This is a genomic window from Curtobacterium oceanosedimentum, assembly GCF_020297365.1.
Lineage (GTDB): Bacteria > Actinomycetota > Actinomycetes > Actinomycetales > Microbacteriaceae > Curtobacterium.
The window spans coordinates 1-56,103 of the sequence record NZ_JAIXIG010000003.1 but is presented as its reverse complement, the minus strand read 5'-3'; the positions used below and the strand labels follow the sequence as shown (position 1 = coordinate 56,103).

At 72.5% G+C, this 56,103-nt stretch carries 54 protein-coding genes (1 of these 54 only partly in view); 32 read left to right on the top strand and 22 right to left on the bottom strand.

All coding sequences use genetic code 11. The annotated features are described in order from the left end of the window. The 6 genes from LEL83_RS01890 to LEL83_RS01865 form a co-directional block, all read left to right on the top strand. On the top strand, positions 1-777 hold the 3' portion of the coding sequence (locus LEL83_RS01890) for a peptidoglycan-binding protein (RefSeq protein ID WP_225557542.1). It extends 306 nt beyond the left edge of the window; the window shows 777 of its 1,083 coding nt (coding positions 307-1,083); its start codon lies beyond the left edge, outside the window; it ends in the stop codon at positions 775-777. Continuing rightward, positions 774-1,511, top strand: a complete 738-nt coding sequence (locus LEL83_RS01885; protein ID WP_225557541.1) for an ABC transporter ATP-binding protein — start codon at positions 774-776, stop codon at positions 1,509-1,511. The genes LEL83_RS01890 and LEL83_RS01885 overlap by 4 nt, the downstream gene beginning before the upstream one ends. After that, positions 1,508-2,695: an ABC transporter permease gene (locus LEL83_RS01880; RefSeq protein ID WP_225557540.1), complete on the top strand. Its 1,188-nt coding sequence runs from the start codon at positions 1,508-1,510 to the stop codon at positions 2,693-2,695. The genes LEL83_RS01885 and LEL83_RS01880 overlap by 4 nt, the downstream gene beginning before the upstream one ends. 277 nt (positions 2,696-2,972) lie before the next feature. After that, positions 2,973-4,298, top strand: coding sequence for a sugar ABC transporter substrate-binding protein (locus LEL83_RS01875; RefSeq protein ID WP_198657582.1), 1,326 nt, complete (start codon positions 2,973-2,975; stop codon positions 4,296-4,298). Positions 4,299-4,301: 3 nt separating this feature from the next. Next, positions 4,302-5,333 carry a carbohydrate ABC transporter permease gene (locus LEL83_RS01870; protein ID WP_198657583.1) on the top strand — a complete coding sequence of 344 codons (1,032 nt, stop codon included), beginning with the start codon at positions 4,302-4,304 and terminating at the stop codon, positions 5,331-5,333. Continuing rightward, positions 5,330-6,253, top strand: coding sequence for a carbohydrate ABC transporter permease (locus LEL83_RS01865; RefSeq protein WP_225557539.1), 924 nt, complete (start codon positions 5,330-5,332; stop codon positions 6,251-6,253). The genes LEL83_RS01870 and LEL83_RS01865 overlap by 4 nt, the downstream gene beginning before the upstream one ends. A gap of 14 nt (positions 6,254-6,267) precedes the next feature. On the opposite strand, the gene LEL83_RS01860 is transcribed toward LEL83_RS01865, so the two are convergent. After that, the gene (locus LEL83_RS01860; RefSeq protein ID WP_225557538.1) at positions 6,268-8,268 is read right to left on the bottom strand and encodes an acyltransferase family protein; all 2,001 of its coding nucleotides are present in this window, start codon (positions 8,266-8,268) and stop codon (positions 6,268-6,270) included. Between the two features lie 125 nt (positions 8,269-8,393). On the opposite strand from LEL83_RS01860, the gene LEL83_RS01855 reads away from it, so the two are divergent. From LEL83_RS01855 to LEL83_RS01845, 3 genes are all read left to right on the top strand, one after another. After that, entirely contained in the window at positions 8,394-9,182 is a 789-nt protein-coding gene (locus LEL83_RS01855) for a DeoR/GlpR family DNA-binding transcription regulator (protein ID WP_198657584.1), read from the top strand. Then, entirely contained in the window at positions 9,179-10,189 is a 1,011-nt protein-coding gene (locus tag LEL83_RS01850) for a 1-phosphofructokinase family hexose kinase (protein ID WP_225557537.1), read from the top strand. Before LEL83_RS01855 ends, LEL83_RS01850 begins: the two co-directional genes overlap by 4 nt. A 66-nt stretch (positions 10,190-10,255) precedes the next feature. Continuing rightward, positions 10,256-12,403: a PTS fructose transporter subunit IIABC gene (locus LEL83_RS01845; protein WP_198657585.1), complete on the top strand. Its 2,148-nt coding sequence runs from the start codon at positions 10,256-10,258 to the stop codon at positions 12,401-12,403. 362 nt (positions 12,404-12,765) lie between these two features. Here the strand turns inward: LEL83_RS01845 and LEL83_RS01840 are convergent, their stop codons facing one another. Further along, entirely contained in the window at positions 12,766-14,493 is a 1,728-nt protein-coding gene (locus tag LEL83_RS01840; RefSeq protein WP_225557536.1) for a beta-N-acetylhexosaminidase, read from the bottom strand. Between the two features lie 20 nt (positions 14,494-14,513). On the opposite strand from LEL83_RS01840, the gene LEL83_RS01835 reads away from it, so the two are divergent. Together LEL83_RS01835 and LEL83_RS01830 are read left to right on the top strand one after the other, a co-directional pair. Then, positions 14,514-15,719 (top strand): ROK family transcriptional regulator, encoded by a 1,206-nt coding sequence (locus tag LEL83_RS01835; protein ID WP_225557535.1) that lies wholly within the window; start codon positions 14,514-14,516, stop codon positions 15,717-15,719. 52 nt (positions 15,720-15,771) lie between these two features. Then, the gene (locus LEL83_RS01830; RefSeq protein ID WP_225557534.1) at positions 15,772-16,515 is read left to right on the top strand and encodes a DedA family protein; all 744 of its coding nucleotides are present in this window, start codon (positions 15,772-15,774) and stop codon (positions 16,513-16,515) included. Between the two features lie 4 nt (positions 16,516-16,519). Here LEL83_RS01830 and LEL83_RS01825 read toward each other — a convergent pair whose 3' ends face one another. Further along, entirely contained in the window at positions 16,520-16,723 is a 204-nt protein-coding gene (locus LEL83_RS01825) for a hypervirulence associated TUDOR domain-containing protein (protein WP_198657588.1), read from the bottom strand. A 200-nt stretch (positions 16,724-16,923) separates the two neighbouring features. Between LEL83_RS01825 and LEL83_RS01820 the strand changes: the two genes are divergently transcribed. After that, positions 16,924-17,976 carry a serine/threonine-protein kinase gene (locus LEL83_RS01820; RefSeq protein ID WP_198657589.1) on the top strand — a complete coding sequence of 351 codons (1,053 nt, stop codon included), beginning with the start codon at positions 16,924-16,926 and terminating at the stop codon, positions 17,974-17,976. Positions 17,977-18,037: 61 nt separating this feature from the next. Beyond that, positions 18,038-18,658, top strand: coding sequence for a phosphoribosylanthranilate isomerase (locus LEL83_RS01815; protein WP_198657590.1), 621 nt, complete (start codon positions 18,038-18,040; stop codon positions 18,656-18,658). A gap of 205 nt (positions 18,659-18,863) precedes the next feature. On the opposite strand, the gene LEL83_RS01810 is transcribed toward LEL83_RS01815, so the two are convergent. Next, positions 18,864-19,622: an HAD-IIB family hydrolase gene (locus LEL83_RS01810; RefSeq protein WP_198657591.1), complete on the bottom strand. Its 759-nt coding sequence runs from the start codon at positions 19,620-19,622 to the stop codon at positions 18,864-18,866. A gap of 94 nt (positions 19,623-19,716) precedes the next feature. Then, on the bottom strand, positions 19,717-20,313 hold the full coding sequence (locus tag LEL83_RS01805) for a nitroreductase family protein (RefSeq protein WP_225557533.1): 597 nt from the start codon (positions 20,311-20,313) through the stop codon (positions 19,717-19,719). 85 nt (positions 20,314-20,398) lie between these two features. On the opposite strand from LEL83_RS01805, the gene LEL83_RS01800 reads away from it, so the two are divergent. Then, positions 20,399-21,322 carry an AEC family transporter gene (locus LEL83_RS01800; RefSeq protein ID WP_225557532.1) on the top strand — a complete coding sequence of 308 codons (924 nt, stop codon included), beginning with the start codon at positions 20,399-20,401 and terminating at the stop codon, positions 21,320-21,322. 290 nt (positions 21,323-21,612) lie between these two features. After that, the gene (locus LEL83_RS01795) at positions 21,613-22,020 is read left to right on the top strand and encodes a four-helix bundle copper-binding protein (RefSeq protein ID WP_198657594.1); all 408 of its coding nucleotides are present in this window, start codon (positions 21,613-21,615) and stop codon (positions 22,018-22,020) included. 15 nt (positions 22,021-22,035) lie between these two features. Here the strand turns inward: LEL83_RS01795 and LEL83_RS01790 are convergent, their stop codons facing one another. Further along, on the bottom strand, positions 22,036-22,284 hold the full coding sequence (locus LEL83_RS01790) for a nuclease (protein ID WP_225557531.1): 249 nt from the start codon (positions 22,282-22,284) through the stop codon (positions 22,036-22,038). A gap of 140 nt (positions 22,285-22,424) precedes the next feature. Then, entirely contained in the window at positions 22,425-23,261 is an 837-nt protein-coding gene (locus tag LEL83_RS01785) for an exodeoxyribonuclease III (RefSeq protein WP_225557530.1), read from the bottom strand. Positions 23,262-23,378: 117 nt separating this feature from the next. Between LEL83_RS01785 and LEL83_RS01780 the strand changes: the two genes are divergently transcribed. The 6 genes from LEL83_RS01780 to LEL83_RS01755 are packed head-to-tail and all read left to right on the top strand — an operon-like array spanning position 23,379 to position 26,475. Continuing rightward, entirely contained in the window at positions 23,379-23,864 is a 486-nt protein-coding gene (locus tag LEL83_RS01780) for an Asp23/Gls24 family envelope stress response protein (RefSeq protein ID WP_225557529.1), read from the top strand. Next, positions 23,861-24,052 carry a DUF2273 domain-containing protein gene (locus LEL83_RS01775; protein WP_198657598.1) on the top strand — a complete coding sequence of 64 codons (192 nt, stop codon included), beginning with the start codon at positions 23,861-23,863 and terminating at the stop codon, positions 24,050-24,052. Before LEL83_RS01780 ends, LEL83_RS01775 begins: the two co-directional genes overlap by 4 nt. Next, positions 24,049-24,420 carry a hypothetical protein gene (locus tag LEL83_RS01770; RefSeq protein WP_225557528.1) on the top strand — a complete coding sequence of 124 codons (372 nt, stop codon included), beginning with the start codon at positions 24,049-24,051 and terminating at the stop codon, positions 24,418-24,420. Before LEL83_RS01775 ends, LEL83_RS01770 begins: the two co-directional genes overlap by 4 nt. After that, on the top strand, positions 24,417-25,070 hold the full coding sequence (locus tag LEL83_RS01765; protein WP_198657600.1) for a hypothetical protein: 654 nt from the start codon (positions 24,417-24,419) through the stop codon (positions 25,068-25,070). Before LEL83_RS01770 ends, LEL83_RS01765 begins: the two co-directional genes overlap by 4 nt. Beyond that, complete coding sequence (locus LEL83_RS01760) at positions 25,067-25,669, top strand: hypothetical protein (protein ID WP_225557527.1); 603 nt, start codon at positions 25,067-25,069, stop codon at positions 25,667-25,669. Before LEL83_RS01765 ends, LEL83_RS01760 begins: the two co-directional genes overlap by 4 nt. Positions 25,670-25,677: 8 nt before the next feature. Further along, positions 25,678-26,475, top strand: a complete 798-nt coding sequence (locus tag LEL83_RS01755) for an aminoglycoside 3'-phosphotransferase (protein ID WP_225557526.1) — start codon at positions 25,678-25,680, stop codon at positions 26,473-26,475. Between the two features lie 28 nt (positions 26,476-26,503). On the opposite strand, the gene LEL83_RS01750 is transcribed toward LEL83_RS01755, so the two are convergent. The 6 genes from LEL83_RS01750 to LEL83_RS01725 all read right to left on the bottom strand — a co-directional run bounded on the left by LEL83_RS01750 (position 26,504) and on the right by LEL83_RS01725 (position 31,858). Then, the gene (locus LEL83_RS01750; protein ID WP_225557525.1) at positions 26,504-27,163 is read right to left on the bottom strand and encodes a hypothetical protein; all 660 of its coding nucleotides are present in this window, start codon (positions 27,161-27,163) and stop codon (positions 26,504-26,506) included. A gap of 4 nt (positions 27,164-27,167) precedes the next feature. Continuing rightward, a complete protein-coding gene (locus LEL83_RS01745; RefSeq protein ID WP_225557524.1) occupies positions 27,168-27,848 on the bottom strand; it encodes a hypothetical protein in 681 nt (226 codons plus the stop codon). Next, the gene (locus tag LEL83_RS01740; protein WP_232832905.1) at positions 27,845-28,396 is read right to left on the bottom strand and encodes an alpha/beta fold hydrolase; all 552 of its coding nucleotides are present in this window, start codon (positions 28,394-28,396) and stop codon (positions 27,845-27,847) included. Before LEL83_RS01740 ends, LEL83_RS01745 begins: the two co-directional genes overlap by 4 nt. Before the next feature lie 119 nt (positions 28,397-28,515). Next, positions 28,516-28,656, bottom strand: a complete 141-nt coding sequence (locus tag LEL83_RS01735) for a hypothetical protein (protein WP_225557617.1) — start codon at positions 28,654-28,656, stop codon at positions 28,516-28,518. Positions 28,657-28,783: 127 nt separating this feature from the next. After that, positions 28,784-30,127 carry a M23 family metallopeptidase gene (locus LEL83_RS01730; RefSeq protein ID WP_225557523.1) on the bottom strand — a complete coding sequence of 448 codons (1,344 nt, stop codon included), beginning with the start codon at positions 30,125-30,127 and terminating at the stop codon, positions 28,784-28,786. A 63-nt stretch (positions 30,128-30,190) separates the two neighbouring features. Beyond that, positions 30,191-31,858 (bottom strand): hypothetical protein, encoded by a 1,668-nt coding sequence (locus LEL83_RS01725; RefSeq protein ID WP_225557522.1) that lies wholly within the window; start codon positions 31,856-31,858, stop codon positions 30,191-30,193. Positions 31,859-31,953: 95 nt separating this feature from the next. On the opposite strand from LEL83_RS01725, the gene pyrE reads away from it, so the two are divergent. The 3 genes from pyrE (at position 31,954) to LEL83_RS01710 (ending at position 35,646) form a co-directional block, all read left to right on the top strand. Beyond that, the gene (pyrE, locus tag LEL83_RS01720) at positions 31,954-32,505 is read left to right on the top strand and encodes an orotate phosphoribosyltransferase (RefSeq protein WP_198657609.1); all 552 of its coding nucleotides are present in this window, start codon (positions 31,954-31,956) and stop codon (positions 32,503-32,505) included. After that, on the top strand, positions 32,502-34,724 hold the full coding sequence (locus LEL83_RS16120; RefSeq protein WP_225557521.1) for a septum formation family protein: 2,223 nt from the start codon (positions 32,502-32,504) through the stop codon (positions 34,722-34,724). Before pyrE ends, LEL83_RS16120 begins: the two co-directional genes overlap by 4 nt. A 277-nt stretch (positions 34,725-35,001) precedes the next feature. After that, positions 35,002-35,646, top strand: coding sequence for a HEAT repeat domain-containing protein (locus LEL83_RS01710; protein ID WP_225557520.1), 645 nt, complete (start codon positions 35,002-35,004; stop codon positions 35,644-35,646). Between the two features lie 269 nt (positions 35,647-35,915). Here LEL83_RS01710 and LEL83_RS01705 read toward each other — a convergent pair whose 3' ends face one another. Further along, a complete protein-coding gene (locus tag LEL83_RS01705) occupies positions 35,916-36,605 on the bottom strand; it encodes a metal-dependent transcriptional regulator (RefSeq protein WP_225557519.1) in 690 nt (229 codons plus the stop codon). Positions 36,606-36,642: 37 nt separating this feature from the next. Between LEL83_RS01705 and LEL83_RS01700 the strand changes: the two genes are divergently transcribed. After that, positions 36,643-37,575, top strand: a complete 933-nt coding sequence (locus LEL83_RS01700) for a CPBP family intramembrane glutamic endopeptidase (protein WP_225557518.1) — start codon at positions 36,643-36,645, stop codon at positions 37,573-37,575. Between the two features lie 39 nt (positions 37,576-37,614). Here the strand turns inward: LEL83_RS01700 and LEL83_RS01695 are convergent, their stop codons facing one another. Then, positions 37,615-38,412, bottom strand: a complete 798-nt coding sequence (locus LEL83_RS01695; protein WP_198657614.1) for an HAD-IIA family hydrolase — start codon at positions 38,410-38,412, stop codon at positions 37,615-37,617. A gap of 178 nt (positions 38,413-38,590) precedes the next feature. Between LEL83_RS01695 and LEL83_RS01690 the strand changes: the two genes are divergently transcribed. Together LEL83_RS01690 and LEL83_RS01685 are read left to right on the top strand one after the other, a co-directional pair. Next, positions 38,591-39,283 (top strand): TetR/AcrR family transcriptional regulator, encoded by a 693-nt coding sequence (locus tag LEL83_RS01690; protein WP_225557517.1) that lies wholly within the window; start codon positions 38,591-38,593, stop codon positions 39,281-39,283. 37 nt (positions 39,284-39,320) lie between these two features. Next, positions 39,321-40,010: a TrmH family RNA methyltransferase gene (locus tag LEL83_RS01685; protein WP_225557516.1), complete on the top strand. Its 690-nt coding sequence runs from the start codon at positions 39,321-39,323 to the stop codon at positions 40,008-40,010. 91 nt (positions 40,011-40,101) lie between these two features. On the opposite strand, the gene LEL83_RS01680 is transcribed toward LEL83_RS01685, so the two are convergent. Then, positions 40,102-41,091: a LacI family DNA-binding transcriptional regulator gene (locus LEL83_RS01680; protein WP_198657616.1), complete on the bottom strand. Its 990-nt coding sequence runs from the start codon at positions 41,089-41,091 to the stop codon at positions 40,102-40,104. Between the two features lie 635 nt (positions 41,092-41,726). On the opposite strand from LEL83_RS01680, the gene LEL83_RS16115 reads away from it, so the two are divergent. Then, positions 41,727-42,266: an endonuclease domain-containing protein gene (locus tag LEL83_RS16115; protein WP_225557515.1), complete on the top strand. Its 540-nt coding sequence runs from the start codon at positions 41,727-41,729 to the stop codon at positions 42,264-42,266. A gap of 122 nt (positions 42,267-42,388) precedes the next feature. Here LEL83_RS16115 and LEL83_RS01670 read toward each other — a convergent pair whose 3' ends face one another. The 3 genes from LEL83_RS01670 to LEL83_RS01660 are packed head-to-tail and all read right to left on the bottom strand — an operon-like array spanning position 42,389 to position 45,884. Then, positions 42,389-44,470, bottom strand: a complete 2,082-nt coding sequence (locus LEL83_RS01670) for a YhgE/Pip domain-containing protein (RefSeq protein ID WP_225557514.1) — start codon at positions 44,468-44,470, stop codon at positions 42,389-42,391. Next, positions 44,467-45,219 carry a hypothetical protein gene (locus LEL83_RS01665; RefSeq protein WP_225557513.1) on the bottom strand — a complete coding sequence of 251 codons (753 nt, stop codon included), beginning with the start codon at positions 45,217-45,219 and terminating at the stop codon, positions 44,467-44,469. The genes LEL83_RS01670 and LEL83_RS01665 overlap by 4 nt, the downstream gene beginning before the upstream one ends. Further along, positions 45,216-45,884, bottom strand: coding sequence for a TetR/AcrR family transcriptional regulator (locus LEL83_RS01660; RefSeq protein WP_198657620.1), 669 nt, complete (start codon positions 45,882-45,884; stop codon positions 45,216-45,218). Before LEL83_RS01660 ends, LEL83_RS01665 begins: the two co-directional genes overlap by 4 nt. Positions 45,885-46,041: 157 nt before the next feature. Between LEL83_RS01660 and LEL83_RS01655 the strand changes: the two genes are divergently transcribed. Together LEL83_RS01655 and LEL83_RS01650 are read left to right on the top strand one after the other, a co-directional pair. Next, positions 46,042-49,731, top strand: coding sequence for a S8 family peptidase (locus LEL83_RS01655; protein ID WP_225557512.1), 3,690 nt, complete (start codon positions 46,042-46,044; stop codon positions 49,729-49,731). A 173-nt stretch (positions 49,732-49,904) separates the two neighbouring features. After that, entirely contained in the window at positions 49,905-50,069 is a 165-nt protein-coding gene (locus LEL83_RS01650) for a hypothetical protein (RefSeq protein ID WP_198657622.1), read from the top strand. Positions 50,070-50,175: 106 nt separating this feature from the next. On the opposite strand, the gene LEL83_RS01645 is transcribed toward LEL83_RS01650, so the two are convergent. Further along, a complete protein-coding gene (locus LEL83_RS01645) occupies positions 50,176-50,349 on the bottom strand; it encodes an antitoxin (RefSeq protein ID WP_225557511.1) in 174 nt (57 codons plus the stop codon). Positions 50,350-50,558: 209 nt separating this feature from the next. Here LEL83_RS01645 and LEL83_RS01640 point away from each other — a divergent pair, with 209 nt between their 5' ends. Beyond that, on the top strand, positions 50,559-51,857 hold the full coding sequence (locus tag LEL83_RS01640) for an adenylosuccinate synthase (RefSeq protein ID WP_225557510.1): 1,299 nt from the start codon (positions 50,559-50,561) through the stop codon (positions 51,855-51,857). Further along, positions 51,854-52,417 (top strand): arsenate reductase/protein-tyrosine-phosphatase family protein, encoded by a 564-nt coding sequence (locus LEL83_RS01635; RefSeq protein ID WP_225557509.1) that lies wholly within the window; start codon positions 51,854-51,856, stop codon positions 52,415-52,417. The genes LEL83_RS01640 and LEL83_RS01635 overlap by 4 nt, the downstream gene beginning before the upstream one ends. 15 nt (positions 52,418-52,432) lie before the next feature. Here LEL83_RS01635 and LEL83_RS01630 read toward each other — a convergent pair whose 3' ends face one another. Further along, on the bottom strand, positions 52,433-53,410 hold the full coding sequence (locus tag LEL83_RS01630) for a hypothetical protein (RefSeq protein WP_225557508.1): 978 nt from the start codon (positions 53,408-53,410) through the stop codon (positions 52,433-52,435). Between the two features lie 151 nt (positions 53,411-53,561). Next, on the bottom strand, positions 53,562-56,103 hold a 2,542-nt coding region (locus LEL83_RS01625), incomplete at its 5' end, for a LamG-like jellyroll fold domain-containing protein (RefSeq protein ID WP_225557507.1).

The window sequence follows — 56,103 nt, the reverse complement described above, 5'->3', positions numbered from 1 at the left end:
GTCGACGAGCGCGGTGTGCGGTCGATGTACGGCACGGTACCGCTGTGGCGCGACCTGTCCCGCGGGGTGCACGGCACCGACGTGCGGCAGCTCAACGAGAACCTGGCGGCCCTGGGCTACGACGTGTCCGTCGACGACGAGTTCGGGCCGCGGACCCAGGCCGCGGTGCGGCAGTGGCAGGAGGACCGGGACCATGAGGTCACCGGGGTCCTGACTGCCGCCGACGTCGCGTTCGTCGACGGGGCCGTGCGCGTCGCGTCGGTGGAGGGCGAGCTCGGCCGGTCGACCGGCGCCGCGGGCGCGGAGGCAGCGGGCACCGGCGGCGGCGACGTGCTGCAGGTCACGAGCACGGAGCGCATCGTCTCGGCGACCGTGTCGCAGCGAGACGCCGAGCGGCTGGCGGTCGGCACCCGGGTGGACGTCCGGGTGAACGGCACGGGGGCCCCGATGCGCGGCGAGGTCGCCGACGTCCAGCCCGAGACCGACGAGGACGGCGGGACCAAGGTCGTCGTCTCGGTGTCCTTCGACGCCGGCGACCGCACGCTGCCGGCCGCGGCCTCTGCCCAGGTCGACGCGGAGGGCACCACCGAACGGGGCGTGCTCTCCGTCCCGGTCTCCGCCCTCGTCGCGGGTTCCGGCGGCCACTACGCCGTCGACGTGGTCCGCCGGGATGGCACGACCGAGCGCGTTTCCGTCGAGCCGGGGTTCACCGCCGGCGGCCGCGTGGCGATCACCGGCGACGTCGCCGCGGGCGACCAGGTGGTGGTGCCCGGATGACCGGCACCACCGCGCCGGACCGCGAGGTCGTCCTGTCACTCGCGGACGTCGTGAAGACCTACGGTGACGTCGGTGCGCTCCGCGGCGTCTCGCTCGAGGTCACGGCCGGGGAACTCGTCGCCGTCGTCGGGCCGTCCGGGTCCGGCAAGTCGACCATGCTCAACATCGTCGGGACGCTCGACCGGCCGACCTCCGGCACCGTGACGATCGCCGGCAACGACGTCGCCACGATGTCCGACGACGCCCTGTCGCGTCTGCGGGCCGACCACATCGGCTTCGTGTTCCAGCACTTCCACCTGCAGCCCGGGGCGACCGCTGCCGAGAACGTCGCCGACGGGCTGCTCTACGCGGGGGTCCCGCGCCGCGACCGGCACCGGCGCGCGGTCGAGGCGCTCGGCCGGGTCGGACTCGGGCACCGGGCCGACCACCGCCCGCACCAGCTGTCCGGCGGTGAGAAGCAGCGGGTCGCGATCGCCCGGGCGATCGTCGGCGGCCCGACGATCCTGCTGGCGGACGAGCCGACCGGGGCGCTCGACACCGCCTCGGGTGCGGCGGTCCTCGGCCTGCTGCGCGAGCTCAACGACGGGGGCACCACCGTGCTCGTCATCACGCACGACCTCGAGCTCGCGGCATCGCTGCCCCGCCGGGTCCGGATGCGGGACGGTCTCGTCTCGCAGGACGACACCGCGGGCGGGGCCGCCGCGCTCGCCGCCGCGATCCGGGGCGACCGGTGAGCGCCCGGGGCACCGTCAGCCCGACGGACCTGCTCCGACTCGGGGTGTTCGGCCTGCGGACCCGGCCGGCACGCGTCGTGCTGTCGGCCCTCGGCATCGCCATCGGCATCGCGGCGATGATCGCGGTCGTCGGGATCTCGTCGTCGAGCAAGGCGGAGGTCGACCAGGTCCTCGACGCCCTCGGCACGAACGTGCTCACCGTCACCGAGGCCCAGGGGTTCGGCGAGACACCGCCGCTGCCGGACACCGCGCTCGAGGCGGTGCACCGGCAGGACGACGTCGAGTCCGCCGCCGCGGTCGGCACGGTGCCGGGCGCCGGGGTCTACCGCAACGGGTTCGTCCCGGCGCCGGAGACGAAGGGCATCGCCGTGCTCGCGGCCTGGGGTGACGTACCGGCGGTGCTCGGCGGCGAGCTCGCCTCCGGGCGGTGGATCGACGACGCCCGGACCGCGGCACCGCAGGTCGTGCTCGGGGACGCAGCCGCCGCCGCGCTCGGCATCGACCGCGTCCGTGCTGACACCCGGGTGTGGATCGGCGGACAGTGGGTGCAGGTGGTCGGGGTCCTCCGGCCGCTCGCGCTCGCCGCGGAACTCGACAACAGCGTGTTCGTGCCGCGTGCGCTCGCCGGACAGCTCGGGTTCGACGGGGCGCCGACCGCCGTCTACACGCGCGTCGACCAGGAGCGTGTGGAAGCGGCCCGCGACGTCCTCGCGGCCGCGGTCCGACCGGGTGCGCCGCAGGACGTCGGGGTCACCCGCCCGTCGGACGCGCTCGCCGCGAAGGACGCCACCGACGACTCGTTCACCGGGCTGCTCGTCGGCATCGGCGGCGTCGCGCTGCTCGTCGGCGGGATCGGTGTGGCGAACACGATGGTCATCACGGTGCTCGAACGCCGGGCCGAGGTCGGGGTCCGACGGGCGCTCGGAGCCCGGCGGCGCTCCATCCGCGACCAGTTCCTGGTCGAGTCGCTGCTGCTGTCGTTGCTGGGCGGCGCAGCCGGGGTCGTGATCGGGGTGGGGGTCACGATCGCGTTCGCCCTGGCGCAGGGGTGGCCCGTGGCCCTGCCCGTGTGGGCGGTCGCCGGCGGGCTCGGCGCCACGGTGGTGATCGGCGGGGTGTCGGGGCTCTACCCGGCGGCGCGCGCGGCGCGCATCCCGCCGACGTCCGCCCTGGCGGCCGTCTGAGACGTGACGGACAGGAGGCCCGGTGCCGGTCCGCGGGACCGGTGCCGGGCCTCCTGTCCGTCGCGTTCGAGCCGTGCTCGCGAAGCGCGGATCATGCCTGGTCATGACCACCTCGTCAAGCGTCTGCGTCGATCTGTTCGACATCCGTGACGCCCCGGAAACACGCGGATCGAAAGCGGTCACAGGGACCGATCCAACGGTTGACAACGTGCTCCCGAAGGTCTTCTATTGCGAATACGCAACGTCCTTTCATAAAGGTCGGACCAAGGGAGTCATCGTGACACGTACGCGTTTCGCCGCACTCGGTGCGCTCGCCCTCGCCGGCGCGCTCGCCCTCACCGGGTGCTCCGCCGGGAGCAACGCCGCTTCCGACGGTGGCACGAAGTCCATCGGCACCCCCGATGGCACGGGCAAGACCATCACCGTCTGGATGATGAACGGCGACCTGAGCGAGAAGGTGCTCGACGCCGCCGCCGAGCAGTTCACCGAGGACACCGGGGCGAAGGTGAAGGTGCAGACCCAGCAGTGGGACGGCATCACCACCAAGCTGACCACCGCACTGGCGCAGGACGACGCCCCCGACGTCGTCGACCTCGGCAACACGCAGGTGCCGGTCTACGCGGCGGCCGGCGGGTTGACCGACCTGACGCCGTACCGCGACGAGCTCAAGGACGGCCAGACCTGGCTGACCGGGCTCGAGGGTCCGGCCACCGTCGACGGCAAGCTCTACGGCGCCCCGCTGTTCGCCGGCAACCGCGCCGTCATCTACGACAAGCAGGTCTGGGAGGACGCCGGGGTCACCGACGTGCCGACCACGTACGAGGAGCTCACCGCCGCCCTCGACAAGGTCAAGGCAGCGAACACGGCGAGCGACTTCTCGGCCTTCTACATGCCCGGGCAGTACTGGTACGGCGGGTTGCAGTGGGTCTGGGACGCCGGCGGCGAGATCGCGACGGACGACGGCGGCGAGTGGACCGGCACGCTCGACTCGGACGAGGCCGTCGAGGGGCTGACGGCGTGGAAGGACTTCCAGAACACGTACTCCGCGAAGTCGACCCAGGACATCAACACCGACAAGCCCTCGCAGAGCGACGTCTTCGCACAGGGGAACACCTCGGCGTTCCTCGGGTCCGCCTGGGAGATCGGTTCGATCACCACGGCGAAGCCGGAGCTCGCCGACCGCATCGGCACGTTCCCGATGCCGTCGTCCACGGCGGGGAAGACGCAGCCGGTGTTCCTCGGCGGCTCTGACCTGGGGATCCCGGCCAAGGCGAAGAACCAGGAGCTCGCGCTGTACTACCTGAAGATCCTGACCTCGAAGGAGTTCCAGCAGGACCAGGTGTTCGGGGTCGACGGCTGGGAGCCGAACTCCACCGAGCTGCTCGACGCGGTCGCCGGCGACGTCGACGAGCTGCACAAGCCGTACTTCGAGGCGGCCGGCACGAGCCGACCGACCCCGGCCACGCCGGGCTGGGCCACCATCGAGGGTGACGCTTCGTTCCAGTCGATGTTCGCCGACGTCGCCACCGGCCGGAAGTCGCCGGAGCAGGCCGCCGAGGGCTTCTCGAAGCACCTCACGACCGCGCTGAACGCGCAGCCGTAGGCGATGACGTCCACTGCGGAGCCGGTGACCGACGCGGAGCAGTCCGCGCCGGTCACCGGCGGGCGGGCCCGCGGCGGTCCGGTTCAGGGGCCGTCGCGAGGTCGGGGTGTCGAGGGCGGGAACGGTCCGCGGCGCCGGTCGCCGGTCGGGTCGCGGGCGCCGCTCGTCCTGCTCGCCCCGGCGGCACTGCTCCTGCTCGCCCTCGTCGTCTACCCGCTCGTCCGGCTCGTCGTCATCTCGTTCCAGGACTACGGACTCCGGGCGATCTTCACCGGGCAGGCCGGGTTCGCGGGGTTCGCGAACTACACCGGTGTGCTCACCGACGCGAGTTTCTGGCCGGTCATCCTGCGCACCGTGCTGGTGACGGGAGCCATGGTCCTCGGGACGATCGTGATCGGCATGGGTGTCGCGCAGCTGCTCACCCGGCTCGGCGTGGTCATGCGCACGGTGGTCAGTGTCGTGCTCGTCCTGGCGTGGGCGATGCCGAACGTGGCGTCGAGCCTGGTGTGGCAGTGGCTCTTCCAGCCCTTCTACGGGGTGCTCAACTGGGTCATCACGCAGCTGCGCGTCTTCGGGGACCACACCCAGGACAACTGGGCGTCGCACCCGGGGCAGGCCTACACGATCGTCCTGACGCTCGTGATCTGGCAGGCCGTGCCCTTCGTGGCGCTCACCCTCTACGCGGCCCAGTCGCAGATCGCCCCGGAGTACTACGAGGCCGGCGCCCTCGACGGGGCCACGACGTGGACGATGTACCGCGCGATCACCCTGCCCGCGCTCGCCCCGACGCTGCTGCTCGTGTCGATCCTGTCGGTGATCTGGGACTTCAACGTCTTCAACCAGATCTGGCTGCTCACCCGCGGCGGCCCGGAGGAGGCGACGCTGACCCTCGGCATCTGGACCTTCGTGCAGTCCTTCGTGTCGAACGCCTACGGCCAGGGCGCGGCGATCGCGGTCATCTCGACGGTGATCCTCGGCGTGCTCACCAGCTACTACATCCGCCGGCTCGTCCGCAGCGGGGAGGAGGACCTGTGACGACCACGACGTCCCTCGGTGTGACGGGCGCCACCGCGTCGGAGACGCAGCCCGACGTGGCGGGGGCGACCCGCGCCTCCCGGCCGGTCCGCCAGCGCAGGCGCCGGCCGCGCGTGCTGGCGAACGCCATCGCCGTGGTGTTCTGCCTGGTGTGGGTGTTCCCGATCTACTGGATGGTGAACACCGCGTTCAAGCCGGCCGACGAGGTCACCACCCTCACCCCGATCTGGTTCCCCGTCCGGCCGACGCTCGACAACTTCACCCGGGCGCTGACACAGGACGGGTTCCTGGTGTACCTGCGGAACTCGGCGATCGTCGTGCTGGCGGCGGTGCTGCTGTCGATCGTCGTCGGGTTCCTGGCGTCGGCGGCGCTGTCACGCTTCCGGTTCCGCGGTCGTCGGGTGATCCTGGTGGCCATCCTGTTCGTGCAGATGATCCCGTCCGGGGCGCTGCTCATCCCGCTGTTCCTGTCGTTCCAGACGCTCGGGCTGCTGAACAGCTACGTCGGGCTGATCCTGGCCTACGTCGCGAGCGTGCTGCCGTTCTCGATCTGGGTGATGCGGGGGTTCTTCGTCGCGGTGCCCACCGAGATCGAGGAGGCCGCGAAGGTGGACGGGGCCGGCACGTTCCGGATCCTGCGGAGCGTGCTGTTCCCGCTGGTGATGCCCGGCGTGATCGCGACGAGCGTGTTCGCGTTCATCGCCGCGTGGAACGACTACCTGATCGCGTACGTGATGCTCAAGGACCAGGGGATGTACACGCTGCCGGTGTGGCTCGCCGGGTTCTCGACGGACAAGGGCACCGACTTCGGGGGGCTCATGGCTGCGAGTGTGTTGTTCTCGGTGCCGGTGGTCGTGTTCTTCCTCATCGTGCAGCGGCGGCTCGTCACGGGGATGACCGCGGGGGCCGTGAAGGGGTAGCGCGTCGCGCGCGCTCATCGGTCGTCGACGCGGTCGAGCACCGGGCCGAGGGCGGCGTCCGTCCTCGGCGTCAGGGCACGGGCCATCGTGTCGGTCAGGTGGTTCGTGTCGCGGTAGACCAGGACGTCCCAGAGCACCGGTGAGCAGTGGTCCTGGCAGATCCAGGGCACCGGGTCGACGATCGGGACGCCGGCGGCGGACGCGGCGGCTGCCTGCGCTGCCGAGCGGGACGTGTCGGTCAGGTCGCGCACCTGTCCGGTGCAGGCGGCGACGTCCTCGAGCGATGCGGAGAGGCACCGGTTGGGGGTCTGCTCCCACACAGGCGTGTCGCCGATGACCACGACCTCGGCCCCGGTCGCCCTGATCCGCTCGATCGTCCGTGCGACGGCATCGCGCCAGCCAGCCGCGTCGGCGTCGGACCGGTACCCGTTCGCGGCGTCGGCGAGGACCACGAGTTCGGGTCGCATCCGCTCGAGCTGCCTGAACGCGTCGCGTCGCCAGACGTCGCACTCGGGGTAGCTCCGTCCGAGTTGCTGCCGACGGACGGCCAGGTCCGCGCTCGGGCACGACGACTTGGTCATGGTGACGAGGGCGGCATCGTGCCGTCCGGCGACGGTCGCGAGCGGCGACGTCCACTGCGCAGCGTGCGAGTCGCCGAAGAGGACCACATCCCGCTGGCCCGCCCCGTACCTGCAGGCCTTCGTCGACAGGGCCGCGTAGTCGCCGTGACACCCGTCTCGGTAGACCGGAGGCAGGTCAGCAGCTGCCTCGGCGATGCCCGGCGCGAGGTTCGCCGGGACCGTCCGCGGTGCCCATGGACCGCGGAGGACCGCCGCCGGGGTCGCCGACGGCGCTGCCACCGTGCTGCGGAGCGGCGGGAGCGCGGTCGCGGAGGCGACGAGGACGGCGGTGGCCACGACTCCGGCCACCACCACGAATGACCGGATGCCCCCTCGGCGGGCCCAGTTCGACATCCGTGTCTCGACGAGCGCGTGTCCGCTCCAGGTGAGCACCACGGTGACGGCGAGGGCGGCGATGGTCTCGGCCGGGCCGAGCGGGCGGTCGAGGGCGAGAGCGGGGACGACGAGCGCCGGCCAGTGCCAGAGGTACATCGAGTACGACCGGTCGCCGACCCAGCGCATCGGCCCCCACGCCAGGGCCCGGCGGACCGGGTCGTCGTCATCGCCGGGCAGGACGACGAGCAGAGCGCCCGCGACGGGGACGACCGTGAGCGGGCCGGGGAACGGCGTGCTCGCGTCGAACAGGACGGATGCCGTCATGATCAGGCCCAGGCCGACCGGGGCGGTGGCTCGTCGGGCGAGCCGCCCGGACCGCAGGACCCGACGGCGTCCGCTCCTGGCCGCGATGGCCGCGAGTGCTCCGACCCCGAACTCCCACGCACGGGTGTGCACGCCGAAGAACGTCCACGGGCCGCTGAGGGTGCTCCCGATGAGCACGGCTCCGATGCTGAGCGCGCAGAGCACGGCAGTCAGCGCGAACGCGTGACGTCGGAGTGCGGGAACGGCGAGGACACCGGCGAGGAGCAGCGCCCACGCGACGTAGAACTGTTCCTCGACGCCGAGCGACCAGAACTGCTGGAAGGGCCCTGTCGTGTGGTCGGCGAGGTAGTCGGTGCCCGCGTGCGCCAGTCGGAGGTTCTCTGCTCCGACGAGCGCCGCGAGCGCGTCGACGCGCGCCGCGACTCGGTCGAGTGGGGGCAGCAGGACGTGGACGGCGAGGACGGTCGCCGCGACGGTGACCAGCGCGGCGGGAGCGAGCCGGGCGAGGCGGTGTCGGAAGAAGACGATGAGCCGGAGACGGCCGTGGACCGCACGGTCGCGCAGCAGGTTCCCGGTGATCAGGTAGCCCGAGATGACGAAGAACACGTCGACGCCGACGAACCCGCCCTGTGCTCCTGGCATGCCCGCGTGGAAGAGCACGACGCCGAGGACGGCGACCGCGCGGAGTCCTTGGACGTCCAGGCGATGCTGACGGCCCACCGTGCTTCGGATCATCCCTCGATACTGGAGTACCAGTATGCCGGACGGCGACTTTTCCACATTTCGGGAACAGAGGCTTGTGTCTGTGTGGTTTTTCGACGTAAGGTGCTGAGAAACAACGAGAACGAAGGAGTTCGGACATGTACGCAACCGAGCGGCACGACGCCATCGCCGCGGCGCTGCAGACCGCCGGCCGCGTCTCGGTGGCCGACCTCGCCGAGCACTTCGACGTCACCACCGAGACGGTGCGCCGCGACCTGGACCTGCTCGAATCGGCCGGGGTCCTGCGCCGCGTGCACGGGGGAGCGGTCCCCGTCGGGCGCTCGAGCGTCATCGAACTGACCGTCGCCGAACGCGAGGGGCAGCACGGCTCCGCCAAGTCCGCCATCGCCCGGGCCGCCATGCGCCTGGTCCCGCCGACCTTCACGGGCTCGATCGCCCTCGACGCCGGCACGACGTGCGCGGCCGTCGCCACCGAACTCGCCCGCTGGGAGCCGTCCACCCCCGGCGCGACGATCACCGTCGTCACCAACTCGGTGCCGATCGCCGCGACCCTGCAGCACAGCGAGCACGTCGAGCTGCACCTGCTCGGCGGACGGGTCCGCGGGGTCACGAGCGCCGCGGTCGGCACGGCCACCGTCGAGCAGATCGGCGCCCTCCGGCCCGACATCGCGTTCGTCGGCACGAACGGCCTGTCCGCGGGCTTCGGCCTGAGCACCCCCGACGAGTACGAGGCCGCCGTCAAGGGTGCGTACGTCCTCGCCGCCCGTCGGGCCGTGGTGCTCGCCGACGCCGCCAAGCACGGGATCGAGGCCCTCATGCGGTTCGCGCGGCTGGACGAGATCGACACGCTCGTCACCGACGAGCAGCCGCCGGCCGACCTCGCCGGTGCGCTCACCGACGCCGACGTCGAGGTGGTCGTCGCGTGAACGAGCAGCGCAGCAGCACCCGCATCGTCACGGTGACGCCGAACCCGTCCCTCGACCGCACCATCGAGCTCGCGGGCGAGCTGCAGCGCGGCGCCGTCCAGCGCGCGACGCGGTCGACGGCGGAGCCCGGCGGCAAGGGCGTCAACGTCTCCCGCGTGGTCGTCGCGAGCGGGGGCGACACCGTGGCCGTCCTGCCCGGTGACGAGCTCGACCCGGTCCTGCTCGGCCTGGCCACGCGCGGCATCCCGACGGCTGCGCTGCCGATCGGCGCCCCGCTCCGCTCGAACGTCACCGTGACCGAGCCGACCGGCACCACCACGAAGCTCAACGAGCCCGGCCCCTCGCTCGCCGGTCGGCTCGACGACCTCGCCGCACTGGTCGCCGACACCGCGGGCGCGACCGCCACCGGTCCCGCCGCTCGATGGGTCGTCGTCGCCGGGTCGTTGCCGCCCGGGCTGCCGGACGACGCACTCGCCGTGCTGGTCCGCGCGGTCCGCGCCCGCCACGGCGAGGACGTGCGGATCGCGGTCGACTCGTCGGGGCTGCCGTTCACCGCCCTGCTGCAGTCCGGCGAGCGGATCGACCTGGTCAAGCCGAACGCCGAGGAACTCGCCGAGGTCGTCGGCGGCGACCCCGAGGAGTACGAGCGCGACCTCGACGCCGCCGTGGCCGGGGCCGAGCGGCTCCGGCAGCGGAACGTCGGCACGGTCCTGCTCACCCTGGGCAGCGCGGGCGCCGTCCTGGTGTCCGACGAGGGCGCCTTCGTCGCCGCAGCGCCGACGATCGTCGCCCGCTCGACCGTCGGCGCGGGGGACTCCTCGCTCGCCGGCTACCTGCTCGCCGAGGGCGCGGGCGCGACGCCGGAGCAGCGTCTCGCCCAGGCGGTCGCCACCGGTGCCGCAGCCGCCGCCCTGCCCGGCAGTGACGTCCCGGCACTCGACCACACCGACCCGACGGCGATCACCGTCCGGGTGCTCACGACGCACCGGACGCCCGAACCCGCCTGACCCCCTCCCCACCCCCGAACACCTGCACGACCCGCGCGATCAGCGCCATTGCGAAGGAGCAAGCACATGTCCGCAGACTCGAGTCCGCGCCTCATCAGCGCGCAGCTCGTCGGCCTCGACGAGGACCTCGGAGCCACGTCGACCGACGTCATCCGCGTGCTCGCCGCCCGCGTCGCCGCGACCGGCCGCGCCGCCGACGGAGCCGCGCTCGCCGACGACGCCATCGCGCGCGAGGCGAGCGTCGGCACCGGCGTCCCCGGTGGCATCGCGATCCCGCACGCCCGCTCGGCGTCGGTGTCCGAACCGACCCTGGCGTTCTCCCGCCTGGCCCGGAAGGTGCCGTTCGGCGCCCCGGACGGCGACGCCGACATCGTCTTCATGATCGCCGTGCCCGAGGGGGCGGACAAGGACCACCTGACGGTCCTGTCGACCCTGGCCCGCGCGCTCATCCGCGAGGACTTCACCGCCGCGCTCCGCGCCGCGACCACCCCCGACGAGATCGTCGAGCTCGTCGACCACGAGGTGAGCGGCGAGGTGTCCGCAGCCGGCGTCGGGAACGCGAGCCGTGCCTCCGGTGCGACGACCGCGACCGGCCAGCAGGCGCGACCCGCCGCCGGATCGCACGCAGCGACCGACGACGCGTCCGGTCCGGCGACCGGTGCCCGCAAGGTCATCGTCGGCGTCACCGCCTGCCCGACCGGCATCGCGCACACCTACATGGCGGCCGACGCCCTGGTGGCAGCGGCGCAGCGCGCCGGCGCCGAGATGCACGTCGAGACGCAGGGCTCCTCGCAGGTCGAACCCCTCGACCCGGAGCTCATCGCCCGCGCCGACGCCGTCGTGTTCGCGGTCGACGTCGACGTCCGTGACCGCGGACGCTTCGCCGGCAAGCCGCTCGTCTCCGGCCCCGTCAAGCGCGGTGTCGACGCGCCCGACGAGATGATCGCCGAGGCCATCCGCGCCTCGGAGGACCCGAACGCCACCCGCGTGCAGGGCGCCGCCAGCTCGACCGAGACGACCACGTCGAACGAGCACTTCGGCCAGGCGCTCAAGCGCTGGCTGCTCACCGGTGTCAGCTACATGATCCCGTTCGTCGCGGGCGGCGGGCTGCTCATCGCGCTCGGGTTCCTGCTCTCCGGGTACGAGATCGCGTCGACCCACGGCGACGACGGTGTGAGCAACGCCGCCTGGACGCTGACCCACTCGACCCTGCTGAACCTGCCGGCGGAGGGCCTCGGTTACTACCTCGGGGCCGCCGCGTTCCAGATCGGACAGGTGTCGCTCGGGTTCCTGGTCGCCGCGCTCGCCGGGTACATCGCCTACGCGATGGCCGACCGCCCCGGCATCGCGCCGGGCTTCGTCGCCGGGTCGATCGCCGTCTTCATGAACGCCGGCTTCCTCGGTGGTCTCGTCGGTGGCCTGATCGCCGGTGCCGCCGCGTACTGGATCGGCCGCATCCCGACCTGGCGCTGGCTGCGTGGCCTGATGCCGGTCGTGATCATCCCGCTCTTCGCGTCGATCATCGCCTCGGGCCTCATGCTCCTGGTGCTCGGCGGGCCGATCGCCTGGCTCATGACCCAGCTGACCGGGTTCCTCAACTCGCTGTCGGGTGCCTCCGCGATCCTGCTCGGGATCATCCTGGGCCTGATGATGGCGTTCGACCTCGGTGGTCCGGTCAACAAGGTGGCCTACGCGTTCGCCGTCGCCGGGCTCGGTGCCGGGACCGCGACGAACGTGGTGCCGTTCGAGATCATGGCCGCCGTCATGGGTGCCGGCATGGTGCCGCCGCTCGCGATGGCACTGGCCTCGACGCTGTTCTACCGCAAGGGCTTCACGAAGCCGGAGCGTGAGAACGGCAAGGCCGCGTACCTGCTGGGCTTCTCGTTCATCTCGGAGGGGGCGATCCCCTTCGCTGCCGCGGACCCGCTGCGGGTCATCCCGGCGTCGATGGTCGGTGCGGCGGTCACCGGTGCGATCTCGATGGCGGTCGGTGTGACCTCGCGTGCACCGCACGGCGGCGTGTTCGTGTTCTTCGCGATCGGCGACTTCTGGATCTGGCTCGGGGCCGTCGTGCTCGGTGCCTTCATCTCGGCCGGCGTGCTCGTCGCGCTGAAGAAGTGGGTCCGGCGTCGTCCCGCCGACGAGGACGCCGCCGCTGGTGAGGCCACCGCGGCCGGCGAGACGGTCGGTCAGCACGCACCGGTCGCCGCCTAGGACGGCTGCGAGACGCCGGCGTCCCCGCGGGACGCCGGCGTCCGCCCCCCGCCGAGACGCCGGCGTCCGCCCGAGACGCCGCGACGTCGCCGAGACGCCTCCGGATCCGGCGGCGTCTCGCGCACCAGGCGGCGTCTCGCGGTGACGCCGGTGTGCCGTGAGCAGGACAGAACGGGACCGGACCGCGCACGGACGGGAGGCCCGGTGCCAGCTGGCACCGGGCCTCCCGTCCGTCGTGTGGTCGCGACACACCGGCGGCCGCGCGTCGAGCGGCCACATCCCGTCGCCGGCCGGACGCCCGGACGACGGAACCTGACCGGTCGGCGCACCCGAGCGGGGTGTCGTGACCACCCGCGGCCCGGCTACTCCGCGATGTTCGCCGTGATCGCGTCGATGTACGCGGCGCGCTCCTCGCGGGAGTGCGGTCGACCCGGGACGCCCGGGCGCTGCTCCCACGGGAAGGGGCCCGCCTCGTGCCGGTACTCGATGCCCATCGCCTCGAGCCGGGCGGTGTGCTCGGCCAGCCGGCCCCGGAACTCGGCGAGGTCGCGCGGCCCGGTGACGTCGGCCGCCCACAGGGCCTCGGCCAGGGCGGCCACGCGCGGGAACAGCTGGTAGTCGAGCTTCCGGGCGGTGTCGACGTGCTCCGTCCACATGTTGCCCTGCCCGCCGATCACGTGGGCGCGCTCGTCGTCCGTCAGGCCGGACGGCACCGGGTCGAAGGCGAAGACGTCGTCGACGGTGAGCACGATGGAGACCGGGATCGGTTCGGTCGGCAGATCGCTCTGGCGGTAGTCCAGGTACACCTGGTCGTCCGGGGCCGAGATGACGTCGTGGCCGCGCTTGGCCGCGGTCCGCGCGCCGGTCAGGCCGCGCCACGACAGCACCGTGGCGGACTGCGACAGTGTGCCGCCCTCGAGGATCTCGTCCCAGCCGAACGCCCGACGACCGTGCGACTCGACGTGCGCGGCGAGCTGCCCGATGATCCAGGCCTGCAGCTGTTCCTCGTCCTGCAGCCCGAGCTCGCGGATGCGCTCCTGCGTGCGGGGGTCCGTCTCCCACTGCACCTTCGGGCACTCGTCGCCGCCGATGCCGATGTACCGCGACGGGAACAGCGCCACGACCTCGTCGAGGACGTCGCGGAAGAAGTCGACCGTGGCGTCCTCGGCGTTCAGGACGTCGTCCGCGATGCCCCACTCGGTCCAGACCCCGACCGGGTGCTCCGGCGGTGTCCCGGTCGCGCCGCCGGAGCCGCCGACCCCGAGCGACGGGTACGCGGCCAGTGCCGCTCGCACGTGCCCGGGCGTCTCGATCTCCGGGACCACGGTGACGAACCGGTCGGCCGCGTAGGCGACGATCTCGCGGACGTCGTCCTGCGTGTAGTACCCGCCGTGCGGCCGCCCGTCGAACCCGGCCGGTCGCAGGACGCCGTCGTCGTCGGCGACGTGTGCCCCGACCTGCGACTCCGGACGCCACGACCCGACCTCGGTCAGGCGCGGGTACTTCCGGATCTCGATGCGCCACCCCTGGTCCTCGGTGAGGTGGAAGTGCAGGCGGTTGATCCGGTGCGCCGCGAGCTGGTCGACGACGCGCATGACCTCGTGCTTCGTGCGGAAGTGCCGCGCGACGTCGAGCATGACGCCGCGCCACGCGAAGGCGGGGGCGTCCTCGACGACGACCGCGGGGACGGTCCAGGGCCCGGTGCCCACCCGGCCACGGCGGTACACGTCCGGCGGCAGGAGCTGCAGGAGTGCCTGCACGCCGTAGAAGACCCCGGCGGCCGTGCCCCCGACGACCTCGACGCGGTCGGGCGTCACGCTCAGGCGGAAGGACTCGGCGCGTTCGCCCTCCGGGGCGGCCGGACCGGCGGGCAGCGAGGGGTCGTCGGCGACGCGGAGCACGATGACGTCCGCCCCGCTCGACGCACCGTCGTCGGCGTCCCGGACCGGCAGGCCGGTCGAGCCCCGCAGCGTCTGCTGCAGGTACAGTCGGACCGGCTCGCTCGCCGGGTCGGCGGCGATCCGGGTCGACGGGGTGATCTCGAAGGCCCCGGCACCCGGTCCGGTGCGGCGCGGTCGTGGGACGAGCATGTCGGAGCCACCATTCCTCAATGATCTTTCGTAATGTGGAGGCTATGGCCGTGGACCTGACCGTGTCAACGATCCCGGGGAGCGTCGGGACGACCCCGGGCGTGCTCCGGCAGATGAACTCCCGCGCCATCCTCGGGGCACTCCTGCACGAGGACGTCTCGCGCACCGTGACCGAGCTGAGCCGCTCGGTCGGGCTCTCCCGTCCCACCGTCGAGGCGGCGCTCGCCGACCTGGTCGACGAGGGCTGGGTGGTCGAGGCCGAGGCGATCGCCACCCCGAACAAGGCCGGTCGCCGCGCCAAGCGCTTCGCCGCCGACGCCTCGGCCGGCTCCGTGCTCGGTGTCGACCTCGGCCTGCACGGCATCGTCGGGGTCCGCGCCGACCTGCGGGGCGTGACCCTGGCCCGGGTGGAGGAGCGCTACGCCGACCTCGCCGACGCCGAGCAGGCGTGGACGAGCGTGCAGGACGTCGTCCGACGCCTGACCGGGTCCGTCGACGGGGCGCCGGTGCTCGCCGCCACCTTCGGGGTGCCGGCCGTCGTCGACCGCCACGGCGCGATCGACTACACGGTCGCCGTGCCCGAGTGGGTGGAACGGCGGGTGCCGGGCCGGATCCAGGACCTGTTCCCGGGCACCGCCACGTTCTTCGACAACGACGCCAAGCTCGCCGCGACGGCGGAGGCGATGTGGGGGCGCTTCCGCGGTGTGCGGGACGGCCTGTACCTGGTGATGGGCCGGCAGATCGGTGCCGCGTTCGTCGTCGACGGGGTGCTGGCCCGCGGTGCCCGCGGGGCGGCCGGCGAGATGGGCGGCCTCGCCTCGACCGGCTGGCCGGGTGCGCCCGCCCGTCTGGAGGCCCGGATCACCGCCGACACGGACGTCGAGTCCGTCTTCGCGGCCGCGTCAGCAGCGGCGGCCTCCGACCCGGCGGCCTCCGACCAGGCGGCGTCCACCGCCGCGGTCGACACCGTCCGGGCGCTCGCCGCCGACGTCGCGCCGGGCGTCGTCCAGCTCGTGACGACCATCGACCCGGAGGTCGTCGTCGTGGGCGGCGAGGTCCTGCCGGCGGCCGAGGTGTTCTGCGCCGCGCTCGACGAGCACGTCGCCCCGCAGCTCCGGCACCCCGTCGCGATCGTGCCGTCCACGGTCGGTCGGGACGCCGTGGCGATGGGAGCGCTCGCCCGCTCGCTCACCCACGTCCGCTCCGTGCACATGGGACTCGGCTGAGACCCAGGCGGCGTGCCGGGTCCTGACAGGACGTTCAGGGGATGATGGGCGGATGACGACTGCCGTGACCACCCGTGCCATGACCGTCGCCGCCGGCGACTCCACCGCTCCCTCGGACCTGGGCGGGCTCTCCGGCCTCGTGCTCCAGCTCATCGACGCGCTCGGGGAGTGGGGCGTCGCGCTCATGCTCTTCGTCGAGACGGTGTTCCCCCCGATCCCGTCCGAGGTGATCCTGCCGCTGGCCGGGTTCCTCGCCGGTGCCGGGCAGATGAACCTCGTGCTCGTGCTCGTCCTGGCCACGCTCGGCTCGTACCTCGGCGCCCTGGTGCTCTACTGGCTCGGCGCGAAGATCGGCTTCGAGCGCACCACGCGGTGGTTCGGCAAGCTGCCCCTGGTCGACGAGGACGACTTCCGCAAGGCGGCGCACTGGTTCCACCGCCACGGCAAGAGCGCGGTGTTCTTCGGCCGGTTCGTGCCGATCGTCCGCAGTCTCATCTCACTGCCGGCCGGTGCCGACCGGATGCACCTGGGCACCTTCTCGGTCTTCACGATCATCGCGAGCGGCATCTGGAACAGCGCGCTCGTGCTGCTCGGCGCCGCGTTCGGTTCGCAGTACGACCGCGTGGAGATGTACACGGAGTGGATCGACCGCGTGCTCTACGTGGCGATCGCGGTCGTCGTCGTGACCTTCGTCGTCCGGCGGATCCGACGGATGCGGGCCGAGCGACGGTCGGGCGGCGACGGCGACGCGGGCGGGACCCGGGGACGTCGCCGCGCCGAGCCCGCCCGCGACTGAGTCGTCAGGCCTTCGTCAGCGCCGACTCCTTGTGGGCGGCCTGCTTGCCGCTCTTCTCTGACTCGACGATCCAGTACGGGTCGTCGTCCGTCGGCTTGAAGTGCTGACCGTCGAACTCGAAGTCGCTCGTGCGCTTCTGCACGAGCTTGCCGGTCGTCTTGCCCTGCGAGGTGTTCCAGTGCACCTCGTCGCCCTTCGACATCGCCATGTTGTCCTCCTTGCGCGTTCCCGCGTCGCTGATGGAGATCGGACAGTACCCGCTCGATCCCCGGAACCGCGGGGAAGCACGGCGGTCACGATGTCGTAACGGGCATGCGGCCGTCGAGTCGGACGCGTACCGTTTGCAGCGGGCCCACCACGCCGGCAGCAGCCGCGGAACCCGAGGGCTCGGGACAGGACGACGGAAACATGACCCTGCTGGACAGCGCGCGGGCGGACACCGTCCTCTCAGCCCGCTACCGCCTGGTCAAGCTCATCGGGACCGGCGGCATGGGTTCCGTCTACGAGGCCCGCGACGAGCACACCTACCGCGCCGTGGCCGTCAAGCTCTTCGCGACGCCCGACAAGATGACGACCGCCGACCGCGTCCGCCAGGAGCGCGAGATCCGGCTGCTCAGCATGCTGTCGCACCCCGGCCTCATCCCGCTGTACGACGCCGGGACCCACGAGTTCGAGGACGGCCCGCACCGCTTCATCGTGATGGAGCTCATCGCCGACACGACGCTCCTCCGCAGGCTGTCCGAGGGGGCGCTGCACAACTACGAGGTCGCCGACCTCGGCGCGCAGCTCGCCGACGCCCTGGCCTACGTGCACTCGCGCGGCATCGTCCACCGCGACGTCAAGCCGGCGAACATCCTGATCAGCGACGAGGGGTCGTCCGGCTTCGCCCGGACCGTCAAGCTCACCGACTTCGGGGTGGCGCACTTCGTGGACGGCTCGCGCCTGACGAACGACGGCACGGTGATCGGCACCGCCGCGTACCTGAGCCCCGAGCAGGTCGCCGGCGAGCCGATCAGCTTCGCCACCGACATCTACTCGCTCGGACTCGTGCTGCTCGAGGCGCTGACCGGCAAGCAGGAGTACTCGGGCACCCTCATCGAGGCGGCGCTCGCCCGGCTCCGCAACGACCCGGTGGTCCCCGACGAGGTCGCCCAGGAGTGGCGTGACCTGCTCCTCCGGATGACCGCCCGCGACCCGGCACGCCGCCCCACCGCGGTCGCCATCGCCAGCGCGCTGCGCGGCGGCTCGACGCAGATCACCGGCCCGGTGCCCCTGGGGCCCGAGCGTGAGCGCCACCAGCGCAACCACCGCATGCACCGTGCGGCCCACCGGCACGCCCGCCGCGGCACGTTCTCGGCGGTCCGGCGGTGGCGGCGGCGGAACGTCCTGCTCGGGTCGTTCGCGGGCTTCGGGGTCGCGGCCGCCTGCGTCGCCGCCTACGTCGCGGGCGCCCTGCACTGAGTCGTCGGCCCTGGGTGAACGGGTGCCCCGTTCGTCCGTCGTCCCTGGCAGGATGGACGGCATGACCGACCAGCGCTGGATCAAGATCTGCGGCCTGTCGACACCGGACACCGTCGACGCCGCCGTCGACGCGGGTGCCGACGCGGTCGGGTTCGTCTTCGCCGCGGGCAGCCCCCGGACGGTGACGGCGGACCTGGCGAAGGAACTCGTCGAGCGGGTACCGGACGGCATCGACGCCGTCGGGGTCTTCCGCGACCAGAAGATCGACGAGATCGTCGGCATCGCCTCCGAGGTCGGGCTCACCACCCTGCAGCTGCACGGCGGCGAGACGGCATCCGACTTCGCCCGGGCCCGCGATGCCGGGTTCTTCACGATCCGGGCCGTCGCGGCCGAGGACTACCTGCGCGAGACGGCGGAGCAGCGGGCGTCGTACGACCACGACCTCCTGCTGCTCGACGCCGCGGTGCCCGGCAGTGGTCGCCTCGTCGACCCGGCCGTCGTGCGCGACGTCGACGAGGCCTGGATCCTCGCCGGCGGGCTCACCCCGGCGAACGTCGTCGCGGCGGTGGAGGCCCTGGATCCCGACGGCGTCGACGTCTCGAGCGGCGTCGAGTCGGAACGCGGGGTCAAGGACCCGGCGAAGATCCGCGCCTTCGTCGAGGCCGTCCGCAGCCTGGGCTGAGCGCGCGCCCACGGCACCCGACGTGCGCGGCTGCTGACGCGCGCCGCTGCTGACGGGAGGCGCGGGGCGGGCCCGTCACGGGCCTCCCGTCCGTCGCGTCGCCCGTTGCGGCCACGGAAGACGCCGTCGTGTCGGTACGGCGCCGCCCTCCGCGCGAGACGCCGCTGGAACTGGCGTCTCGACGATCGGGCGGCGTCCTGTGCGGTCAGCGCAGCGTCGGGACGAGCTCCGTCAGGAACGCGTCGGTGTCCTCCCAGCCCTCGACCGCGTGGCACGGCACGCCCAGGGCCTTCACCGGGTAGTCGTTGCCCTCGGGGTCGAGCCGGTCGCCGACGAAGAGCATGTCGTCGAGGGCGATGCCGGTGATCTCGGCGAGACGCTGCATGCCGTAGGCCTTGTCGATGCCCTTGCGCGTGATGTCGATGCTCGTGGAGCCGCCGGAGCGCACCTCGAGGTCGGGCAGGTCGGCCTGCACGAGCCGGCGGAGGTGGTCCTTCTTCTCGCCGGTCGGGTCCCACAGCTTCTTGACGTCGACCGGGGCCGTCTGGCCGAGGGCGGAGAACGTGATCTGGGACCCGCGGTCCTCGAGGATGGCGCCCCAGGTCTCGGTCTCCCAGTACCCGGCCTCCTTCGCGCGGGCCTCCACCGCGGCGAGGGCACGCGCCTTCTGCTCGTCGGTCAGGTCCTCGGCGTACTGCAGCGCCCAGTCGCCGTCGGACCACCGGTAGTACCGGGTGCCGCAGGTCGGCAGCAGGTGCAGGTCGTCCAGACGCAGGCCGTCACGCTGGCGCAGCGGAGTGACGAGCTGCTGCTCGAACTGGGTGAAGTTGCCGCCGGAGATGACCGCGACCGGCACGACCTCGAGCAGGGACGCGAAGGTCTCGAGCATGCGGGGATCGAGGGAGGACTTCGACGGGGCGAGCGTGTCGTCCAGGTCGAAGGCGACGAGGCGGGGCGTGGTCATGCCCCCGATCCTGCCAGAGCCGACCGGTCCCGCGCCGTGTGGTGCGGTCGGCCGGTGCGCCCCTGCGCGAAGTCTGCGGAGTCGCGCGCGGCGCTCACTCCTTGACGAGCACGACCTCGTCGAGGGGGATGCGGGTGCGCGGGGCGACCTCGCGCTCGGCGGCCTTCTCGTCGAGCTGCGACGGGTGCGCAACGGTGCCGACGGTCGTGACCGTGTAGGGGAGGAAGCGCTCGGGCAGGTCGAAGGCGGCGCGGAGCCCCTCGGCGTCGATGCCCGCCATCTGGTGCACGTGCAGTCCCTCGGCGTGCGCCTGCACGGTGAGCGCGGCGAGCGACTGCCCAAGGTCGTAGTGGGCGAAGGAGCGCTCCTCGCCGTCCTCGGTGACGGTCTCGAGCACGCCGACGACCAGGGCGCTCGCACGGAAGGCCCAGGCGGCGTTGAAGCCGAGCAGGTTCTCGTTGATCTTCCGGAACGTCTCGGTGCCGCGGCGGCCGGCGATGAACCGGCGCGGCTGGAAGTTCATGGCCGACGGTGCCCAGCGGGCGGCCTCGAGCACGGCGTCGAGCTGCGCGTCCGAGATCGTCGCGGTGTCGTCGTAGGAGCGCGGGCTCCACCGCTCCTCGAGCAGCGGCACGAGCGGCTGGCTGGAGTCGGTGGACCGGGTCAGGGTGTCGGCGTTCGTCGAGGTCATGGTGGGCTCAACGGTATTCCATGCGTACGCATTTCCGACCTGAGCGACGTCACACGGTGCACGACGGGATGCGAGGATGGACGCGATGGGTGGCGTGCTGATCGGCTTCGCGATCATCGGCGCGATCATCGCCGGTGGGTACGTCGTCGGGCGCACCGGACTGCTCGGTCCGCACGCGCAGTTCGTGATGAGCCGGCTCGCGTTCTTCGTGCTGATGCCGTGCCTGCTGTTCCACACCATCGCGACGGCGGACATCGCGTCGCTGCTGTCGTCGATGCTCTGGGTCTCGCTGCTGAGCGCCGCCGTGGTCGCCCTCGCTGCTGCCGCCGTGTTCCGTCTGGTGCTGCGCCGACCCGTCACCACGACGACCGTCGGGGCGCTGGCCTCGAGCTACGTGAACGCGAACAACATCGGGCTGCCGGTCGCCGTCTACGTGCTCGGGCAGGCGACGGCGGTCGTCCCGGTGATTCTGCTGCAGCTCGTCGTGATGGCCCCGATCGCGTTGACGATCCTCGACGCGGCGACCGCTGGTGCCGGCGGGTGGGGACGCCGGATCGCCGGGCCGTTCCGGAACCCGATCATCATCGCCTCGCTCGTCGGGCTCGTGTGCTCGGCCACGAGCATCACCCTGCCGGATCCGGTGCTCGAGCCGTTCTCGCTGGTGGGAGCGGCCGCGGTGCCGGTCGTGCTGCTGTCGTTCGGGATGAGCCTGCACGGTGCGACCCCGCTGCGGGACCCGGCGATCCGCACCGACGTCATCGTGGCGTCGTCGATCAAGCTCGTGGTGATGCCGGCGGTGGCGTTCGTGTTCGCCCGGTTCGTGTTCGGCCTGAGCGACCAGGACGTCTTCGTGCTCACCACCCTCGGCGCCCTGCCGGCGGCGCAGAACGTCTTCAACTACGCGCAGCGGTACGGGGCCGCGGTCCCGGTGGCGCGGGACGTCGTGCTCGTCACGACGCTCGGCTCGGTGCCCGTGCTCGTCGCGATCGCCGCCCTGCTGCACCCGTAGCGATCGTCGGGACGCCGGCGTGTGGGCGTCGTGCGGACACGCCGGCGTCACCCGCGGGGCGGGGCGGGGTGGACGCGCGCCGCGACCGACGGGAGGCCCGTGGCGGGGCCGCACCGGGCCTCCCGTCCGTCCCGTGGTGGCGACCACCGCGGATGGTGCGCAGGAAGGGTCGGGTCGCGTCCGCCGACTCGACCACATCTGCTCACGGAGCGTGGACGGCGCGCGCGTACCCTGGCGGGCACGCGGGGCGAACCGCTCCGTGACCGATGACCACGACGAGGAGACCGGCGATGGACACGATGGCGATGATGAAGAACATGTCGATGACGGACATGCCCATGGAGATGGACATGGACATGATGCAGGACACGATGATGGCGATGAACGCCGCGTCGATGGCGGCGACGATGTGCTCCGCGGCCGACATGCGGATGGGCGGCGAGATGGCCACCTGCGCCGCGATGTGCTCCAACACGGCGATGCTCGCCGACACCGGCATGCGGATGATGATGCGTCCGATGGGGATGGACACCGCCGCGATGCAGGCGATGCTCACGGCCGTCGTCGCGATGGGTACCGCGTGTGCCGCCGAGTGCCGCCAGCACCAGGACATGGACGAGTCGTGCCGCTACTGCGCCATGGCCTGCGACGAGATGGTGTCGAAGTGCCAGGCGATGCTCGACGCGATGGCCGCCTGAACCACTCCGCCCGCGCTACGCGACGCGTGCGGTGGTCTGCCGACCGCCGGCGCTGAGGATCTCTGCGACCGGGTGGTGGGCGACCGGCTCGCCGACCGACAGGACGCCGTCGGCGCCCGCCACCCGCAGCTGCGTGGTGCTCCCGTCGAGGAACACCACCACGGCGTCGGCGGCGCGGGTCTCGACGACGATGCCGTCGCGCCACGCTCCGGGGGCCGCGGTCGCCATGAGGCGCTGGATGGGAAGGATCGTCGTGCGGGACATGGCTTCACCTGCTCTCGGAGGGGGTCGGTGCAGGAAACCTACGTCGGCGTGACGGACGGCTCAACGACGGCGGACGCCGGGCGTAACAGAGCCGGACAGTGCCCCCTCGGCCAGGGCTCCTGGCCCGGACCCGACTCCGATCAGAAGATCATCGGGCGGTCGTCGTCGAGCGACGTGTCCAGGTCGAGGTCGACCACCACGGGCACGTGGTCGCTCGGGGCGTCGCCCTTCCGCTCGTTCCGGTGGATCGACGCGTCGGTGACGACGTCGGCGAAGGCCTGCGACCCCATCACGAAGTCGATGCGCATGCCCTCGTTGCGCGGGAACCGCAGCTGCTTGTAGTCCCAGTAGGTGTAGCCGTCCGGCACGATCGGGCGGACGACGTCCTGCAGGCCCCGTGCCTCGAACTCGCGGAACGCAGCGCGCTCGGGCTCGCTGACGTGCGTCGACCCCTCGAAGACCCGCACGTCCCAGACGTCCTGGTCGAGCGGCGCGACGTTCCAGTCACCCATCAGCGCGAGCGGGGTCTCCGGCGACGCCTCGATCCACTCCGTGGTGCGGTCGGCCAGCTGGGCGAGCCAGTCGAGCTTGTAGGCGTAGTGCGGGTCGCCGACCTCGCGGCCGTTCGGCACGTACAGGCTCCAGAGGCGCACGCCGTCGACGGTGACGCCGATCGCCCGGGCCTCGACCGGCAGGTCCGGCCCCTCGTGGCCCTTGAGGAACCCGGGCTGGCCGGGGAAGTCGCGGGTGACGTCCTCCATCGGCAGGCGGCTGGCGAACGCGACGCCGTTCCACTGGTTCAGGCCGTGCGCCTCGACGTGGTACCCGGCGGCCTCGAACGCCGCGACGGGGAACTGCTCGGGCTTGCACTTGATCTCCTGCATGCCGAGGACGTCGACGTCCTCGCGCACCAGCCAGTCGACGATCCGTCCCACTCGGGTGCGGACGGAGTTCACGTTCCAGGTCGCCACGCGCATGGAACAAGAACCTACCGGTGCCTGCTGACCACGGGGCGGGGCGGGTGCGTCGCCTGGGCGGCGTCCGGCACGATGGTGTTCGCTGGAGGCCAGCAATCGAGCGCATCGGAGGCAGCAATGGCAACGACGAGCAACCGCGTCGACGGGACCACCACCGGGGGCGGCACCGCAACCGTGGGCACGCCCGCGGGCACCACCACGACGCAGGTCACCGCCAAGGGCAGGACCATCATCGACGACACCGTCGTCGCGAAGGTCGCGGGCATCGCCGCCCGTGACGTCCCCGGCGTCTTCGCGCTCGGCGGCAACGCCTCACGCGCGTTCGGCGCCATCCGCGACGCCATCGGGTCGAGCGCGCTCGGACAGGGCGTCCGCGTCGAGGTCGGCGAGACGCAGGTCGCCGTCGACCTGACGATCGTCGTGGACTACCCGACGCCCATGATGGAGGTCGCCTCGGCCGTGCGCGCAGCGGTCACGAACGCCGTCACCGAACTCGTCGGCCTCGAGGTCACGGAGGTCAACATCGCCATCAACGACGTGAACATCCCGGCGCTCAACGGCGTCGCGGACGAGCCCGACACCCGGGACGGTCGGGTCCGGTGAACGCCACCGTCGTCGGGATGGGCGTCGGCGCCCTGCTCGCGATCGTCGCCGTGACGCTCGGGTTCTGGGCGTTCGTGGTCGTCGCGGTCTGCATGGCCGTCGGCGGGCTGGTCGCCCGCATCGTGACGGGTGACGTCGACCTCCGCCGCCTGCTCGACGTGCTGCGCGGACGCCGGAGCTCGTCGTGAGCGAGGCCGCCGTCGCCCCGACCGGCGACAGCGGCGTGCGACTCCCAGGCTCCGACCGCATCGGCACGTCGGCCCTGGTCCACACCGCGCAGGCGGTCGCCTCGGAAGCGCTGCGCGTGGCCTTCCGGGAGGTCCGTGCCCGGGTCGCCGACGACGGTCGCGGCGCGCTGGCGGTCGAGATCACCGCCCCGCTCGCCCTGCCGGTGCTGGGCTCGCACGCACTCCCCGACGAACCCGTCGTCACCACGGCGCACCGCGCTCGCGGCACGATCGCCGCGCGCTTCCGGACCATCACCGGCCGACAGGTCGCCCGCGTGACCGTGACCTTCGCCTCGTCGGTCGTGGACACCCCACGGAGGGTCCGGTGACCGCCGCCACAGCCGTCGATCCCGCCGGCGGCAACGCCGATCCGATCGCCCCCGCCGGCCCCTCGCCCGACGACCACCACGCCACCCACCGCCGCCTGCTGCGCCGCGAGACCCACGTCTCCCGTTCGGGCGCCGTCGTCGTCGCGATGCTCATCGCCCTGGTGCTCGCCGCCGCCGCGGTCTTCGCCGGCGCACTCGTCCTGCTCGACCAGAACGTGCTCGGCGTCGACCCCCGTGCGGTGGTCGACGCCGCGCTCGCCGCTCCGGACGGCCTCGACACCACCATCGTGATCGGGATCGGTGCCGTCGTGGCCCTGATCGGCCTCGTCCTCCTGCTGCAGGGGATCCTGCCCCAGCGGCGTCCGCGGCACGTGATGTCGTCCGACCGGCTCGCAGTGGTCGTCGACGACGAGGTCCTTGCCTCCGCTGCGGCCCGCGCCGCCCGATCCGCGACCCGTCTGGGCGCCGACGCCGCCGTGGGCACCGTCGGCCGTCGCACGGTCGACGTCGTGCTCCGTCCAGCAGCCGGGGTGGACGTCCCCGCGGTCGCCGCAACCGAGGCCGTCGAGCGGGAGTTCGTCGCGATCGACGCGCAGCCGCGGCTCGCTGCACGGGTCCGGGTGCAGCCGACCGGGCGGGTGGACGGATGAACGCCACGAACCGTGGGCTCGGCCGGACGGCGCTCGTCGTGCTCGGGCTCGTCCTGCTCGTCGCCGGGGTCGCCGCGATCCTGGTGCAGACCGCGCAGGGGCTGCCCCTCGTCGCCTCGTGGTGGCGCACGGTCGGCGATGTCCTCGCCGGACTCGGCACCGGGGCGTCGCGTGACGACTCGGTGTTCGCCTGGACCTGCGTGCTCGGCGGTGGCGTCGTGCTCGGCGTGCTCGCGCTCGTCGTGCTGACGACGCTCGGCGGTGGCCGCGAGGGCACCGTCGTGGACAGCGACGGTTCGGCCGACGGCGTCGCCGGTTCGGTGCGCATCGAGTCCACGGCCGTGCAGCACGCGCTCTCCTCGGCCATCGGCGAGATGCCCCAGGTCGGCTCGCTCGCCGTCGACGTCTACCGGGTCCGTGGTGGTCGGGCGATCCGGGTGCGGGTCCGTCCGCGCCGGGGTGCCGCGCCGCGCGAGATCACCGAACGGGTCGAGGCCGTCGTCGCCGACCTCGACGCCCTGCTCGGCGAACGCCTGCCGGTGCTGCTCGAGATCGCTCGTGGCGGGTCGGGGTCCTCCCGCCCGGACCGCGTGCACTGAGCGCCGTCGTGGTGCGCTCGATCGGCGGCCTGCCCCGGCCGGGCGAGACCGTCCCGGTGCCGCGCGTGGTCACCGAGATGGCCCGGGGCCGCGAGGTCGCCCTCGTCTGGCACAACGAGATCGGCGGGACGACGTTCCGCATCGGACCGGACGCGCACGCCGAGGAGTTCGTGAAGGTCCTGCCGCACGCATACGGTTCGTGGATCAGCGGCGAGGCCGCGCGGCTGACATGGGCGTCCCGGTACGCCCGCGTGCCGGAGGTGCTCGACCACGGCACCGACGAGGACGGCATCTGGCTGCACACCCGTGCCGTGCCCGGGTGGAGCGCCGTCGACCCGCGCTGGCACGACGAACCCCGGACCGCGGTGGTCGCGGTGGGGGAGGGCCTGCGCGCGCTGCACGACACCCTGCCCGTCGACGACTGCCCGTTCACGTGGGCGACCGCGGACCGGCTTGATCGCGCACGCGGGGCTGCCGCCGACGCCGACGCCGACGCCGACGCCGAGCTCGGCCCGGAGCCGCCGGCCGACCGGATCGTCGTCTGCCACGGTGACCCGTGCACCCCGAACACGCTCATCGGTGCGGACCGGCGGTGGAGCGGGCACGTCGACCTGGACGCGATGGGAGTCGCGGACCGCTGGGCCGACATCGCGGTGGCGACGATGGCGCTCGGGTGGAACTACGGACCCGGGTGGGAGCCGCTGTTCCACCGGGCGTACGGGCTGCCGGACGACCCGGAGCGCACCGCGTGGTACCGGGCGCTTTGGAACGGGGACGTGGACGACGTGGGACCTGCGGCGCGCTGAACCGGAGCCGTCGTGGTGCTCGATCGGTTCAGATCTTCGGGTTGTTGACGACTGGGTCGTCCCACTGGGGGAAGTTCGGGTAGACGCCGGGGAGGGACCGATCAGGGAACTTGACGGTCGAGCGTCCGTAGATGGCCGTCGAGAGCGCGTTGGCGTCGTTGGTCCAGAAGGGTTCGCTGTAGACGGTGATGGGGTTGCCGCCGTTCTCCTGGGCGGTGTACTGGATCTGCCAGCCGTCGCCGGTGGTGGCCCAAACTTCTTCGTCGCCGGTGATGGTGCGGTGTTCGATGTCCCAGCCCTGTTCGGTGAAGTAGTCGATCATCGGTTGCAGGTCGCGTTGCTGGTCGGTGGGGCCGGGTGGGGACCAGAGTCGTGTGGTGCTCATGTCGTAGCTGTTCTTGGTGTCGGAGCCGGGCAAGGGTGCGACGCCGTCTCCGCCGATCCCGGGCAGGTCGTCGCCGCTGCCCCACTCCCATTCGCCGTCGTGGACATGGAGTTGCGCGTCCCGCAGGAGCCGCTGCATGCGTTCGTAGTGGTCGCGGTAGGCGTCGAACTCTTGGTGCAGGGACAACCCGGCGATGTCGTCGCGGGTCAGGCCGGCTGCGTCGGTGGACGCTCGGGTTCCTCCGGCGACGCAGCCGCTGAGAAGTCCCAACTCGAGGATCGCCGTCACGAGGGACCGGAGCATCGGTTCAGATCTTCGGCGGGTTGATGATGGGATCGTCCCACTCGGGGAAGTCCGGGTAGACGCCGGGGAGGGACCGATCGGGGAAGTCGGCGCGGGAGCGACCTGCTACGGCTCGCCGGAGCTTGTGCGCGTCGTTTGTCCAGAAGGGTTCGCTGTAGACGGTGAGGGGGTTGTCGCCGTTCTCTTGAGCGGTGTACTGGATCTGCCAGCCGTCACCGGTGGTGGCCCAGACCTCGTAGTCGCCGGTGATGGTGCGGCGTTCGATGGTCCAGCCCTGCTCGGTGAAGTAGTCGATCATCGGTTTGAGTGCCTGCTGTTGGTCGGTGCCGCTGGGTGGGGACCAGAGCCGGGTGGCGCTCATGTCGTAGCTGTTCTTCGTGTCTGAGCCGGGCAGGGGTGCGACGCCGTCTCCGCCGATGCCGGGGACGTCGCCGCCGCCGCCCCATTCCCATTCGCCCTCGTGGACGTGGAGTTGCGCGTTCCGTAGGAGTTGCTGCATGTGTTCGTAGTGGTCGCGGTAGGCGTCGAACTCTTGGTGCAGGGACATCTCGGCGACGTCGTGCTGAGTGAGGCCGGCTGCGTCGGTGGGCATCTGGTTTCCTCCTGCCGTGCACCCCGACAGCAGCCCGAGGGCCAGGGCTGCAGTCGTGATGGCACGGAGCATCGGTCGCATGGTCTTCATCATGGCTTCCCCGTCGCGATGATCTTCGCGATGGTCTGTTGTGCGGTGGCATCTCGGGACAGGTAGCCGACGCCGCTGTCCGGGAACATGTCGTGCCCGGTGACGGCGCTGCCGCCAGGGGAATCGTCAGCGCCGAACGTGTCGACGTCCGGAAGGTCGCGTGGATCGGTGCGTCCGATCCGGCCGAGGATCGCTGTGTGGTCAGCGGACCCCTCGGTCGCGTACACATGGTCCACGTTGAGGTGCTCGGGAGTCGTGGTGTCGGTGAACCCGACGGACCCGTATGTGACGAGCGAGTCGACCCGGTGCCGAGTCTGCGCGAGCGCTTCGGCCGCGGTGGTGGACCCGTATGAGTGCCCGAGGACGGTCAGTGACCGCGGCGCGCTGCCCCGGCTGTCGTGGATGCCGTCGAGGAACGAGGCGAGGTTCGCCCCGCCCGCGGCGGCGCGCGCCTGGCTGGGGACTTCGACTGCGCCCGGTGCGCGGTACCCGACCCAGGACACGACCGCGAACGATTCGGACCGGCGCTGTTTCCATGCCGTTGCCAGCAGGCCGTCTGCAGCACGGCCTGCCGCTGCACGGTCCGGAGCTACTCGACCAGGGACTCGAGCGCCTTCGCCAGCCGGATCCGGTCTTGTGACTCCGTGAGCCGTGCGGCCTCGAACAACCGCTAGTACGCGCCGTCGAAGTCGAGCAGCGCAGCGTCGGCGATGCTCTGACGCGGTGCACCGCTGGCTCGAAGGGTCATCGCCACCTCCACACCGCAGTCGATCAACCGCGACGCCGCGGCGTCGTCGAACTCGATCCCCATCGTCCCCCCGATACCCGACCGGCCCCCTCCTGGAACCGTGGCAGCGAAAGTGCGAACGGTGAAGTTTCACGCCGATGTGTGGAGAAGTTGCCGCGGCGACGGCGGCGTTCCCACCGGGGTCGATCGCCTAGAAGGCGACCCCGCGGGCGCCCATGAACGGCACCGGGTCGGTGGTGGCACCGTTGATGTGCACCTCGATGTGGCTGTGGCAGCCGGTCGACTGCCCCGTCGAGCCGACGAGCGCGATGAGCTGCCCGGCCGAGACCTGCTGCCCCTGGCTGACCCGGAAGCCGCCGTCGACGATGTGGCCGTAGGCGGTCTGCACGCCGCCGCCGTGGTTGATGCGGACGTAGTTGCCGTAGCCGCCGTACCAGCCGACGTAGTCGACCGTGCCCGCGGACGCGGCGACGATCGGCGTGGAGCAGCCACTGGCCAGGTCGACACCGTCGTGCTTGATGACGGTGCCGTAGATCGGGTGGACGCGGTACCCGTACGGGCTGATGACGTAGCCGCTGGCCGGGCGCACCCAACCGGTCCCGGACCCGGCGCCGACGGAGCCGCCGCCGCCCGAACCACTGCTGCCGGTCGACCCGCCGCCGGCCGGCGCACCACCACCGGAGTTCGCGGCTGCCGCGGCTGCCGCCGCCGCGGCGGCGCGCTGTGCCGCTTCGCGTGCGGCCTTCGCCTCGGCGGCCTTGCGCGCGCGCTCCCCCTTGGCGAACTCGGCCTCGGTCCGGACACGGCCGGAGGTCAGGGTCGCGAGCTGGGCGTCGAGTCGGGCCTTGTTCGACTGCTGCTCGTCGTAGGCGGCCTGCACGGCGTCGGACGCCGCCTGGGCTTCCTGCATGCGCTCCTGCGCCTTGTCGGCCAGCTCGTCGAGGCGTTCGGCGGCACGGTCGGCCTGCGCCTCGAGCGACCGCGCGACCCCGGCGTCGATGCTCGCGGCGGCCTGCACGCGCTCGGCCTGCTCGGACAGCTTGCTGAGTGCGCCGAGGTTGTAGAGGAGGTCACGGGCGTCCTCGCCCTGGGTGATCACCGAGGTGGTGACGTCGGCGCCACCGGAGCGGGACATCTGCGCGGCGAACTGCCCGGCCTGCGCGGCGCTCTGGTCGGCGACCTTCGCGTGCTCGACGGCATCGGCTCGGAGCTTCTGTTCCTTCTCCGCTGCGTCCTGCGCGTCCTTCTGGGCATCGAAGAACACCTGCCCGAGCTCCTTGGCCTTCGCCTGGGCCGCCTCGACCTTGGCGTCGAGCTCGCTGATGATCCCCTTGATCTCGCTGATCTGTCCCTGCTTCGCGGACTCCTTGCCGCGGGCGGACTTCACCTCGTCCCACGTCGGGTACGTCACGGCCTGCGCGGTGGGGGCGTCGAGGACCACCGTGCCGACGAGACCTGCGAGCGCCAGGCCGGTGACGGCGAGGCGCAGGCGCGCGGAGACACGGGGGGCGCGGTGGTGACTGGGACGAGACATCGACCACGAGCCTATACATCCGTACAGCGGTGATCGGACGCCGACGCGCCGCTGTGGACAACTTCAGAAGCCGCGCTCCCGGCGGATCACGTCGGCGCTGCCGACGACGTCGCGCCGCAGCACGTCGGCGCCCGCGGTGCCGGCGTAGTCGTAGACGTCGAATCCCGTGCAGTGGGTGATGGTCGCGGGGGCGCCGAGCGAGTCCTCGACCGCGGTGGTCCAGAGGTCCCGCGACCCCACGACCACGAAGGTCGGCTCGGCGTCGCGGTAGGCGCCGAGGTCGACGAGCCACGGGTACGTCTCGAACGTGTCGCGGACCTGCAGGAGCTCGACGCCCGGCGAGGCGTGGGCGGCGAGCGGGCGCACCGTCCAGAACTGTCCGACGCCGGTCACGTCGCGGCCGTCGGCCCACCGGTCCAGGCACGACGCCGGCGTGTACCGCGCAGCCGCGACCGCCCCGGTCGTCGCCGGGGTCACCGCGACGCCGGCGACGAGCACGACGGCCATCGCGACGACGACGGTGGCTTGCACGCCGCGGTACCGACGGTGCACCCGCGTGCGCCGGACCGCCGTGCGGGTGAGCTCCGCCACCGCGACCAGGGCGAGCAGTGGCGCGGTGACGACCGGCTGCAGGTAGCGCGGTGTCTCCGAGCCCGCCACGACGACCCCGACCGACACCGCCACCACCGTCACCACGGGCAGCACCGTCGCGACGAGCACCGTCCGCGCCGTCCGGACCCGCCAGGCCCAGACGGTGCCGCCGATGGCGACGAGCACCCCGGCGAAGAGCAGCAGCAGCCCGGCGTCGCCCTGCGCCGACCCGGCTCGGTCGTCGGTCAGTGCGGCGAAGAAGCCGAGGGTCTGGCCGGCCCGGGAGGGTCGCACGTAGCTCGCGGGGTCGATCGAGACGAACGGACGCAGCGGGATCCGCAGCAGGTACCCGACGACCGACGCGACCGTGACGGTCACGGCGAGCAGGCCGGCCGGCCGCCACGGCACCCGACGCGCCAGTGCCAGCAGGACGAGCGTGACCACGACGGGCGCCGCCGACCACGGCACGAACAGCGGGTTGGACGCCGTCGAGCAGACGGCCACCAGGCCGAGCGTCACGAGCAGGGGCACCGACGCTCGGCCGAGCCGGACCGCCCGGAGCACGAGCACCGCGCTGCCGAGCATCGCCAGCACCGTGCCGTAGTAGTAGGTCGTCGTGAGCAGCAGGGACGCCAGTTCGAGCGAGGTCGCCGTTGCCGTCGACTCGGTGAGCACCAGCAGCGTGACGACGCCGAGCGCCCCGGCGGACACCGCGATCCGCGCCGGACGCCCCGCCGACGGCATCAGCTCGTTCGCCGCCGCCCGCACGAGCGCGTACAGGGCGAGGAGCACGAGCACGCCGTTCAGCGCGAGCGCCTGCTGCGGCGTGCCCGTCACCAGCGAGCACAGCAGGTAGACGGGCAGCTCGGGGAAGAAGAACAGCGCCGGGGACATCGCCCACTCGAACGGCTGCCCGGCCTGCAGCGAGCGCTCGACGAGCGGCAGCAGCACCGAGTCGCCGTCGTACCAGAGCAGGGCGACCCGATCCGTCGCGATGACGTGACGCAACGCGATGACGGCCAGGGCCAGCGCGACCAGGGCGCCCAGGGCCTCCCGTCCGACCGTGACGGCCACGTCGGCGGGCCGACGGCCGCCGGACGGAGCCGCGCCGACGGCGGCGCGGCGCGGTGCTCGGGACATGTCCCGGAGCGTACCGAGGGCGCCTCGGTGTCGGCATCCACACCCCACGGGCTGGGGGAGCGCACGGCGAGGCGGAACGACTACCCTTGTGGGCTGTGACCGACGCGCGCGAACAGTTGATCCAGTACATCTCCGCCGAAGCGGTGTTCCACGGCGACTTCACCCTGACCAGCGGGAAGAAGGCGACGTACTACATCGACCTGCGCAAGGTCAGCCTGGACCACCGGGTCGCCCCGCTCATCGGGCAGGTCATGACCGAGCTCGTGCAGCAGGTGCCGGACGTCTCCGCGGTCGGCGGGCTCACCATGGGCGCCGACCCCATCGCCAGCGCGGTCCTGCACCAGGCCGCAGCGCAGGGGCTGTCCTACGACGCGTTCGTCGTCCGCAAGGAGCCCAAGGACCACGGTCGCGGCAAGCAGGTCGAGGGCCCGGACCTGCAGGGCAAGCGCGTCGTCGTGCTCGAGGACACCTCCACCACCGGTGGCTCACCGCTCAAGGCGGCCGAGGCGCTCGAGCGAGAGGGCGCGATCGTCGCAGCCGTCGCGGTGGTCGTCGACCGCGACACCGGTGCGAAGGAGACCATCGAAGCGGCCGGGTACCCGTACTTCGCGGCCATCGGGTTGGCTGATCTGGGGCTGACCGCGTGAGCGGGGAGCGTCCGGAGGACGCACACGAACCCGACGGCACCGCCGGCCCGGCAGACGGGGACGACGGCCTGGAGGCTCGGCGTGCGTCCGGCACGGACGCTCCGTTCCACGGTCTCCGCAGTGCCGCGGACATCTTCGGGGCACCCCGGGGCGCCGACGACTGGCCGTCCCGACGGGAGCGCCGCGAGGCCGAGCGCACCGCGAAGGAGACCGGTGCACCGCTGCCCGAGCCGTTCGTGGCCGAGGGCGAGGACGGTGCTCCTGCGGCTCCTGCGGCTCCTGCTGTTCCCGCTCCGACGCTCGACGACGGGGCGACGCAGGCGATCTCGATGCCCGACGAGCTCCGCGCGCCCTCGGTGAACCCCGAGGCCGCTGCCGAGCACGAGCGCTCCACCCTGCACGATCGGATCCCCGCGGCGTCCGACGTGCCGCCCGCCTCCACCGCGCCGCACCCATCGTCGATCGTGCTGCCCACCGCGCAGACCCACCGTGACGAGCGTGCCGCCGCGTCGAGGGCCATCGAGGACGAGCGCCGTCGGGTCGACCCGTTCGGCGAGGGCCGTGCCGACGTCGACTGGCTCGGCCGCGCCACCGGCTCCCACCCCGAGCCCGTCGCCCCCGTGGTGCCGCAGCCCGTCGGCGTCGAGAACGTGCTGCCGCCGACCGAGGAGCCCCCGACCTTCACCGAGCTGCTCCGCCTGTCGGACACCGGGTCGACGGCCGCGCAGCCCGGCGGCGCCGACCGGCCGTTCGACTGGGCGATCCGCGACGACGAGGCCGGCGAGGTCCCCGCGACGCTCACCACGGACTCCTTCGACACCACGGCGCTGTCCGCGGGGTCGTGGTCGCTCGCCGACGAGTCCGACGACGAGGACGAGGTCGTCGCAGGCGAGGTGGACACCCCCGTCGGTGGTGTCCCGCAGGCCCCGCGCACGTACCCCGTCCCGCCCGCCGTGCCGGCCCCGGTGCCGCCGGCCGCTGCTGCTGCGCCGCCGGTCCCGCCGGCCGTTCCCGACGCGCCGGTTCCGCCGGTGGACGGTGGGGGCGACGCGGATGCGACCGACGCACCGACCACGGCACTGCCGGTGGCCGGGACGCCGTGGTGGTCGCAGGACGAGGCCGAGTCCGACGCCGGGTCCGACGCCGCCGCGACCGATGCGCCGTCCGCGGTCCCGCCGCTCGTCGAGCCCGCCGCCGACCAGACCCGCACGACGCACCTGCCGTCCGCGGTGGGTCAGGACCTGGACGCCGTGCTCGGGCTCCGCGGCGATGACACCGGTGCCCAGCCGACGTCCCTGCCCGCCGCCGCTCCGGACGACCTGGACCAGTCCGAGTGGGACGGCCGCGAGACGAGCGACACGAGCGCCATCAAGGACCTGTTCGGCACCGAGGCCGTCGGGCAGCTCGCCGACACCGGGTACGACCCGGCCGACACCGGGACGCGGATGATGCCCGCCGCCACGGCCTCGACCGCCGCTGGTCCGGCAGCGTCGCCCGCGCGTGCCGCCGCGGACCCGGGCACGGGTGCCTCGGGCCCGTCCGAGCGACCAGCGGGCGAGCGGGACAACTTCATCAACGAGGGCTTCGGCCGCCTGCGGAACGAGGGCAAGCGCGGCAAGCAGCTGTTGATCTACGGGTCGATCGCCCTGATCCTCGTGCTCATCGTGCTGGTGTTCCTGCTGTCGAAGTGGATCCTCGGCAACAACCTGGCCGATCAGGTCGTGCCGACGAAGTCCCCGGTGGCCGCGGCCTCGTCGGCGCCCGCGACACCGTCCGCCGCGCCCTCGGCTCCGCAGTCGGACGCGGCCGAGGCCCCCGCGGCCACGCTCCAGTTCGCGACGACGCCGGCGCAGCCGGGTGAGCACGTGTGGACGGACCTGGCCGGCGGCGAGTGCCTGTCGCCGTTCACGAACGCCTGGTCGCAGACCTTCACGGTCGTCGACTGCGCGACCCCGCACATCGGGCAGTTGACCGCGCGCCTGTCGGTCGAGGGCGATGCCTACCCGGGCGCCGAGGCCCTGGCGACCCAGGCCGCGGACCGGTGCCAGTCGGACGCGGCGCTGAACGCGTCGGCAGCGGCGCCGCTGGGCGACGTGCAGGTGCAGGGGTCGTACGCGCCGGACCAGGCGACGTGGGACCAGGGCAACCGGTTCATTTCGTGCTTCGTGACGCGGTCGTCGGGGCAGCCGTTGACGGGGTCGCTGGCGCCGGGAGCGTAGGCGGCGGGTCGGTCGGGCTGACTGGCTGGCTGGCCTGCGGCGACGGACTCGGGACGACGGTGCCGACGTCGCACGACAACGACATCGTCGCACCGCGAGCGTCAGCGGGTGCCGGGGCAGACGGTCGCCACCGGGACCGACTCGGAACGACGGTGCCGACGTCGTACGACAACGACATCGTCGCGTCGCGGGTGCTCGGACGGCGGGAGCACCCTCGCCGGCCGCCACCGACCCCCGACCTTGACACGGCCCCGGCCCGAGGGACTTCGATGGAGGGATGACCGTGCTCACCGAAGCCCTCGCCGACCCGCGATCCTCCGTGCGCCTGCAGGCCGTGATGGCCGCGGGCACCACGCCGGACACGGAGGACCTCGACGTCCTCGTGGCACAGTGCGCGACCGAACCGGACTTCTTCGTCCGCGACATGCTCACCTGGGCGCTGACCCGGCACCCCGCCGACGCCGTCGTCGCCCGCGTCCTGCCGGAGCTCGACCGCCCCGAGCCCCAGGCCCGCAGCCAGGCGCTGCACACGCTGTCCAAGATCGGCGATCCCGAGGCGTGGCCGGCGGTCCGGCCGCTGCTCGGCGACCGCGACGACGAGGTGCTCCGTGCCGCGTGGCGGACGGCCGTCGCGCTGGTGCCCGACGAGGAGCGGGCGTCGCTCGCGCGGACCCTCGCGGTGCAGCTCGGTGTCGGCGACCGGGATCGCCGGCTCAGCCTGTCGCGGGCCCTGGCGGGACTCGGCGAGGACACCGTCGCACCGGTCCTCGCCGCGGCCGCCGACCGGGGGACCGACGCCGTCCGGGAGCACGTGCGCGAGACTGAGCGCCTGCTCCACGACCCGGGTGCCGCGTCGGAGCTCGCGCTCGAACGGGCCCGGCGCGAGGTCGCCCTCGGCCGCACCCGCTCCGTCAAGGGCTGAGCCGACAGGCGGTGACCACCCGACGATCGCTGGGAGCACCGGACCGGACGCGCGTGGCGGGCGTGATCCGGGCCTCCCGTCCGACGCCCCGTGCGCTGCGCGCCGAGTGGTCGCGAACCGTCGCCTGCGGGGCTCCTGGGCGACCGTTCGTGACCCGTCGGCGGGAGTGAGCGGGGTGTCCCGACCGGTCGGACCAGACCGACCAGACCGACCAGACCGACCAGACCGACCAGACCGACCGACCGACCGGACCGACGCGCCCGCGACGGTCAGTCGCCGTCGGGCGCCAGCCAGATGGCCGAGGCAGCCGCCGCCGGCAGGTCGACGAGCGACTCCGAGCCGTCGGTGGAGCGCCGCGACACCGCGATGACGCCGGCGTAGTCGCGCACCCGCTCGACGCGCAGGTGCGTGCCGAGACCCACCCCGAGCTCGTCGAAGTACCGCAGCAGCGACGGGTCGTCGTCGGACACCCGGTCGACGGTGCCGCACGACCCCGGCTCGACCGCGCCGAGCAGGGTGCCGGGCGAGGCGGGCACGCTGCCGTCCGCCGCGGGGATCGGGTCGCCGTGCGGGTCGTGCGTCGGGTGCCCGAGGTCGGCGTCCACCCGGTCGAGGAACTGCTCCGAGACCGCGTGCTCGAGCGCCTCGGCCTCGGCGTGGACCTCGTCCCACGAGTAGCCGAGCCGTTCGACCAGGAACGTCTCGATCAGCCGGTGGCGTCGGACCATCGCGACGGCGACCTGCTGCCCGAGCGGCGTGAGCACGACGCCGTAGTACGGGGTGTGCTCGATCAGGCCGTCCCGGTCGAGCTTCCGGAGGTTGCCCGACACCGTCGAGGCCGACACCCCGAGCGCCGCGGCGATGTCCCGCGTCGCCAGGCCCTGCCCGCCGCGCTCGCCGGCCTTCCAGACGAGCTTGACGTAGTCCTCCGCCATGGTCGACAGGGAGGGCAGGCGCATACCGTCAATCGTACGTGCCGCCTGGTACAACCGTGAGGTGACCACGAACGACCCCGCCACCGCCCGACCCCGTCGTCGTCGCTGGCCGGTCCCGGCGTCACTGCTGCTCGGGCTCACCCCGATCGTGGTCTTCGCGGCGATCAGCGCGTGGCGCTCCCGCCCGAGCGACGACTACGCGACCCTCGGCCACACCGTCGACAGCGTCGTGCACGCGCTCGTCGTCCCGGAGGGCATCGCCCTCGTCGCGCTCGCCCTGTTCGTCAGTGCCCTCGGCTGGTGGCGCATCACGATGGTGGACCGGACCCGCACCCGGCTGCGCTGGACCGTGATCGCGCCGGTCCTCGTGCTGGTGGTGTGCGTGGTCCGCCTGCCGCTCGTCGACTGGACCGCGCTGCCTCCGCACTACTTCCTGTTGCTCGCCGTGGGCGTGCTGTTCGTCGGGGTCTTCGAGGAGCTGCTGGCCCGCGGCACCCTGCTCGTCGGCCTGCGGCGCCGGCTGCCGGAGGTCGGGGTGTGGGCGCTGTCCTGCGTGCTGTTCGGGCTGCTGCACCTGCTCAACGCGCTCGCCGGGGCCGGCATCGCCCCGACGCTGATCCAGGTCGTGTTCGCGGCCTCGTTCGGGTCGACCCTGTACGTGGCGCGGCGGCTGACCGGCTCGCTCGTGGCGCCGATGCTGCTGCACGCGTTCTGGAACTTCGGGTCGATCGGGTTCTCGGCGACCGTCGACCCGTCCGACCGTGAGCGGCTGCTGCTGCTCGGCCTGGTCGGGCTGTTCTCGTTCGCCGTCCTGGCCTTCGGCGTCGTGGCGGGCGGGATGGTCGCGTGGGCCGACGACGGGCCGCGGCGGTTGCGGCGACGGTGGCGGACGGTGCCGCCGATGGCGGCCTCCGGCCTGGAGGCCCGTGGTGCGTTCCCGACGGCGGCCGCAGGATCTGCCGTGGGCACGGACGTAGCCCGGACTGCGCGCTGAGCGCGCGAGTGCCGGGCGTTGCCCGCCGGGCGCTCGGTGCTAGAGCTCGACCTCGAACGGCTCGGTGCGCACCAGCTCGTGCACGCCGGCGATGACCTCGCTCGGACGGAACGGGTACCGGTCGATCTCGGCCTGGTCGCTGATGCCCGTCATGACGAGGACGGTGTGCAGCCCCGCCTCGATGCCGGCCTGCACGTCGGTGTCCATCCGGTCGCCGATCATGCCGGTGTTCTCGGAGTGCGCACCGATGCGGTTCATCGCCGAGCGGAACATCATCGGGTTCGGCTTGCCGACGACGTAGGGCTGCTTGCCGGTCGCCTTCTCGATCATCGCCGCGATCGCACCCGTGGCCGGCAGGACGCCCTCGGCGCTCGGGCCGGTGGCGTCGGGGTTCGTCACGATGAACCGGGCGCCGTCGCGGATCAGGCGGACGGCCTTGGTGATCGCCTCGAACGAGTAGTTCCGGGTCTCGCCCACGACGACGTAGTCGGGCGCGGTCTCGGTCATGATGAAGCCGGCCTCGTGCAGGGCGGTGGTCATGCCCGCCTCGCCGATCACGAAGGCCGAACCGCCGGGCATCTGCGATCGGCAGAAGTCGGCGGTCGCCAGGGCGCTCGTCCAGATCCGGTCCTCGGGCACGTGCAGGCCGGAGCTGCGGAGCCGGGCGCTCAAGTCACGCGGCGTGAAGATCGAGTTGTTCGTCAGGACGAGGAACTCGGTGCCGTCGTCGAGCCACTGCTGGATGAGCTCCGGTGCCCCCGGGAGCGCCTGGTTCTCGTGGACGAGCACGCCGTCCATGTCGGTCAGCCAGCACTCGACGTCGTCTCGGGTCGCCATGGGCTCACCCTACTGGGCGGCGCGTGCGGCCCGCCTCGGGGCCGGCTCGGAAAGGGCCGGGAGGCTCGGAGCGGCTCTTGCGCGCCGCTGCCGGACCCGGGATGGTCGAGACACCGAATCGCAGTCGGCTTTTGCTCTACGCTTTTCGGGACACGTACCGAATCAAGGAGGCCCCCTCGTGCTCGTCGAACCCGGATCCCCGTCCGCCACGCCCCGACCCACCCCGGTGTCGGCCGAGGTGGAGGTGGCGCCGCGACGACGCAGAGGTCGGCCGAACGTGCTCTCGCGGGAGCAGGTGGTGGACGCCGCGACGACGATCGCGAACGAGGACGGGCTCGACCGACTGTCCTTCCGCGCCCTCGGGGTGCGGCTCGGCGTCGCGCCGATGACGGTGCACCGCACGATCGGCGGCCTCGACGACCTGCACGCCGAACTCGTGCGCCGCACCGTCGACGAGTTCACCGCCACGTTCGTCTGGCCGGACGAGTGGCACGCGGTCGTGCGGACCTTCGCCACGACCTTCCGTGACCTCATGCGCACCCACCCGCTCGTGCTCGAGTCGCACAGCCAGCGGGCGCCCCTGGCCTCGACCGAGTCCGACGCGGTCGTGGCGAAGGTCGTCGGGGCACTCGAGGATGCCGGACTGCCCCCGGCCGAGGCGATGTACACGTTCTTCGTCGTGTACGACTTCGTGGTCGGGCACGCCGGGGTGCAGGTGGGCCGCGGCGACTCCGAGGCCGGGCGTCCCGAGCGGCACCGACTCGTCGGCGAGATCCTCGGGGAGCACTCGTACGACGACCGGTTCGCGCTCGGGCTCGACATCCTGATCGCGGGCATCGAGTCCCGCATCGCGTCCGGCGCCCGGTCCTGACGGCGGAGCGGCGCCCGGCGGCCCGTACGCTGGGTCGGTGACCGAGCACGACGACCAGCCGTCCCCGCAGCAGGAGTCGTCGTCGTCGCCCTCGCCGTCGCCGTCGCACGAGTTGACGTCCAACGGCGTCGGGCCGCACCCGGAACCGTGGCCCGACGATCCGCGGCTCGACCCCGAGCTGCTGGCGGCCGGGGACTCCCGGAACGTGATCGACCGGTACCGCTACTGGTCGATGGACGCCATCGTCGCCGACCTCGACACCCGCCGGCACGCGTTCGACGTCGCGATCGAGAACTGGCAGCACGACCTGAACATCGGGTCGATCGTCCGGAGCGCGAACGCGTTCCTCGCCGGCACCGTGCACATCATCGGGCGACGGCGGTGGAACAAGCGGGGCGCGATGGTCACCGACCGGTACCAGCACGTCCGCTCCCACCCCGACGTCGAGTCCTTCCTCGCCGCGATGGCCGAGGACGGGCGCCCGGTGATCGCGATCGACAACACCCCGGGGGCCGAGCGCATCGAGACCGCGACGATCCCCGAGCGCTGCGTGTTCCTGTTCGGGCAGGAGGGCCCCGGCCTGACCGACGAGGCCGTCGCGGGTGCGGACGGACACCTGGAGATCACGCAGTTCGGGTCGACGCGGAGCATCAACGCGTCGGCGGCGGCTGCGATCGTCATGCACTCCTGGGTCGTCCAGCACGCCCGGTTGCCGGACGCTCCCTGAGCGGGCGGGCGCGAGTGCTGGCCCTGGACGCGACCATCCCGGCTCGCGGATCGGGCGGGGCGGAGGTGGGACGGGCCTCCCAGCCGATGCGTCAGCGTGCGGCGGTGGTGCGCCGGGCGACCAGACGGGGTTCCACCAGGAGTTCCGTCGCGGCGGTGCCCGGGTCCGCGATGCGGGCGAGCAGGCGCTCGCCGGCGCCGCGGCCGATCTCGACGCTGCGGTCGTCGATGCTCGTCAGGCCGACGTATCGCATCGCGGCGACGGGGGTGTCGTCGTAGCCGATGACCGAGACGTCCTCGGGGACGCGGAGTCCCCGCGCGGCGAGTTCGGACATGGCGCCGAGTGCCATGACGTCGTTCGCGGCGAAGACGGCGGTGACGTCGGGGTGTTCGTCGAGCAGGGCGGCCAGTGCCTGCGAGCCGGCCGCCTCGGTGGGCTCACCGGGCAGCACGGTGTCGACGACCGTGGCTCGGCCGCTCGTCGCCTGGAGGAAGCCGGTGCGCCGTTCGGCCGATGCCGCCGAGGCCGCGCCGACGAAGCCGAGGCGCGTGTGCCCGAGGCCGAGCAGGTGCTCCGCCGCGATCGCGCCCCCGGCACGGTCGTCGTTGGCGACGGTGTCGGCGCGGGGGATCGACACCCGACCGCCGGCGATGACGAGCGGCATCGAGGCGGGGACGGCGAGGTCCGTCGTCGGTTCGCCCGCGATGACGATGCCCTCGACACGCATCGACAGGAAGCCCTCGACCGGTGACGCGTCGAGCCCCGTGTTGAGGAACCGGTCGGCCACCACGAGCCGGTGCCCCTGGTCCTGCAGGCTCTCGCGCAGGCCGGTGAGCAGGTCGACGAACCACTGGTTGCGGAAGTCGTCGAGCACCACGCCGACCGTGCGGCTGCGGGTGCCGGCGAGCGAGACGGCCGCGGTGGAGGGGCGGTAGTCGAGCTCCTGGATCGCCTGCAGCACGGCGGCCCGGCGCTGGTCGCTCACCCGGGGGGAGCGCTGCAGCACGAGGGACACGAGTGACTTGGAGACCCCGGCGCGCGCGGCCACGTCGTAGATGGTGGCGGGCTTGCCGTCTCCCATGGTGCGCTCCGACCCTCCGTTGGTTCGTGCGTCGATCGTAGCGTGGGGGCGGTCGCGGCGGGCGCCGTCCCGTTCGCGGCGGGCTCGTCCCGCTCGCGCGGCGGGCGCCGAGTGAGCAGAAGACGACGGGTGGCCGGTGCTCACCCGTCGTCTTCTGCTCACTCGAGGGGCACCCTTGTCCTCCACATGGGAGGCGCGGCGCGACTCGTGCACGGATCACGCGTTCTCCGGGCGGTGCGGGGAGCGGGGACCCGAAGGTGTCGGGTATGCGTGCACAGCCACTCCCACCCTCGCTGCGCGGTCGTGCGTTCGACGTCGGCCGCGCCGACCGCGCGGGCGTTCCCCGTCACCGACTCCAGCGCGGCGACCTCGTGTGTCCGACGCGGTCCATCCGCTGGCCCCGGCACGATCCGCCCGACGCGGTCCAGCGCATTCGGGCACTCGGACCGATCCTGCTCCGCGGCCAGTTCATCAGCCACGTGTCGGCAGCGGTGTTGTGGGAGTTACCGGTCCCGACTGCCGCTGCCGCGCCCGTCCACATCAGCAGCATCCTGCCGCAGGCGCAGCCCCGACGTGCCGGTGTGATCGGGCATCGGGTCCAGCCCGAGCGCGCCGTCGTCCGGCAACGGTGGGGTGTGCCGGCGAGCAGCCCGGCGACCGCGTGGATCGAGTGCGGCGCGTTGCTCACCGTCGACGAACTCGTCGTCCTCGGCGATGCGATCGTGTCCGCGCGGCGGTGTTCGACCCGGCTGGAGGACCTCGCCACGGCGCTCGTCGGGGCCGGCAGTCGACGGGGCATCCGGAACCTGCGTGCAGCGATCGAGCTGGTGCGGGTCGGAGCCGGTTCTCCCCAGGAGACCCGGGCACGTCTGGCGATCGTCCGAGCGGGGCTGCCGGAGCCCGAGCTGCAGGTCGAGATCCTCGACGAGGCGGGACGGTTCGTCGGTCGTGTGGACATGGCGTACCCGGAGCAGCGCATCGTGATCGAGTACGAGGGCGACCACCACCGGACCGACGCCGAGCAGTGGGGGCGAGACCTCCGCCGTTACCGCGAGATGGAGCGCCTCGGCTGGGCGGTCGTGCGGTGGACGAAGTCCGACCTGAGCGGGCATGCGCAGGGAGCGCTCGAACACCTCGCGGCGCTCCTCGCTCGTCGTGCGCGCCATGTCGAGTGAGCAGAGAACGCCGGGTCGCTGTGGGCAACCCGGAGTCTTCTGCTCACTCGGCGCTCGCGGGGCGGGGGCCGCACCGAGCGCACGAAGCGCACGAAGCGCACGAAGCCCCGCCCCCGCCCGCGCTACCCGATCAGGCTCGGGCGCAGGTCGCGCAACGTGCGGGACCGGGTCTGCCGGGCCGTCACCACGTACGACACGAGCAACGCCCCGAGCAGCCAGCAGAGCAGCACGCCGGCGTCCGACCACGCGGCGCCGAGGTTGCCGCCGTACATCGTCTGCCGGATCGCGTCGACGGAGTACGTCATCGGCAGCGCGAAGTGCAGCGCCGCCAACGGCCCGGGCAGCGTCTGCCACGGGAACGTCCCGCCGGCGGTGACGAGCTGCACGAGCATGAGCACCAGGCCGAGGAACTGCCCCACCGAGCCGAGCAGCACGTTCAGCGCCATGATGATCGCCGCGAAGGTCATCGAGGCCAGCACCATGATGCCGATCGTCCCGGCGGTGTGCACGACGTCCAGGTCGAGGGCGAACCGCACGATGGCGAACAGCGCCACCATCTGCACCAGGCCGAGCAGCGCCGGGGTCAGCCAGCCACCGAACACGACGGACAGGGGCTTCCGCACCGCCGTGATGGCCCGCTTCGAGATCGGCTTGAGGATGAGGAACAGCGCGTACATGCCGATCCAGGCGGCGAGCGAGATGAAGAACGGCGCGAGACCCGCCCCGTAGTTCGACGCGGCGGCGATGTTGTCGTCCCCGACGCTGACCGGGTCGGAGATGACGGACGCCTGGTCCTCGCGCTGCGACGCGTCCGACGCGGGGATCTTCGTGCGGCCCTGGTCGAGCGACTTCGCGAGCTTCGACGACCCGGTCTTCAGCTCGTCCAACCCGGACGCGAGCGACGAAGCGCCCTGGTCGGCGGACTCCGTGCCGGTCGCGAGCTGGGATGCACCCGACGACAGGGCCGGAGCAGCCGAAGCCAGCGTCGACGTGCCGTCGGCCACCTTCGCGGCTCCCGTTGCGAGCGTCGACGCACCCGTCGCCGCCGAGGAGATGCCGGACGCGAGCGTCGGCGCCGCGGAGGCGAGCGACGACGTGCCGGCCGCGACCTGTGCGGAGCCGTCACGGAGCTTGTCCACCGACGACTTGGTCGACTCGTAGGTGCTCTTTGCCGAGGCGCCGGCGGTGTTGACCCGGGTGACTGCGTCGGTGACGGTCGACTGCAGGGCAGCCTGCTGTTCCTCGGTGAGCTCGACGCCCTCGGGCAGGTTGTCGGTGATGCCCGAGATGAGGGTCTGTGCGTCGAGGGGCTGGAGCGACTCGACGTCGGCGCTGTACGAGTCGACCGTGTCGGCGAGCCTCTCGTTGCCGGCCGCGACCTGCTGCGCTCCCGCGTTCAACTGCTGCGTCTGCGACGGCAGTGCCGCCGTCTGCTCCTGTGCGCTGGCCAGCCCGGACGCCAGGGTCGAGGCCCCGGACGCCACCTGCTGCGCACCGCTGTCCAGCTGCTGGGTCTGCGACGGCAGGTCGGCCGTGCCGGACGCGAGTTCCGCCGCACCGGACGACAGCTTGCTGGTGCCGTCGGCGAGCTCGTGCGCACCCCTGTCCGCCTTCGCGGTTCCGGATGCGAGCTGGTCGGCCCCGTCGACGGCGTCGCCGAGGCTGTCGCGCACGTCGGCGAGCCCGACGAGCAGGGTCTTCGCCGCCTGCTTGCCGACGCGCTCGGTCACGGCGGCGCGCATGGTCTTGCCCGCCTGCTCGGCGATGGTCGATGCCAGGTACGAGTTCGTGTCGGCGGTGGTCAGGACGAGCTCCGCCTGCGCGGGGTCGTCGGACCGCGCGGACGCCAGGCGCTCGGAGAAGTCGTGCGGGATCGTGACGACGAAGTCGTAGGTGCCGTTCCGCACGCCGGAACGCGCGTCGGCCGCGTCGGTCGTCGTCCAGTCGAAGTCGCCGCCGTCGACGGCTTCCTTCGTGACGTCCTCGCCGTAGTCGACGTGGTCGCCGTCGAGGGTCGCCCCGGCGTCGAGGTCCACGATCGCGGCGGGGATCTGGTCGAGCTTGGCGTAGGGGTCGCGGTTCGCCCACAGGTAGGCGCCGCCGTACAGCAGCGGCACGATCATCAGCGCGATGAACGCCAGGCGTGCGAGCGGGGTCGCGGTGAGCCGCGCGAGTTCTGCGCGGACGAGCGAGGTGGTGGTCACGTGGTTGCCTCCGTCGGGACGGTTGCGGGATCTGCGGTGCCGGACGGAGCGGACGGGAGGCCCGGCTCGGTTCCGGCAGGTCGGGCCACGTCCTCGGGGTCCTCGGTCTGGGTGGGGTCGATCGGATCGACGCGGTCGAGCGGCTCGACGGTGTCGAGCAGACGCTCGACGGTCGCCGCGGCGGCCTTGGAGGTCACGAGCACGACGGTCACGTCCCGTCGCGCGACGTCGCGGAGCACCTGGAACCACTCCTCGACGGCGCCGCCGTGGCGTTCGGGCGAGGTGACGACCAGACCGGTGACACCGTCGCGCAGCAGGGCGAGCTCGACGAGCAGCCGGATGCGCACGGCCGTGGGGACGCGCTGCACGGGGGTGGCGGCGTACTGCCGCAGCCCGAGTTCGTCGAGCACGGTGGTGACGTGCTCGCGGTTCGGCCGGCGTCCGGCGAAGGCGAGTTCCTCGCGCACGATCTGCTCGAGACGCAGCACCGGGAACGGTTCGGCGACCCCGGGGGTGTCCACCAGGGCGACGGAGCGGCGGACGGCGGCCGGGTCCTCGTGGCCGTCGAGCAGCAGGCGGCCGGTGTCGGGTCGCATGCGCCCACCGGCGACGAGGGACGCGAGCACGGGGGACTGCTCCGTCTCGACGGCCACGACGCCGGGGCGTCCGGGCGCGGCGACGGCGGAGACGACGGGCAGTGCGGCGCCGGGCTCCTCGCCGATGCCGACGTGGTCGAGTTCGAGCGTCATGCGTGGTCCTCCTGAGCGGCATCGGGAGCGGGGACGCGGGCCGGGCTCGCGGGTTCGGACAGCAGGGCGGTGCGCCAGTCGATCCCGGCGACCCCCAGGGCGGACACCACGACCATGCGTCGGCCGTCCTCGTCGGTCGTGCCGGAGCGGGTGGCCTCGTCGAGCACGGTGATGCAGGCGCCCTCGACCAGTCGCCCGAGCGTGGCGGGGTCGACGTCGTCGCGCATCGTCCCGTCGGCGATGCCGAGGGCGCAGGCCTCGCGCACCTGGGCACGCAGGGGAGCGAACACGGCGGCGACCGGCTCGACGAAGGGGCTGCGGACGGCGACCCGGGCCATCGAGCGGACGTGCGAGACCTCGGTCCAGAGCGTCACCGCGATGGCGGCCAGCCGGGCCGCGGGCGGGAGCTCCTGCAGGTCCGAGGTGGTGGGCATGGCGGCGGCGATGCGGGCGGCGCCGGTGGTCACGAGTTCGCGCACCAGGTCGTCGCGCGACGGGAAGTGTCCGTACACCGCACGGCGCGACAGCCCGGCGGCGGCGGCGATCGTCTCGATGGAGGCGTCCGGGTCGCGCTGCAGGCAGGTGCGTGCGGCGTCGAGGAGCGCTGCACGGTTCTCGGCGGCATCGCGGCGGGGTGAGCGCACGGGCTGGTCAGCGGTTGTCACGCCTTCATCGTAATAACGTGCACAAGCCTGTGCAAGTTAGCAGTGACGACCCCCGGACGGGGGTGTCCCCCGAAGTGCGGACTGTGCGACCTGAGAGCGAACGCATAGCTTCACAGGAATCTCATGCGAACCACGGACTGAGCCAGGAGTGCCCTCTTTGAACCGTGCAACACCGAACCAGAACCCGAACCAGAACCCGAACCAGAACCCGAACCCGAACCCGAACCCGAACCCCTCCTCCCACCGCGTCGCACGCGTCCTGACCGCCGGCATCGCCGCCGCGACCCTGGCGTGCGGCGGTCTCGCCGTCGGGGGTGCGGCTTCCGCTGCTCCGGCCGGACAGTCCGTGGCGGACCTCAAGCTCGCCGCACCGCTGCGGGACGCCAAGCCGACGAAGACGGTCGCGGCGTTCATCCGCACGACCGGCCAGGGCGCCCTCGAGGTCGACGCCGAGGCGAAGGGCGGCGACCTGTCCGGTTCCCGCGCGCCGTCGTCGGCCGCCAAGAACCGCGTCAAGGCGATCCAGTCGACGGTCGAGGCCGTGCGCTCGGCCGTCGAGCGGGCCGACGCCGACGCGACGGAGCTGTACGCGACGGAGTACACCGTCCCCGGTGTCGCGGTCGTCGCCGACGTCGACGCGTTCCAACAGCTCGCGAAGCGCTCCGACGTGGCGAGCATCATCCCGCTCACCCCGAAGAAGATCGTCGAGCCGACGGTCCTGCCGGACGCGGGCGTCGCTCCCTCGGGCGTGGACCCGAGCCTCGTGCAGCCCGGTGCCGACGGTGTCGCGCCGAAGAACGCCGCGAGCGACGTCTACACCCGTGCGCTCGACGCGTGGCAGCAGACCGGGCACACCGGCGAGGGCGTCAACGTCGCGGTCCTCGACACCGGGCTCGACTACACCCAGGCCGACTTCGGCGGCCCCGGCACCACGGCCGCCTACCAGCAGGCCCTGGCGGACGCCAGCGGTGGCGCTCCGGACGCCAGCCTGTACGACGCGTCGAAGTTCCTCGGCGGGTACGACTTCGCCGGCGCCACCTACAACGCGGACCCGACGGACCCCGACGCCTACGACCCGGTGCCCGCGCCCGACGCGAACCCGATCGACGGCAGGGGCGGCGACCACGGCACCCACGTGGCCGGTTCGATCGCCGGGTACGGCCTGACCGCCGACAAGCAGCGGTTCGACGGTGACTACACCGAGCTCACCAACCAGCAGGTGCAGGACATGTGGATCGGCCCGGGCACCGCGCCCGAGGCCGGTCTGTACGCCCTCAAGGTGTTCGGCGACAACGGCGGCTCGACCGACGTCACCGGTGCCGCGCTCGACTGGGTGGGCCAGGCGCTCACCGAGGGCAAGGACATCAACGTCCTGAACCTGTCGCTCGGCTCCGACTACGGCGCACCGGACGACCCCGACAACGCGAAGATCGACGCCCTGACCGCGCGCGGGGTGCTCCCCGTGATCGCCTCGGGCAACGCCGACGACTTCACCGACATCGGTGGCTCCCCGGGCAACGCCGAGGGTGCCCTCACCGTCGCCGCGAGCGCCACCGGGCAGTCGCTGTACGACGGCGTCGAGGTCACCGCACCGAGCGACGTCGCGAAGACCTACCGCGCGCAGTACTCGCAGAACTTCCAGGGCGAGCTGCCGGTCGAGGGCGACGTCGTCGTCCCGACCACGAACATCGACGGCTGCGCGGCGTTCAGCGCCGACGAGGCAGCCCGGATCGCCGGCAAGGTGGTCTGGCTGAAGTGGACGGACGGCGCACTCGAGTGCGGTTCCGGCGTGCGCTTCGGCAACGTCGAGGCCGCGGGCGGCGTCGGCGTGCTCCTGGCGGGCACGATCAACACGTTCGACTCTGGCATCGGTGGCAACGCGACCATCCCGGGTGCCGAGCTGACGCGCGATGCCGTGACGAGCCTCCAGGCCGCCGCGACGGCGGGCACGCTGCACGTGCGCTTCGCCGAGGAGCTGCAGGGCTTCGAGCTCGCCACCGACCCGGAGGCCGTGAACACGCTCGCGCCGTTCACCAGCCGGGGCGTGCACGGGTCGTTCAACGACATCGTCAAGCCGGACATCGCCGGCCCCGGGGTCAACGTGATCTCGGCGGCCAACGGCACCGGTGACGGCCGCATGTCGATGAGCGGCACCTCGATGGCCACGCCGGACGTCGCGGGCATCGCGGCGCTGACGTTCCAGTCGCACCCCGAGTGGACCGCACCGCAGGTCAAGGCGGCACTCATGAACACCGCGACGCACGACGTGAAGGACGGCAACCGTTCGGCGACCCTGCTCCGCCAGGGCACCGGCCGTGTCGACGCCCTGCAGGCCGTGAACGCCGGCACCACCGTGCGGAGCGTCGAGAACGACCTGCTCGTCACCGCCTCGTTCGGCGTCGTCGAGGTCGCCGGCGCGACCAGCGACACCCGCACCCTGCAGATCGCCAACACCGACGGCGTCGCGCACACCTACGACGTGGCGTACCTGCCGCAGGTGACGCAGCCCGGTGTGACGCTCACGCTCGACAAGGAGCGGGTCACCGTCCCGGCGAACCGCACCGCGACGGTGAAGGTGACGTTCTCCGTCGCCGACCCGACGCAGCTGCGCCGCGTGATCGACCCGACGCAGGATGCCGTGCAGCAGGGCTACCAGCGCGAGTTCGTGACCGCGGCCTCGGGGGTCGTGGCCCTCACGCCGACCGACACGACGGCCGTGCCGCTGCGCGTCGGGACCTACGTGGCCCCGAAGCCGGTCAGCGCCGTCCGTGCGCGGACGACCGTGCCCTTCACGGGCCCCGGCAAGTCGGCGGAGCTCACCCTGAAGGGCCGCACGTTCGACCAGGGCGGCCTGACCAGCGGGTACCGCTCCACCGTCGCCCCGTTCGTGCTCGGTGGCACGGACCCGGCGGAGGAGTTCCCGGAGGGTGCGGCGACGCGCTCGCTGCGGGCCGCTGACGTCCGCTCGTTCGGTGCCGCGTACGACAAGGCGTCCGACACGCTCGCCTTCGGCGTGCAGACCGACGGCCCCGACGCCAACCCCGGCGCCGTGACCAACGTCGAGGTCCTCATCGACACCGACCGTGACGGCGAGCCGGACTACCTGGTCTACGACGCCAAGTCGGCGACGGTGGACGCGACGTTCGCCACGACCGTCGACCTGGCCACCGGCAAGACGGTCGACGCGCAGCCGCTCAACGGCGGAGCGCCCGGTCAGGACGTGAACACCTTCGACAGCTCCGTCAAGGTGCTGACCGTCGGTGGATCGGTCATCGGCGCCTCGTCGAAGTTCGACTACTCGGTGCTCACCGAGTCGGCCTACGCCCCGGGCGCCGCGACCAGCGGTTCCTCGGTGGTGGACGAGACCCGGACGGCTTCGTTCGACCCGTCGAAGCCGGCGCTGACGTTCTCGCAGCGGGGTACGACCGGCACGCTGTTCGCCGACGCTGGCTCGCTCACGGTCACCCGAGCCTCGGGTGTCACCAAGGCCACCGTGCTGGTGCTGCACCTGGGCAACGCCGCGGGCAAGCAGGCCGACACGTCGACGATCACGGTGATCCCCCCGACGCTCGCGCTGGCGAAGGGCAGCGCGGTGACGGTGAGCGGGACCCCGAAGGTCGGATCGACCCTGGCGGCGAAGCACGGCACGTGGAGCACGACCAAGGCGACGTACAAGTACCAGTGGTTGCGCGACGGCAAGGTCGTCGAGCAGGCCACCGGCACGAAGTACAAGCTCGGTTCGTCCGACCTCGGGCACCGGATGAGCGTCGTGGTCACCGCGCACGCCTCCGGCTACGCGGACGGCACGGCGAAGTCGAAGGCGACCGCGAAGGTCACGCGCCGCTAGGGCGTGGTAGCGCGCCGCTCGCGCGCACATGGTGAGCAGAAGATGTCGGGTCCCGAGTTCGGACCCGACATCTTCTGCTCACGAAGCGAACCGGGCGCACCGGGCACTCCGGGTGGTGCGCCTACAGGACAGGTAGTTAGACAAACTAGTGAAGTGCTGCCAGTGTTGCAGGCATGCAGAACACGCTGAAGCAGCTCCGGTCCAACCCGGTCGAGTGGCGCCGTCGTGGACTCACCCCGCCCGACGTCATCCAGGCGATGATCGAGCAGCGGCTGGCGGAGCCCGGGCACTCGCAGCCCGTGGGCGATCCGTCCTACCAGGACTTCTTCCGGAGCTGACCCCGGGGTCGGTCGCGTCGCGCTCGACGCGACGGTCGACGCAACAGGAGGCGCGGTGCCAGCTGGCACCGCGCCTCCTGTTGCGTTGGTGGGGACGTCGCGGACGTCAGTTGCCGATCTTGTCGTCGGCGGCGTGCTCCGCCTTGTCGATCTGGTCGCCGTGGCCGCCGCCGGTCGCCTTGTCGGCTGCGTCGCCGGCCTTGCCGAGACCGGCGTCCGTCGCCTGCTCGCCCTTGTCGCTGTTCGCGAAGTCCTTCGCCTTGTCGCCGAGGTCGCTCATGTCGTGCTCCTTCCGATGGTGGGATCTGACGCGTCCGACCGTGCTCCGGCCGCCCCGGACGGGCACCCAGGTGTGCCGGATGCGGACAGGGGCGGAACGCGGCTCCGTGCGTCACACCGGGTGGCGCGGAGGTGTCCAGCCGATAGACTCGGGTGGACCACCGGCCCGGACGGCCGTGTGCGGTCCTCCGCCAACGTGAGGAGAACCAGATGCCCGCAGCAGTCATCATCGGCGCCCAGTGGGGCGACGAGGGCAAGGGGAAGGCCACCGACCTCCTCGGCTCCCGCATCGACTACGTCGTCAAGTTCAACGGCGGCAACAACGCCGGGCACACGGTCGTCGTCGGCGGCGAGAAGTACGCGCTGCACCTGCTGCCCTCCGGCATCCTGACGCCCGGGGTCACCCCGGTCATCGGCAACGGCGTGGTCGTCGACCTCGAGGTCCTGTTCCAGGAGCTCGACGCCCTGCGCGCCCGCGGCGTCGACGTGTCGAAGCTGCTCGTGTCGGCGAACGCGCACGTCATCACGCACTACCACCGCACCATCGACAAGGTGACCGAGCGGTTCCTCGGCAAGCGTCAGATCGGCACGACCGGCCGCGGCATCGGGCCGACCTACGCCGACAAGATCAACCGCGTCGGCATCCGGATCCAGGACATCTTCGACGAGAACATCCTGCGCCAGAAGGTCGAGGCGGCCCTCGACCAGAAGAACCACCTGCTGGTCAAGGTGTTCAACCGCCGTGCGATCGACGCGGAGGAAGTGGTCGAGTCGCTGCTGTCCTTCGCCGAGCGCCTGCGGCCCATGGTCGCCGACACCGGACTCGAGATCCACCGGGCGCTCGAGCGCGGCGAGACCGTCCTGTTCGAGGCCGGTCAGGCCACCATGCTCGACGTCGACCACGGCACGTACCCGTTCGTCACGTCGTCCTCCGCCACGGCCGGCGGTGCTGCGACGGGTTCCGGCATCGGCCCCGGGCGGCTCGAGCGCATCATCGGCATCGTCAAGGCGTACACGACCCGCGTCGGTGCCGGTCCGTTCCCGACCGAGCTGTTCGACGAGTCGGGCGAGTTCCTGCGCGCCAACGGCTTCGAGTTCGGCACCACCACGGGGCGCCCGCGCCGCTGCGGCTGGTACGACGCCCCGATCGCCCGCTACACCGCCCGCGTCAACGGCGTGACCGACTTCGTGCTCACCAAGCTCGACGTCCTGACCGGGCTCGAGACGATCCCGGTGTGCGTGGCCTACGAGGTCGACGGCGTCCGTGTCGACGAGGTCCCGGTCAACCAGTCGGACTTCCACCACGCGAAGCCCGTCTACCAGGAGTTCCCCGGCTGGACCGAGGACATCACCGGCGCCCGCTCGTTCGAGGACCTGCCGAAGAACGCCCAGGACTACGTGCTCGCGGTCGAGGCGATGTCCGGCGCACGGATCTCGGCCATCGGTGTCGGCCCGGGCCGAGACGCGATCGTCGTGCGGCACGACCTGCTCGGCGACGCCGCCGCGTGACCGTGCGGGTCCTGTTCGTCTGCAGCGGCAACATCTGCCGGTCGCCGCTCGGCGCGCAGGTCCTGACGGCGCGACTCGGCCCGGACGCACCCGCGTTCGTGGTCGAGTCGGCCGGCACCATCGCCCAGGACGGCGCCCCGATGGACGCCGCCGCCGCGGCGCAGTCCGTGCGGCTGGGCGGCGACCCGTCCGGACACCGGTCGCGGTACCTGACGCCCGAGATCGTTGCGTCGGCCGACCTCGTCCTGACGGCGGAGCGGTCACACCGTGCCGCCGCGGTGGGGCTGGCGCCCCGGGCGTCGAAGCGTGCGTTCACGATCAAGCAGTTCGCGCGGGTCATCGACGGGCTCGAGCCGGGGGACCTGGCCGACGTCGGGTCGCCGCAGGAGCTCGTGGAACGGGTCGCCCGACTCCGCGGTGTGGTGCCGCCGCCCGCCGACCCGGCCGCCGACGACGTCGAGGACCCCTACCGCCGCTCGGAGTCCACGCACGTGCGGGTCGCCGACGAGATCGACTCGGCGCTGGTCACCATCGCCGACGCGTTGCGCGCCGTGTCCTGAGCGCCGACCGGCCGCTCACTCCGGCAGGCGGTAGTTCCCGACCGTGATCGCGTGGGCGCCCTGCCCGGCCAGGACCCGCACGACCGCGTCGGCCCGCGCCCGGTTCGGCACGGAGTCCTTCGCCGCCCAGGCCGCGAGCGCCGACTGCAGCTCGTGGTCGTTCGTCACGATGCTCGTGGCCACGGTGCCGCTGCGGTCCTCCGCCTGCACGAAGGCGGTGGCCGTCGGCGACGAGTAGAACACGCAGGTGTCGAACCACGTGCGGGAGACACCCGTCCGCTCGTCGACGAAGCGTGCGAGCCGACGGGCCTGCTGGCGGACCTGCTGAGCGGGGGAGGCGCTCTTGGCCTGCACCCGCACGCGCCACCAGTTCTCGGCCTCCTCGTCGGCGTTCAGCACGGTCCGGCTCTGCACCTGGACGGCGAACGGCGGCACGAGGGACGACTCGTCGACCAGGTTGCGGAACGCCGGGTGGACCTCGCTCGGCCGACGCCCGTCGAACACGATGCCGCCCCACCGCTTGCTCTCGATCACCAGGCCCCGCCCGGACTCGGAGACCAGCACGTGGTCGGCCTGTGCCACGAACGTCCGCCGTGATCCCTGCTCGGTCTCGCCGACGGGCACGAAGACGACGTTCGTCATGAGCACGCCGCTCACCCCCGCGGCACGGCAGGCCCGGAGGATCGCCTGTTCCGACGCCTCCTCCCACTTCATGCCCCGGCGCAGGAGCGCACGGCTCTCCTCGGCTTCGGAGACGGCGTCGCGACGGCGGGACTCCGCGGCCTCGACCTGCGCCGCACGGTCCGCCTCGATGCGGGCGGTCTCGTCGCGGTGCGCCGCCTCGCGCTGCGCGAGTTCGTCCCGGCGCGCCCGGTCGGCGGCGTCGAGCTCGGAGCGGGCGGCGGTGCGGTGTCGCCGCAGCAGGACCACCAGGACGACCACCACGACGGCGAGCCCCCCGGCGACCAACCACGGCACGAGCTCGTCGGTCATGGGTCCACCTCACCACGTGGACCGCCCCGCAGGGCCGTCCCGCGTCGGCGCGTCCGCGCACCCCGTCCCGGTGGGCGGGTCGTGTGCCGCGACCGGACGACGGACGGGAGGCACGGCGCGCGCCCGCACCGTGCCTCCCGTCCGTGTGTCGCTACTGGTCCGTCGGCGTGACGCGGGGCAGCGTGGCCAGCCGCCGGCGGACGAGGACCGCGGTCCCCGCGGCGAGCAGCAGGAGCGCCGTCACCCCGAGCAGGCCCAGGCCGTGCGCACCGGTGAAGGCGAGGTCGCCCTGCGGAGCGGTGCCGTCACCGGCGCCCGGTCCGTCCGCGCCCGGCAGCGCGGTGCCCGGCGCGGGGGACTGCGAGCCGCCGGCACCCGTCCCGTCGCCGCCACCGGTGCCGCCGCCGCCACCGGTGCCGCCGCCGGGAGCGGGCGACGCGGGGTCGGTCGGGGCCGGGTCGGTCGGCGTCGGGTCGGTCGGGTCGGCGTCGTCCGGCAGGGCGACCGCGAACGCGACTGGGTCCCCGCTGCGGGTGCCGATCGACTGCACCGCCCGAGCCTCGCCGGTCGCCGCGGCGCGGACGAGGGCCGCTGCCCGGACGACGTCGCCGTCCTCGCCGGCGACGTCTACCGACCAGGTGCCGTCCTCGGCGACCTCGGTGCTGCCGTCGACCGCGCCGGAGAGCGTGACCGTGGCGCCCGGGTGGCCGGACCCCGTGATCGTGCTCGGAGCGACCTCGGTGCCGGGTGCGTCGACGGTCAGCGCGTCGAGGTCGGCGCGCGCGGTCATCCACGACTCGGCACCGATCGGGTGGTCGACCACGCGGGTCTCGCCGATGCAGCCGTTCCAACCGTTCGTGGCGGCGTCGTCGACCCAGTCGCTGCCGAACAGCCACGGCATGCCGTCCTGCACGGTCTGGCCGCCGGTGTCCGTGGCGTTGCGGAGCACCGGGGCGCCGTCGACGTACATCGTCGTGGTGCGGGCGTCCACGTCGTTCACGAGCGCGACGTGCAGCCACCGGCCCGGGATGATCTCGCCGGACCAGGCCGTGCGGTCACCCTTCGCCGGGTCCGCCGTGACCTCGGTCCACTGGAACTCCTTGAGGTTCGAGATGCCGAGCGCGGCGGGCGATGCCGTCCAGTCCCAGCGGGTCTGCGGCACGCCGATCTGCGAGCGGTTGCCACTGCGGACGATCGCCTTCGACCACGAGTTCGCGCCGTCGGTCCAGGACGGGTCGACCTCGAGGAACGTCTCGATCGTGTAGCCGTCGGGGAACGTCGCACGGTCGACGGTCGTGTCACCGGGCGAGGTCAGCGCGCTGAAGCGCTTCGCGGCCTTGTCGGCGTTCGCGAAGCACAGGCCGGCGCCGTCCGACGACAGCGGGTGGGCCTCCGGCACGATCGTGACGTCGCCGTCCTGCGCGGTCGGGGAGCCGGACTCGGCGTGGGTCATGCGGGTGAGGTCGGCGTCACCGACGACGTCGGCGACGGTACTGCCGGGAGCCAGGGTGCCGGGCTCCTGCTCACCGGGACGCCACCAGGCCAGGGTGCCGTCGACCACGGTGTGGTCGGCACGTCCGCCGGGCAGCTCGGTCGTGACGGGCGGTGCGCCCTGGAAGCCGTCGAGCAGCATCGCGCGGGCGCGGTCGATCAGCGGCGGCTCGTCGGGGGTGCCGGCGCGGAAGTCCGGCGCGAAGCCGGCGAACCGGGTTCGGAAGTCGACGGGCACCGTGTAGCGCTGGTTCGCGCCGTCGAGCAGCGGCTGGTCGTACGAGGTCAGCGTCTCGGTCGGCTTCCACGTCACCCACGGCGACGCGGTCTGCATGGCGAGCGTGCCGTTGGTCAGGTCGAACTCCATCAGGCCGAGGTAGCCGTCGCCGCCCTCGTAGTCCATCTGGTGGTCGATGAGCACCTGCGTGACGGCGTGCCCGGCGTCGTTCGTGCGGCTCTTCCACGTGGACCCGTGGAAGTGGCCGTTGAGGGTCAGGAACACCTGGTCGTTCGGCGCGATGACGTTCTTCCACAGGCGCTCGCCGTAGGCCGTGTCCACCGCGGTGAGGCCGTCGGTGGCGATGTTGATGACCTCGTGCGAGGTGAGGATCGTCGGCAGGGTGGGGTGGTCGGCGATCACGCGGTTCGCCCAGGCCAGGGTCTCGTCCGAGGCACGCCACGGCAGCGCGAGCGACAGGAAGCGCTGCCCCTCGGCCTCGAACACGTGGAACTGGCTCAGCCCGGTGCGGTCCGTGCCGGACTCGACGGTCGGCTGCCCGGCCGCGCGGGACGCCGGGAAGGTCTGCAGGTACGGCTCGGCGGCCAGGTCGTACGAGGTGTCGAACACGGTGTCGGCGGAGTTCCGCACGTCGTGGTTGCCGGTCGTCACGCTGTACGGCAGCCCGGCGTCGTCGAGCACGGACATCGCCCGGTCGGCTGCCTGCCACTCGCCGGCCTGGCCGACCTGGTCGACGACGTCGCCGACGTGCGTCACGAACGGGATGCGCAGGTCGTCGGCGTTGTCGGCGAGCCACTGCGTCTGCACGTGGAACGGGTCGTCGCCGTAGCGCGGCACGAACTGCGACGCCGAGTAGCGCGAGTAGAACTGCGTGTCCGGCAGCACCGCGAGGGTGAAGCGGGACGCGAGGTCCTCGGCGGCGGCAGCCGGAGCGGGGGCGGGGGTCAGGAGGGGGACGCCGACG

Excerpts from the sequence above, each read along its gene's own strand:
- LEL83_RS01805 (WP_225557533.1), bottom strand. The coding sequence starts at position 20,313 with ATGACCTCGACGAACGCCGACACCCTGACCCGGTCCACCGACTCCAGC.
- LEL83_RS01665 (WP_225557513.1), bottom strand. The coding sequence starts at position 45,219 with ATGACGCTCGAACTCGACCACGTCGGCATCGGCGAGGAGCCCGGCGCC.
- LEL83_RS01820 (WP_198657589.1), top strand. The coding sequence starts at position 16,924 with ATGACCCTGCTGGACAGCGCGCGGGCGGACACCGTCCTCTCAGCCCGC.
- LEL83_RS01735 (WP_225557617.1), bottom strand. The coding sequence starts at position 28,656 with ATGGGGATCGAGTTCGACGACGCCGCGGCGTCGCGGTTGATCGACTGC.
- LEL83_RS01745 (WP_225557524.1), bottom strand. The coding sequence starts at position 27,848 with ATGATGAAGACCATGCGACCGATGCTCCGTGCCATCACGACTGCAGCC.
- LEL83_RS01650 (WP_198657622.1), top strand. The coding sequence starts at position 49,905 with ATGCAGAACACGCTGAAGCAGCTCCGGTCCAACCCGGTCGAGTGGCGC.
- LEL83_RS01800 (WP_225557532.1), top strand. The coding sequence starts at position 20,399 with ATGGGTGGCGTGCTGATCGGCTTCGCGATCATCGGCGCGATCATCGCC.
- LEL83_RS01840 (WP_225557536.1), bottom strand. The coding sequence starts at position 14,493 with ATGCTCGTCCCACGACCGCGCCGCACCGGACCGGGTGCCGGGGCCTTC.
- LEL83_RS01680 (WP_198657616.1), bottom strand. The coding sequence starts at position 41,091 with ATGGGAGACGGCAAGCCCGCCACCATCTACGACGTGGCCGCGCGCGCC.
- LEL83_RS01795 (WP_198657594.1), top strand. The coding sequence starts at position 21,613 with ATGGACACGATGGCGATGATGAAGAACATGTCGATGACGGACATGCCC.
- LEL83_RS01640 (WP_225557510.1), top strand. The coding sequence starts at position 50,559 with ATGCCCGCAGCAGTCATCATCGGCGCCCAGTGGGGCGACGAGGGCAAG.
- LEL83_RS01725 (WP_225557522.1), bottom strand. The coding sequence starts at position 31,858 with ATGTCCCGAGCACCGCGCCGCGCCGCCGTCGGCGCGGCTCCGTCCGGC.
- LEL83_RS01790 (WP_225557531.1), bottom strand. The coding sequence starts at position 22,284 with ATGTCCCGCACGACGATCCTTCCCATCCAGCGCCTCATGGCGACCGCG.
- LEL83_RS01645 (WP_225557511.1), bottom strand. The coding sequence starts at position 50,349 with ATGAGCGACCTCGGCGACAAGGCGAAGGACTTCGCGAACAGCGACAAG.
- LEL83_RS01750 (WP_225557525.1), bottom strand. The coding sequence starts at position 27,163 with ATGCTCCGGTCCCTCGTGACGGCGATCCTCGAGTTGGGACTTCTCAGC.
- LEL83_RS01885 (WP_225557541.1), top strand. The coding sequence starts at position 774 with ATGACCGGCACCACCGCGCCGGACCGCGAGGTCGTCCTGTCACTCGCG.
- LEL83_RS01705 (WP_225557519.1), bottom strand. The coding sequence starts at position 36,605 with ATGCGCCTGCCCTCCCTGTCGACCATGGCGGAGGACTACGTCAAGCTC.
- LEL83_RS01815 (WP_198657590.1), top strand. The coding sequence starts at position 18,038 with ATGACCGACCAGCGCTGGATCAAGATCTGCGGCCTGTCGACACCGGAC.
- LEL83_RS01785 (WP_225557530.1), bottom strand. The coding sequence starts at position 23,261 with ATGCGCGTGGCGACCTGGAACGTGAACTCCGTCCGCACCCGAGTGGGA.
- LEL83_RS01630 (WP_225557508.1), bottom strand. The coding sequence starts at position 53,410 with ATGACCGACGAGCTCGTGCCGTGGTTGGTCGCCGGGGGGCTCGCCGTC.
- LEL83_RS01870 (WP_198657583.1), top strand. The coding sequence starts at position 4,302 with ATGACGTCCACTGCGGAGCCGGTGACCGACGCGGAGCAGTCCGCGCCG.
- LEL83_RS01695 (WP_198657614.1), bottom strand. The coding sequence starts at position 38,412 with ATGGCGACCCGAGACGACGTCGAGTGCTGGCTGACCGACATGGACGGC.
- LEL83_RS01760 (WP_225557527.1), top strand. The coding sequence starts at position 25,067 with ATGAACGCCACGAACCGTGGGCTCGGCCGGACGGCGCTCGTCGTGCTC.
- LEL83_RS01830 (WP_225557534.1), top strand. The coding sequence starts at position 15,772 with ATGACGACTGCCGTGACCACCCGTGCCATGACCGTCGCCGCCGGCGAC.
- LEL83_RS01730 (WP_225557523.1), bottom strand. The coding sequence starts at position 30,127 with ATGTCTCGTCCCAGTCACCACCGCGCCCCCCGTGTCTCCGCGCGCCTG.
- LEL83_RS01710 (WP_225557520.1), top strand. The coding sequence starts at position 35,002 with ATGACCGTGCTCACCGAAGCCCTCGCCGACCCGCGATCCTCCGTGCGC.
- LEL83_RS01835 (WP_225557535.1), top strand. The coding sequence starts at position 14,514 with ATGATCTTTCGTAATGTGGAGGCTATGGCCGTGGACCTGACCGTGTCA.
- LEL83_RS01825 (WP_198657588.1), bottom strand. The coding sequence starts at position 16,723 with ATGGCGATGTCGAAGGGCGACGAGGTGCACTGGAACACCTCGCAGGGC.
- LEL83_RS01810 (WP_198657591.1), bottom strand. The coding sequence starts at position 19,622 with ATGACCACGCCCCGCCTCGTCGCCTTCGACCTGGACGACACGCTCGCC.
- LEL83_RS01780 (WP_225557529.1), top strand. The coding sequence starts at position 23,379 with ATGGCAACGACGAGCAACCGCGTCGACGGGACCACCACCGGGGGCGGC.
- LEL83_RS01845 (WP_198657585.1), top strand. The coding sequence starts at position 10,256 with ATGTCCGCAGACTCGAGTCCGCGCCTCATCAGCGCGCAGCTCGTCGGC.
- LEL83_RS01855 (WP_198657584.1), top strand. The coding sequence starts at position 8,394 with ATGTACGCAACCGAGCGGCACGACGCCATCGCCGCGGCGCTGCAGACC.
- LEL83_RS01860 (WP_225557538.1), bottom strand. The coding sequence starts at position 8,268 with ATGATCCGAAGCACGGTGGGCCGTCAGCATCGCCTGGACGTCCAAGGA.